The organism is Pseudoalteromonas sp. CF6-2 (assembly GCF_021729425.1).
Classification (GTDB): Bacteria; Pseudomonadota; Gammaproteobacteria; order Enterobacterales; family Alteromonadaceae; genus Pseudoalteromonas; species Pseudoalteromonas arabiensis.
In genome coordinates this window covers 2,709,736-2,767,406 of record NZ_CP091442.1, presented here as the reverse complement: position 1 = coordinate 2,767,406, position 57,671 = coordinate 2,709,736, and the positions used below count along the sequence as shown (strand labels likewise).

Here is a 57,671-nt window from a genome sequence, read left to right as displayed (position 1 = left end):
GGCTTTGCAGATCAGCGCGGTGATGAGTTGGCTAATTTAATGCTTTCAAAGCAGCGTGTAAATGCCGTGCAAAGCTACTTAATTAAACAAGGCGTGCCGCATACCCGCTTAACTGCAACCGCCTTTGGTGAGCAGCAAAGTGTTGCCGATTCAAATAACTACGAAGACAACATCTTTGACCGCCGCGTAACATTGACGACGCGCCCTGTGACACAAAGTAGTTTGCGTACAGCGCAAAGTAACCACTAATTCATCGGTCGATGGAGTGACTAATTATGTTGAGTAAACGTACCAAAAGGCTCATATACATGAGCCTTTTCATCCTGCTGTTAGGTTATGCTGTTAGCCCTGTGTTCGCTGCTAACGCTAGTGCCGAATTGCGTTTTTATGATGACTCAAATAGACAGGTGTCGTCGGGGTTACTAGTGAAAAACGATGTCACTATGACACTCACGGGGCTGATTAATCATGTTGTTGTTAAACAACGTTATCAAAACCCACATCCATTTGCGGTCAATGCCCGCTATGTGTTTCCGTTACCTGATGAAAGTGCTGTGCATGCCATGCAAATGCAAATTGGTGAGCGCATTATCACAGGCAATATTACGCTTAAGCAGCAGGCTGAACAGCAATTTGTGCAAGCTCAAAAGCAGGGTAAACGTGCCGCTTTAGTGCGCCAGCAACGTGCTAATATTTTCTCTACTGATGTGGCAAATCTTGGAGCAGGGGAAGAAATTGAAATTACCTTGCAATACCAAGAGATCATCGGTTTTCGTGATGGTGTATTTTCGTTGCGTTTTCCGACCACTATTACGCCGCGATACGAACCTTTAACGGCAGATCTTCAGCAAACAGTTAATACAGAGAAAAAGTTTGAGCCAACAACTGACACAGAGCAAGTGGCATCAGCTTGGCTAAAACCTGTTTTTCACCATGCTAAAAGCCAAGAGTCTGATGCGAGCCTAAACCTTGCAATTTCGATGGATATTGGCCTAGAGCTTAGTTACATCAACGCCAACTTAGACTGTATGCAAGTCGATAACCCGAGTTTTGGCCGTTATCAATTATCGCTTAATCGTGACATTCCGATGGATAGAGACTTTCAGCTAACATTTAAACCCCTTGATAAAGCTCACTCACAGGCTGCATTTTTTACCGAAACAGTCGCAGGGCAAGAGTATGGCTTATTAATGCTAGTGCCGCCAAGCGATCACTTTACCTCGCAAGCTCGGCTTCCCCGTGAGATGGTGTTTGTTGTTGATACCTCAGGTTCAATGCATGGTCAATCTATGGAGCAGGCAAGGCAGGCCTTGTTTTATGCCTTATCGTTACTGGATGAAAATGACAGTTTTAATGTCATAGGTTTTGATAACGAAGTCTCGCTATTAAGTGACACGCCGATGATTGCTAATGATTTTAATATTCGCCGCGCTGAGCGCTTTATTTATGGCCTTCAAGCAGATGGTGGCACCGAAATCGCAAAAGCACTGACGCAGGTACTTGATGGCAAACAGCATGATGGCTTTGTACGCCAAGTGGTGTTTTTAACCGATGGCAGTGTGGGTAACGAAACGCAGTTATTTAAGCAAATTCAATCTGACTTGGGTGACAGCAGGCTTTTTACTGTGGGTATTGGCAGTGCGCCTAATAGCTTTTTTATGACTAGAGCGGCTGATATTGGCCGTGGTACCTTTACTTTTATTAGTAGCACCAGTCAAGTACAGCCAAAAATGCAGTTGCTTTTTGATAAGCTGGCACATCCTGCTGTTACAGAGCTTGCGCTTGAAGGCGATAAAGCAGCACTTGAATACTGGCCTTCGCCGTTACCTGACTTGTATTTTTCAGAGCCGGTTTTGGTTGCCATGAAGCTTGATGGCAGTCAGTACTTAACGTTAAAAGGGCAAACAAACACAGGACCCATGACCATTAACTTAGCAACGGCCAATGCTGCAAACGGTGAAGGTATTGCTAGACTCTGGGCAAGACAAAAAATTAAGTCACTGCTGCTTTATAACGAAAAGGATGCGGTGCGCGCAGAAGTTGAAGCATTGGCACTTCAGCACCATTTGCTCAGCCCTTTTACAGCCTTTATTGCGGTTGATAACTATGCGGGTAATGAGATTGCAGAGCGTTCAATGCAAGTAGCCAACAAACTCCCTAACGGCATGACGCTACCGCAAACCGACGGACAAAGCCGCGTATTTATGCTACTTGGGTTACTGTTACTTGCTTTTTCGGGGTTATGGCAATGGCGACGCTAAAAAAAGCGTTGCCAGTTTGCAGCGCCTTACTTGGCATCGCATTACTTGCCAATGGCGGTTATATGCAGGCGAAAGCTTGGCTTGCGCAGACGCTAATTGAGTCGGCTTGGCAGCAAGCTTTGCAAAGACCTAATGAGCAAGTGAGGCCTTGGTTTTACGCCGATGGTTATGTCACCGCGCGCATAAATTGGCCAAGTCAGCAGCAAGAGTTGACGGTACTTGCTGGTGCGTCGGGGCGAAACCTTGCGTTTGCCCCTGGGCACTTTTTACCAAGTGGAGAACTTGGCAGCAAAAATGGGGTAGTGATTGCCGGTCATAACGACACCCACTTTGCATTTCTAAAACATGTCGCTGTAGGTGAGCAATTCTCTATGCAGTTGCAAAATGGCCAGATTGAACACTATCAAGTTCGCAGCATTGATGTTATTCATCAAAGCGAACAGGGCTTTTTAGCGCAATCAGGCCTTTATTTATTAACCTGTTATCCTTTTGATTCGTTAGCGTCAGGAACTGAATTTAGGCTATTGGTATCCGCTGATAAATTATCGTCGTCTACGTCAACTTTGAGCTCTTGATGACGTTGACTAACAATAACACCGGCGAATACCACCGCAATACTCACCCATTGCCACACAGTTAGTACTTCGCCTAGTAGGATGGCTGACAAAATTAACGCAAAAATAGGAATGAGGTTAGAGTAGGCGGCAGCTGTTAATACCGACACTTTACTGATGGCGTAATTGTACATGCCATAGCCACCTAACGTGACACATGAGCCTAAATATAGAATGCTCAATAGGGCACTTAAATCATGCTGATTTTCGCTCGGTAGTTCGATAAAAAATAAAAAAGGCGCAAAGAACAAGCTACCACTAAAACCTTGAATTGCAATTAAGGTAAGGGGTGAATAGCGTGTCACTAAGTGTTTTACGCTTACGGTATAAAAGGCGGCGCACACCATCGCCATCAGTTCTAAAAAGTTACCAAGTAGTGGATTAGGGGCTTGTTCAGTGCTTGGTGATAACAGCGTTAATAAAATACTGCCACCAATACACAAGGTAAAACCAACGACAATAGCTTTACTGATGTACTCTTTTAATATTAAGAACGCCAAAATGGCGACAATAATTGGTAAACAAGAGACGATTACCCCTGCTTGTGATGCTGACGTGTATTCAAGGGCATGCCCTTCAAATAAATAATAAAAACAGGGTTCAGCTAATGACATACCAATTAAATACTTCCAGTCACCTTGTTTAAACTCAAAGCGGATCACATAGCGCCATAAACATAAGCAAATCAGTAATGTGGTTAGCATTCTTAAAAAAATCACTAACACAGGGTCGTAAATATTGATTGCGTGCTTTAACGCAATGTAAGAGCTACCCCATAAAAAGGTCGCGATAATTAAGCATATACTGGCTGGCATAGGTGTCGATATTGAGTAAAAAACGAGAGCGTGATCCTAGCATGAATTTTTTTTACTTGTTCAAAAACTGTTAACTGGTATATATAAATTCTCTATTATTTATTACAGACTTTAAAACACACATGCAAAGGCCACACGTCGTTGTTGTAAAGCTAGGTACGAGCGTATTGACTGGCGGTACAGACAAATTAGATAAAGCACATATGGTTGAACTTGTTCGCCAATGTTGCGAATTAAAAAAACAGGGTTATCAGGTTGTTTTAGTATCAAGTGGCGCGGTTGCTGCTGGACGCGAGCAACTAGTTACCCCCTGTGGCCGTTCTTTGATTGAAAAACAAATGCTGGCCGCAATTGGTCAAGGGCAGCTTATTCATATTTGGCAGAGCTTGTTTGCTTTATATGGTGTGAATGTTGGGCAAATGCTACTGACTCGCGCCGATGTAGAAGACCGTGAACGTTATTTAAACGCTCGCGATACCTTAAATGCGCTACTTGCTCACAATGTGGTGCCAATTATTAACGAGAATGACGCCGTGGCCACCGCCGAAATTAAAGTCGGTGATAACGATAACTTATCTGCTTTAGTCGCGATTTTAGCAAATGCGGAAAAGCTGTTACTGTTAACTGACCAAGAAGGGCTATTTACTGGCGATCCTCGCTCTGATGCCAATGCAACACTTATCAACGAAGTTGAGCATATTAATGATGAACTCAGAGAGCTTGCTGGTGGCAGTGGTACAACACTTGGAACCGGTGGTATGGCAACCAAGCTGCAAGCTGCCGATATTGCACGTCGCGCGGGTGTTGAGGTGATTATTGCCAAAGGTGTGGGCAAAAATGTGATTTTAAATTGCATGGCCGACAAGCTTCCTGGTACACGTTTTTTAAAACTTACAGCGCCAAAAGATGGCCGCAAAAAGTGGTTACTTGCAGGGCCTAAAAGTACGGGGCAATTAGTGATTGACGATGGTGCAAGCCTTGCGCTTAAAGAGCGTGGCGCGAGCTTACTAGCAAAAGGTGTAAAGACTGTGCGAGGACAGTTTGAGCGCGGTGATGTGATTGAAGTAGTGTCTAATCAAGGGCAGTGTATTGCTAAAGGTCTTGTTAATTTTAACCACCAAGAAATTGATCAAATTAAAGGCTGCCATTCATCGCAAATAACCGAACTACTTGCATTTGCACCCAGCAGTGAAGTTATCCATCGAGATGATATGATTTTACTGTAGTTTTTTAGTAATTTTTATAAAGTTAACTAGACTAAAGTTATAGTTAGTTTAGGGGGCTTTCTAAATGCCAGCAAACGCTTGCGGACATGACTGGATAATCTCAATAACGCAACAAGAAGAAGAGCCTGAACTTGATCAGGCGCTTATCAATGCGGTGACGGAGCTCGAAGAGTTTTCACGGTTCGCTATTTATGTGAACAAGTTATTCAAACCTGGGCTACCAGCTCGTTTACTTAACAAAGACTCAGTTATTGAAGAGTTAAATGAGCATGAAGTAAGTGAGTTAATAGAGAAAGTCAGTCGCAACAAAATTCGCATTAGCCGCAATTATGGGGTTATTTCTACCTATGTGCCCATTTACCATATAGGAAATGTGATGGGTGTGCTGGTGATAGAGTCTGAAAAAGAGCTTTCAGATCGCTCAAGTATGTTAGCCATTTATATGCTAAATATCTATGCTAACCAATTGTCATTGCTACACAAGTCTAAATTAGATCCCCTTACTGAGCTATTAAATAGACAAACCTTTGATAAGAAAGTGATTGATATCGCAGCAGAAGCGACACTTGAGCCAAAAGATCATCAATACCATCCTCACTGGTATCTGGCGATGGTGGACATTGATCATTTTAAACGTGTTAATGATAATTTTGGTCATGTTATTGGTGATGAAGTTATTTTACTGGTAGCCCAATTGCTTAAAAATAATTTTCGCATTGAAGACTATGTTTTTCGTTACGGTGGTGAGGAATTTACTGTTTTGTTTCAAGCGTCTGATGAAACAGATGCGCGCAATGCACTTAATCGTTTTCGTGCTTGTGTCGCAGAGTATCCTTTTCCTCAAGTTGGAAATCTAACCGTCAGTTGCGGTTTTTTACCTATTTGTGAGTTTGAAATGGTCGCAAGCCTTGTTCAAAAAGCAGATGTTGCACTATATCATTCTAAAAATAATGGTCGTAATCAGGTAACATCGTACGCTGAGCTAGGGATTCAAGAGAGCAAACGCCCTGATGACTCAATAGAGCTTTTTTGAATCTGTTGTCGCGATTATTGCTGTGTTAAAATTGCCCACCATCAATTTTAATCAGTATGAGATTTTACATGAAGTTTGTTCGTTGGTTACTCGGTCGCATTATTTTATTCTTTGATTTTATTTTTACACCACGCAGTAAAAAACGTCCTGCGGCTGAGCAAGCTGCACTTGATTCAGTGACATCGCAATTTAAATTGTACCAATTCAAAGCATGTCCTTTTTGCGTAAAAGTACGTCGTGCTATTAAGCGTCAAGGCTTAGCCATTGAAACCCGTGATGCGAAAGGTAACCAGCAATTTCGTCAAGAGTTACACGAGCAGGGTGGAAAAATTAAAGTACCTTGTTTACGTATTGAAGAAAACGGCCAAGTAACTTGGTTGTACGAATCAAACGATATCATTGCTTATTTAGATAAAGTCGCTGCATAAAGCGGCTTTTCACTTCGATTATAGCCCGTGCTGTGCTAGCATTTGGCAAATTTTTAATTGTCTTTTGAGAGATATAACCATGACAATTCGCACCCGTGTTGCTCCGTCACCAACAGGTGACCCGCACCTAGGTACTGCATACATCGCATTATTTAACTACTGTTTTGCTAAGCAGCAAGGCGGTGAGTTTGTGTTACGTATTGAAGATACAGACCAAGTTCGTAGTACACCAGAATCAGAGCAAGCTATTATGGATAGCTTACAATGGTTAGGCTTAAACTGGGATCATGGTCCAGATGTGGGCGGTGAGTTTGGTCCATACCGTCAATCTGAGCGTAGCGATTTATATAAGAAATTTGCGCATCAGTTAGTTGAACAGGGTAAAGCATTTTACTGTTTTGCAACCAGCGAAGAGCTAGACCAAATGCGTGAAGAGCAAATGGCCGAAGGCCTACGCCCTAAATACGATGGTCGTGGTTTAAATCTTTCAGAAGACGAAATCAAAGCGAACCTTGAAGCAGGTAAGCCATACGTAATACGTATGAAGATCCCAAGCGAGGGCACGTTTAAGTTTAACGACTACCTACGTGGCGAAATTGAGATCCCATGGGAAAACGTAGACATGCAAGTGCTACTTAAAGCAGATGGCTTCCCAACATACTTCCTTGCTAACGTTGTTGATGATCACCACATGCAAATTAGCCATATCTTCCGTGGTGAAGAGTGGATCAACTCAGCGCCTAAGCTATTAAAATTATACGAAGACTTCGGTTGGGAAGCGCCAGTACTTGGCCACTTACCGTTACTACGTAACCCAGATAAGTCAAAATTATCGAAACGTAAAAACCCAACTTCAATCAATTACTATAAAGAAATGGGTTACCTACCAGAGGCGCTATTAAACTATTTAGGCCGTATGGGTTGGTCAATGCCTGATGAGCGTGAAAAGTTCACCTTAGATGAGATGATTGAACACTTTGATATGAAGCGTGTATCACTGGGTGGGCCTATTTTCGACGTGGATAAGCTTAGCTGGTTAAACGGTATGTGGATCCGTGAGAATTTATCTGATGCAGAACTAATGCAACGTTTTGTTGATTGGAAATTTAATTCTGAGCTATTCGCTAAAGTATTACCAGAAGCAAAAACACGTATTAATACGCTTTCAGACATGGTTGACCTTGCGGGTCACTTTGTGGGTGGTATTCCAAGTTACGACCCTGCGCTATTAACGGCAGGTAAAGCGGGTGAAGATGTAACTCGCCAAGCATTACAGTTCTTTATCTGGCAACTTGAAGGCTTACGCAGCTGGGAGAAGTCAGAGATTTTTGCGATTGCAAAAGCGGTTGCAACTTTCCATGAATTGAAGATTAAAGACTTCCTTGAGCCAATTTTTGTGGCTATCACAGGGAAGACTTCATCAACATCGGTTCTTGATGCGATGGAAATTTTAGGTTCTGACCTTTCACGTGCACGTTTACGTGTGGCACTCGCGCATATTGGTGTATCGAAGAAGCAAGCGAAAAATATTGAGCGTGCTTATCGGGATTATCCACAAGCATAGCTTTACTATGCAATCTACAATAAAGCCGAGCTCAGCTCGGCTTTATTGTTTTCGCCTCTAAACCATCTACTTCAGTAGGTGGTTATCACCATTTAAGCTATGCATGGAAAAATACTCATGTTAATGCCTTAGTTGATTTTTTATTAAATGATTTTGTGTGGAAATAGTTCGTCAGTTTTTATTTAGTAACGGTTGTGTACAAAAAGATACAAGATCGCCCAGAGTGTTTTCTAAGCACTCTTATGTTTTTTGTTCTTAAACGTTGAATTGTGAACAGATTCGACCTCTCTCCCCATTTTTTCTGGTAGAATAGTCAGGTTATAAGTAGTTTAAGCAGTGAACAATTATGTTAAGTCCTTATTATCAGCAGCACGCTGATTATGTTTCTATCTCTCGTGAGCAGGGAAGTCGTTTTGCTAAGTCTGTAGCGGATGATTTCAATCCACTTCACGACATCGACGCAAAAAAGTTTTGTGTACCCGGTGATCTTCTTTTTTCACTTGTATTAAACCAATACGGCATCAGTGAGAAAATGGAATTCACTTTTGCAGGCATGGTGGATGAAACATCGCAATTAACTTTTCCTGCTGGGGCTGATGAATTTGCCATTACTGATGGTGATAAAATCATGCTTAAAGTGAAGCGTGAAGGGGCTGTAAGCCAATGCGCTAAACTTACAAATAGTTTGATTAAGAACTATGTTGAGTTTTCAGGTGCCGCATTTCCGCATGTTATTATCCCATTAATGGCGAAACAAGATGTAATGATTAACCCTGCAAGACCTATGGTTATTTATGAATCAATGCTAATTAATCTAGAGCGTCTTGATATTGAAGAGCCAGAGCTTGAGTTTGTTGAACCTGATTTCACTTACACAGGCAAACGCGGAAAAATTATCTTACGATTTAATTTACTAGAAAATGGTGAGAAAGTCGGCTCAGGTGAAAAGCACATGGTTGTTTCTGGCATTCGCGAGTACTGCCAAGCAACGGTTGATGAATTAATTAGTTTTTATAATCAACGTAAAAGTACACTAAACCACGCTTAATTGTACTGTTTTAGATAAAAGGCGCATTAGCGCCTTTTTTGTTTGTGGCCATGTGCGTACAATACTCGCTTTATAGCCAATGTACTTCATATCATGTCAGTAGCGACTTTTTCAGAATTAAACCTTGCCCCCGAACTTTTAGAAGCTCTGCAAGCGGAAAATTATCAAACCCCAACTGCAATTCAAGCGCAGACAATCCCGCTTATTTTATCGGGCGCTGACGTGATGGGCAGTGCACAAACAGGAACAGGTAAAACCGCTGCGTTTGTGTTACCTCTACTGCATAATTTGTTATCTGAAAAGGTACTCCCTGACACGGTTAAAATACTTATTTTAACGCCAACTCGCGAGCTTGCTCAGCAAGTATTTGCAAGTGTAGAGCGCTATGGCGCTAACACCGCAATTAAAGCAGCACTTGCTTATGGCGGTGCCAGTATTGGGCCACAGATCAAAGCCATAAAAGGCGCACAGCTTGTGGTAGCAACACCTGGGCGCTTACTTGATCATGTGATTAAAGGCAGTATTAAGCTTTCAAGCATTAATGCCTTGGTGTTTGATGAGGCTGATCGCATGCTTGATATGGGATTCATCGACGAGATAAAACGTATCTTGCGACATGTGCCAAAAGCGCGTCAAACCTTACTTTTTTCAGCCACATTTGATGACAGCATTTTTAACCTTAGCAAACAGCTCTTAAATGACCCTAAGTTGGTTGAAGTGAATAAACGTAATTCCGCTGCGACAGAAGTAGAGCAAGTTGTTTATGCGGTTGATGAAGATCGCAAGCGTGAGTTGGTGTCACATATGATTGGTATGAAAAACTGGCAACAAGTGCTGATATTTACCCGTACCAAACAAACCGCTGATTTACTTGCTAAAGAAATGTGTAAAGATGGACTAAAAACCGAATCCATCCACGGTGATAAAAGCCAAGGCGCACGTGACAAGGCACTACAAAACTTTAAATCTGGCGCAACGCGTGTACTTGTGGCAACAGATGTTGCTGCGCGTGGTCTTGATATTGCCTCTTTAAGGTACGTGATAAACTATGAACTGCCTTATGTTGCAGAGGATTATGTGCACCGAATAGGCCGTACTGGGCGAGCGGGTGAAAAAGGTTTTGCAATGTCGCTTGTGAGTATTGACGAGCAATACCTGCTTGATGAAATTGATATTCTGCTCGATACACGCCTTACACCGCAGTGGTTACCCAGTTATGAACCTGACTTAAGCAAAGAGCCGAAACAAATCAGAAAAAACACCAATAAAGCACGTCGTTCACGAGATAAAAAACGTATTTTAGGAAAAAAAAGTCCGAGACGTCGTTAAATTTGGCGTATATTTAAACTATCCACTGGTTAATTTGAGTGTGTAGTATGTTTGAAGCCAATAAATGTGCATTTCGTCAACCGGACAACCAGTTTTCGCTACAAAAGTGGCAAAAAACAATCGATTTAATGACTGAGCTATTTTCTGCGCCAGCTGGTTTTATCGTGCAGAAAAGTGATGATGCGTATCGCATCATTGTGTCAAGCCAACAACAAGAAAACCCCTATGATGTTGGTGCAGAATCAAGTGCTGACGATAATATCTTTTGTAAGCAAGTGGTGCGTGATTTAGCACTGCTTTATGTCCCGCATGTGAGTGAGGACAGTCAGTGGCATGACAGTCCCTACATTAAAGATGGTATTGAATCATATTTGGGTGTACCAATTTGTTGGCCCAATGGAGAGCCATTTGGCACATTTTGTGTGATGGATTTTGAACAAACCCATTATCAACCAAGCCTAATAGAGCTGATAAAGCAACTTAGAGACATGGTTGAAGATGATTTAGCACTGTTAGATAGTTTCGCACAAATGCGTGAAATTGCGATGCTAGACCCATTAACGAATATCTATAACCGCCGCGCCCTCGATTTACTTTCGCAACATAAATTAAATCTAGCAGCTCGTCTAGGCTTTGAAGTATGCTGCTTATTTATTGATATTAATGACTTTAAACCGCTTAATGATAATTATGGTCATGAGGTAGGAGATCAAGCTCTAATTAGCCTTGCTGACACAATGAAAGGCACCTTACGAGAGGCTGATATTATCGGTCGATTAGGCGGTGATGAGTTTGTTGCGCTTCTTCAAGTTAATAATGGTGATTGTATCGATACGATTATGAAAAAGCTTGAAAGCACGTTTAAGGCAAACCTGCAAAGTCAGGGCTTGCCAGAGCTTAGCCTTAGTATCGGCTATGCCGCACTTGGTCATCGTGCTGAAACATTTGCTGAATTACTAAAACGTGCAGATGAAGATATGTATGAGAAAAAGCAAGCCTCTAAGCGTGTTTAGGCTATTTGCTTTTCTGCTAGGTTTAATTCCATCGTTGCTTTAAGTAAACGGTAAAGATTGATAGATGCATCAATTTCTTCTTTACGGTTAGTTAAACTCTCAATATTTAAGCCAAGCGGTACATTTAAATGCGCACAGCTTTGTAATATTAGGTCTAGATTCTCACGACAAATACGTACAGACTCGCTCAGTGGGTTAGCGGAATCAAGCATGCGCCATTTTGTTGCTTCTGGTACAGATATGCCCAACCACTGCATAAACTCAAGTGTTTTCTCACCACCACAGGGTGTGAAAGTAAGAATAATTCGTTTCGGTGAAATGCTAAGCGCTTTACAGCTACGCGCATAACTGGTGATTAAATCGATTGTGGCTTGTGCGTTATACACAGCTTGGGAGATAAAAAACTGACAACCTTGTTCCGTTTTTTCAAGCAATCGCTCATGCTCATTGCGTTTGCTGGCATGGCGCTCTGCTATAGTAACGCCACCTAAAAATATATCATTATCTTGTTTTTGAAGTGTTTTATAAGCATCTGGCAGGCTCAATTTGATATCGCCATGAGATGATGGGCTACCAACTAACACTAAGTTTTTTAAATCAAAATCATTACGAGTTTCTGCTAGCCATTCGTTAAACTCAGCTTCACCGCGTTGAGCAACGCTTTTGTACGTAATGACATCTTGTTGAGACAAGTTACGTAATAAATGAGAGTACTCTCGTGGATCGACGGTTTCTTTGAATGGAAATGGGCGTGGTTTTGCCGTACGGCTACTTTCATCTTGAATGTCATAGATAATCACACCATCGTATTCAATTTCGTGTAAGCGACCTAATAGCTTTTGCGCAATGGTTTCAAGCTGAGCTTTATCAGTGCCAGATTTAGGCGGTGTGGTACCAATAAGGTAAACACCTTGATTGGTGTCTTCAATTTTCTCTTGTAATGATAAAGCCATAATCCTCATTCCAGCTGTAGTTGCGTCTATGAGGACAATATAGCAGCCATTTAGACGTCTAGATAGATTTTTTTCGTGAAAGTTTTTCAATGACTATGAATTTTGCTCAACTTAAGAGGCCGTTGTTCGTAAAAATTGACACACCTGTTTACATTAATTCTGCCTTCAACCCTCATATTTTCTGGTACTTTGGTGCATAATCAACGATTAATAACTATGAGAAAAATAACTAACAAGGGAACATAATGAAATTTAGATTATTAGCAACAGCTGTTGCTGTCACGCTAGCGCTCGGTGGATGCGCAAGTAATTCACAGTCAACTATGGTTAAAGAAGCCGGCATTGAGCAGTCAGTAAACCAAGATGATAATCGTGTATTTAGTCAAGGTTACCTATTAGAAGAGCTTGAAAACGGCCTTCGCGTGATGGTAGTAAAAACAGATTACCCAGATGTCGTATCACTGCAAATTCCGGTATCGGTTGGTTCACGTAATGAGGTTGAAGCAGGTAAAACCGGTTTTGCACACTTCTTTGAGCATATGATGTTTAAAGGCTCTGAAAAATTCCCGCAAGATGTGTATTCAGATATTCTAAAAAACTCAGGTGTTGATAATCGCGCATACACAACCAACGATTACACTAACTACCACTTAAACTTCTCAAAAGAACATTTAGATAAAGTACTCGAAATCGAAGCGGATATTTTTCAAAATCTGACTTACAGCGAAGAACAGTTCCGCACTGAAGCGCTTACCGTAAAAGGGGAATATCTAAAGAATAATGCCAGCCCAATTCGTAAGTTACTTTCTGCTGTTCGTAACGAAGCATTCGAAAAACATACGTATAAACACACCACCATGGGCTTTTTTGAAGACATTGAAGCTATGCCTGATCAAATGGCGTATGGTAAAGAGTTCTTCGCTAAGTTTTATAAACCTGAATATGTATCTTTAGTTATTGTTGGTGATGTTGATCCACAAGAAACCATGGCAATGGTGAAAAAGCACTGGGGCAACTGGAAAAAAGGTGATTACCAAGCTGATATTCCTGTTGAGCCAAAACAACAAGCAGCAAAATATGTACATGAGAAAAATGATGGTTTACCAGGTCACTGGTTGCTTGTGTCTTACAAAGGCACCGCATGGGATCCAACTCAAAAAGACCGTGCAGCCCTTGATTTGATCTCACAGCTTTATTTCTCTAACAACTCAGCACTTTATCAAGAGCTGGTTGTTGATAAACAAATTGCCAGCCAAATGTTTACCTATAACCCAGATACTAAAGATCCTGGGTTATTACATGTTTTTGTAAAAGTCGAAAACGAAGCGGACCTTGCAAAAGCGCGTGATGCGATTAACCGTACTTATGCACAAGCGCGCACAGAGCTTGTTGATGCACAAAAGTTAGCTGATTTAAAATCTAACTTAAAATACAGCTTTATCAATGGTCTTGATTCATCACAGTCAATTGCTTCAACACTTGCAAGCTACATGCACTTTGAGCGCGACCCTGAGGTGATTAACCAACTTTACGCGACTGCTGATAGCATCACTCCTGAGGATATCAAAGCGGTAGCAAACAAATATTTTGTTGATTCAAGCCGTACTACTGTGACAATGTCGGCGCTTGATAAAGTGGCAGGTTTTGATCAAGAGGTTGACTTAAACGCGGCGGTTGCCAGTATTGAGCAAGCCCCAACAGAGCGTCATTTTAAAGTACTTGATAAAACCAATAGCTCGCCACTGGTTGATGTTAACTGGTTATTTAATACCGGCGCAGCAGCTGATCCACAAGGCAAAAAAGGCTTAGCGGCACTCACTGCTGCAATGCTAGCGCAAGGTGGCTCAGAAACGATGAGCTACAAAGATATTCAAAAAGCGTTATACCCACTGGCAGGAAGCTTTGGCTATCAAATCGATAAAGAGATGATTTCTTTACGTGGTCGTGTGCATAAAGACAATGCTGCCAAGTGGTATGCACTTGTTAGCGATCAATTGTTAAATCCTGGCTTTAGAGAAGATGATTTCAAGCGTCTGAAAAAAGAGCTTATCGATAGCATTAAAGCAGACCTTAAAGCGTCAAATGACGAAGAGTTAGGTAAAGAAGTGCTGTATCATCAGCTTTATAAAGGCCACCCGTATGAAAGCTATAACTATGGTGATTTATCAGATCTCGAAGCATTGACGCTTGACGATGTAAAAGCGTTTTATGCTAACCAGTTTACCCAATCTAAGTTAACTGTAGGTTTAATTGGTGCTATTCCGAGTGATGTTAAATCAACTATGATGAAAGATTTAACATCGCTTGCACAAGGTAAAGAAAGTCGTTTAACGATCCCAGATGCGCCAGCCCTTCAAGGGCATCATGCAACGATTGTTGAAAAATCAGCGCAATCTACCGCTGTGTCATTTGGTTTCCCAATCGATACAATTCGTAGCAGCGATGACTGGACCGCACTTTGGTTAGTGCGCTCTTACTTTGGTGAACACCGTAGCTCAAATAGCTTCTTGTATCAGCGTATTCGTCAAACCCGTGGTATGAACTATGGTGACTATGCCTACATTGAGTACTTCCCGCGCGGTATGTTCCAAACTAAACCTGATGCTAACTTAGGCCGTTCAGAGCAAATTTTCCAAGTGTGGTTACGTCCGCTTCGTTCTAATAACGATGCGCACTTTGCAACGCGTACGGCATTATTTGAGCTTGATAAGCTGATTAAAAATGGCATCAGCAAAGAAGATTTTGAAGCGACGCGTAACTTCTTAATTAACTTTGTGCCACAAATGGTTGCAAGCCAAGATCGCCAATTAGGTTATGCGCTTGATAGTGAGTTCTATAATACAGAGAGCTTTGTTGACTATGTGCGCGGCAAGCTTGAAAAGCTAACCCTTGATGATGTGAATCGTGTTATTCGCGATAACTTGCAAACAGAGAATATCCACTATGTGTTTATTACTAGTGACGGCAAAGACATGCAAAAACGCTTAGCCTCAGAGCAAACATCGCCTATGGTGTACAACGCTGAAAAACCAGCAGAGCTTGTTGCTGAAGATAAAGTGATTGCAGACTATAAACTTGCGATACCGGCGAAAAATATTAAAGTACTTGATGTCGAAAAAGTATTTCAATAATAACTAATCAATGCCCCTAATCAGGGGCATTTTTTATGTTTAATAGCAAATAACGATGACGCTCTGGTTATTAGATATAACCAGAACAAATAAACAACGGGTTAGTACATCTTGCTACAAATCCGTTAAACTTAAGTAATAGCAGTTAGGTACAACCAGAAAGGCAAAATTATGCGTCATGAAATTTGGCAAAAGCTTCGCGAAGAAGCAAACGAAGTCGTTACTCGTGAACCTCTTTTAGCAAGTCACGTCTATTCGTGTGTGTTAAATCATGAGTGCTTAGGTTCGGCGCTAAGTTTTATTGTTGCTAATAAGTTGGCGGATGCAGTGGTTTCAGCATTCACAATTCGCGAATTGTTTGACCAGGCCTTTGTTAAGTGTGATTTGATGTTGACCCATGTCGCTCATGATATAAAAGCAGTAAAAGATCGTGACCCTGCCGCAGATAGCTACTTAACGGTGATACTTAACTTAAAGGGCTTTCATGCAATACAAGCACACCGACTTGCAAACTGCCTTTGGTTACAGAATCGAAAAGAACTTGCTCGCTTTATTCAAAGTAGAACTTCTGAGGTATTTGGTGTTGATATTCACCCTGCTTGTAAAGTGGGTCATGGTATTATGTTTGACCATGCAACTGGGATTGTAATTGGTGAAACAGCGGTTATTGAAGATAATGTATCGATTCTTCAATCGGTTACTTTAGGTGGTACGGGTAACGAACAAGGTGATCGCCATCCTAAAATTCGCGCGGGTGTGTTGATTGGTGCCGGTGCGAAAGTGTTGGGTAACATCGAAGTAGGAGAGGGCGCACGCATAGGTGCAAACTCTGTGGTATTAAGCCCTGTTCCAGCACATACAACCGTTGTTGGGGTACCTGCTAAAGTGGTGGGTAAACCGAGCTGTCCTTGTCCAGCGGAAAGTATGAATCAAAACTTTCTGGATGACAGCACCACAAGCGCAAGCAATGCATCTCATACCAGTGCAATGCTGTAGTTCTTTATAATAAAGAGCAAAAGAACCTTGTCTAAATTAGCCTTTGGTTTGTCGATTGTAGCGTCATTTATTTGTGGCGCTATCATCATGTTTATGCTTCAAACTAATAACACCGTTGTGCCAACTTCAGAGCGGGCGCAAATAAGTGTTATAGAGCCGGCTATTTCTGAGCAGGCAGCGCCAGTTGCACCTATTAGTGTGAGCGGAGTTTCTAATGTTGGGCATCAAACTTCACCTGAAGAATTAACTCAAGAAGCGCTTAAGCAGCAAATTGCCGAGCTTGAATTACAAGTCGAGAGCCAGCAGGCTGTGATTGCACGTTATCGCACTAACGCACTTACATCCGATGAAATAGACTCCCACCTTGATCAGCTTTACACGCTTTTAGCACAGCAAGAACGCAATGAAACATGGGCCTATCAAGTTGAAACAGCTATGAGTGACTTTTTAATTATGGCTGACTTACCTATACAGCCAAATGTCAGCGTTTCTAAGTGTAAAAGTTCAGTTTGTCAGTTTAAGTTACAACGCCCAGATGACGTTACAGTACTTCCTGAGCATTATTGGCGAAACATAACAGATGATTTAATGCTGCAAAGCTGGTGGAAACAGTTCAAATACACTTCCACCACTTCGAGTGACGATGAGCTAGTCATCGTTGTAAGTACAGATTAATCAAACCACTTTTGATTGCAACTGGCCATCTGCCAATTCGGTGGTGAGCAATTCTCCGCTATTAACCTGTGACACTGATTTCACCACCTGACCTTGTTTGTTTTTAGTAATGCTATAACCACGCGCTAATACACTTAGTGGACTGACTGAATCTAAGCGGCTCGCCTGCAGTGATAGATGATTACGGGATGTTGTAAATTGGTGCTGTATAGCTTGTGTTAAACGACCTTGCAGCTGGGTAAGCAAGTGCTCATAGCGAGTAAGTTGCTTTTCTGGTGAGCTTTGCATTAAACGAGGAGTAAGGTTGCCAAGTACTCGCTCATGGCGCTGAATTGTACTTTGCATAGCACGATGTAAAGCAAGGCCCAATTCATCCAGCTTTTGTGCCTGCTGATTGAGTTGATTTCGTGGGTGACACAGTTGTAAGCGATGCTCAAATTGCGTCGCTGTAGTACGTTTAACTGCCAACGCGTGTTTAAAGGCATGATTTAAATGCCTAACAAGCTGATTTACTCTGCTATGTAACTCTTCACTATTTGGACTGACCAACTCGGCTGCTGCAGAAGGTGTGGCTGCGCGTATATCTGCAACGTAGTCACTGATAGTGGTGTCTACTTCATGACCCACAGCACTGACAATAGGCAGGTTGCTGGCATAAATGGCGCGTGCGAGTAATTCATGGTTAAAACACCATAAATCTTCTAATGAACCACCACCACGACCCAATATCAGTACATCCACTTCGTTACGTTGATTGGCGATGTTTATTTTTTCTATTAATTGGCTGTGAGCATCAGCGCCTTGCACCATGGCCGGATAAATCACCACTTCAAGTTGGGGAGCACGGCGTTTCAAGACGGTTAAAATATCGCGAATGGCCGCACCTGTGGCCGAGGTAATCACGCCAACGCGATTGATATGTGTTGGCAATGGTTTTTTATAAGCTGAGCTAAACAGGCCTTCGGCGGCAAGGCGCATTTTAAGCGCATCGAACTCTTGTTTTAATAAGCCTTCACCAGCTGGTGCCATATGTTCAACAATGAGTTGATAATCACCACGCGGTTCATACAAAGATACACGGGCACGCACAGTGACTTGTGCGCCATTCGTTGGGCGAAATGTTTGGCCACGATTATTACCGCGCCACATAGCTGCTTTTACTTGTGCGCGATCGTCTTTTAATGTGAAATACCAATGCCCTGAAGCAGGCGCAATAAAGTTTGAAATTTCACCACTTAACACTAAAGAAGAAAAGCCGCGTTCTAGCACACTTCGGATCTCTTTATTAAGGCGTGATACGGTATAAATGTCTTGTGAATTACCCATTGCAGCTAAATTTAATCTCTTTGCCATAAACTAAGGCTACTTTATCATAAATAATTGCACAATTTTATTTACTCGGGTTTAGAACGCTGATAAAATTTGGCCGCAATTCCTTATACTCAGATCCACATGTGAGAAGTTGCCAATATGCTTAGAATTGCTAAAGAAGCTCTTACCTTTGACGACGTACTACTAGTACCAGGTCATTCTACTGTTTTGCCACACACGGCAAATATTTCAACTCGCTTAACGCGTGGTATCAATCTTAACTTGCCGCTAGTTTCAGCATCTATGGATACTGTAACAGAAGCTCGTTTAGCGATTGCGCTAGCGCAAGAGGGCGGTTTAGGTTTCATCCACAAAAACATGACAATTGAAGAGCAAGCTAAAAACGTACGTAAAGTTAAAACGTACGAAGCAGGCATTGTTTCTTTCCCTGTTACTGTGACTGCGGATCTAACAATTGCTGATGCCATGGCATTAGCAGAAGATAAAGGTTTTTCAGGTTTCCCTGTGACGGATGGTGATAATAACCTAGTGGGTATTGTTACAAGCCGTGATATGCGCTTTGAAACCAAACTTGAGCAACCTGTTTCTACCGTTATGACGAAAAAAGAATCGTTAGTGACTGTTAAAGAAGGTGCAGACCGTGATGAAATCTTAGGTCTAATGCACGAGCACCGTATCGAAAAAATTCTCGTAGTTGATGATGCTTTTAAACTTAAAGGCATGATCACTGTAAAAGATTATCAAAAAGCACAAGACAAACCAAACGCATGTAAAGACGAGCAAGGTCGTCTACGTGTAGGTGCCGCTGTTGGTGTTGGCGCAGGTACCGATGAGCGTATCGCAGCCCTTGTTGAAGCAGGTGTTGATGTATTACTTATCGATACATCACATGGCCACTCACAAGGTGTTATCGACCGTGTTGCTCAAACACGTCAAGCATACCCAGATCTACAAATCGTAGCAGGTAATGTTGCAACAGCTGAAGGTGCGATTGCCCTTGCTGATGCGGGTGTTGACGCTGTTAAAGTGGGTATTGGTCCTGGTTCTATCTGTACTACTCGTATCGTAACAGGTTGTGGTGTTCCACAAATCACTGCTATTTCTGATGCAGTTGAAGGCTTAAAAGGCCGTGATATCCCTGTTATTGCTGACGGTGGTATTCGTTTCTCAGGTGACATCGTAAAAGCACTTGTTGCAGGTGCATCATGTGTGATGGTGGGTTCAATGTTAGCAGGTACTGAAGAAGCACCGGGTGAAGTTGAGCTATATCAAGGTCGTTACTACAAGTCTTACCGTGGTATGGGTAGCCTTGGCGCTATGGACCAAAAAGAAGGTTCATCAGACCGCTACTTCCAAAAATCGAACGAAGCAGACAAGCTTGTTCCTGAAGGTATCGAAGGCCGTGTTGCTTATAAAGGCCCTATTGCGACAATCATCCATCAACAAGTGGGCGGTCTTCGCAGTGCAATGGGCTTAACTGGCTGTGCAACAATTGAAGAGTTAAATACTAAACCTCAATTTGTTCGTGTTACTTCAGCTGGTATGGGTGAATCACACGTTCACGATGTGCAAATCACTAAAGAAGCGCCAAACTACCGCTTAGGTTAATTACCTTAAGGTATTGAAATTACAATGGGCTAGCATTTGCTAGCCCTAATTTATTTATCATCTCCCTTTGGGAGAGCAGTTCCTGACTAACGAGATACTCCATGAGCAAAGACATTCACGATTCACGAATTCTCATTTTAGATTTTGGTTCGCAATACACACAGTTAATCGCACGTCGTATACGTGAGATTGGTGTTTACTGTGAGCTATGGGCATGGGATGTAACTGAAGAGCAAATCCGCGAATTTAATCCACAAGGTATTATTTTGTCGGGTGGTCCTGAGTCTACAACACTTGAAAACAGCCCACGTGCTCCTGAGTATGTATTTAACGCAGGCGTGCCAGTACTTGGTATTTGTTACGGCATGCAAACAATGGCAACGCAACTAGGTGGTAGCGTACACAGCTCTGATAAGAAAGAGTTTGGTTATGCGCAGGTTGAAAAAGTAGGTGATTGTGCGTTATTCGACGCTATCGAAGACCACATTACTGATGGCGGTGCAGGCGTACTAGACGTTTGGATGAGCCACGGCGATAAAGTAATGGAAGTACCAGAGACTTTCAAAACAACGGCTAAAACGTCTACATGCCCACATGCTGCAATGTCTTGGGAAGAAAAGCGCTTCTACGGCGTGCAGTTCCACCCAGAAGTAACTCACACGCATCAAGGTCAACGTTTACTTGAGCGTTTTGCGATTGATATCTGTGGCTGTGAAAAGCTATGGACTCCGGCTAAAATCATCGACGATGCGATTGAGCGTATCAAACAAACTGTAGGTGATGACGAAGTCATCTTAGGTTTATCAGGTGGTGTTGATTCATCTGTTGTTGCAATGCTTATTCACCGTGCAATTGGCGACAAGCTAACATGTGTATTCGTTGATAACGGGCTACTTCGTCTAAACGAAGGTCAGCAAGTTATGGACATGTTTGGCAACAAGTTCGGCCTAAACATTGTTAAAGTAGATGCTGAAGATCAATTTTTAGCAGACTTAGCAGGTAAGTCAGATCCAGAAGATAAGCGTAAAGCGATTGGTCATACCTTCATTAAAGTATTTGACGAGCAAGCTAAAAAGCTGAAAAGCGCAAAATGGTTAGGTCAAGGTACTATCTACCCAGATGTTATCGAATCTGCTGCATCAGCAACAGGTAAAGCACACGTAATCAAGTCTCACCACAACGTAGGTGGTTTACCAGACGACATGGAAATGGGTCTTGTTGAGCCGTTACGTGAGCTATTCAAAGATGAAGTACGTAAAATTGGTCTTGAGCTTGGTCTACCTTACGACATGCTTTACCGTCACCCATTCCCAGGTCCTGGTTTAGGTGTTCGTGTACTTGGTGAAATCAAGAAAGAGTACTGTGACTTACTACGTCGCGCAGATGCTATCTTCATTGAAGAGCTACACAAAGCAGAGCTTTACCACAAAGTAAGTCAAGCCTTCACTGTATTCTTACCAGTTAAATCGGTAGGTGTAATGGGTGATGCGCGTAAATACGACTGGGTTGTATCGCTACGCTGTGTAGAGACAATCGACTTTATGACGGCACGTTGGTCACACTTACCTTACGAGTTCCTAGGTGTGGTTTCTAACCGTATCATCAACGAAATCGATGGTATTTCACGTGTTGTTTACGATATTTCAGGTAAGCCACCGGCAACAATCGAGTGGGAGTAGACTTGGTTGTAAAAACCTAATCTAGTTTCTGTTAGATAAAAAAGGCCAGTCAGTATTTCTGACTGGCCTTTTTAATGAATTTTTACTTTCCTAAAAAACCTTGCGGAGATATTAGTTTTCGTTGTAGTGCTGGCTTCTATTTTTAGGGCTGTGGCTGCGTAACACTGGGCACTGCCTGAAGATGAAAGTCATTGCTGACAAAATGGAGGTATTCCAAAATAGGTTGAAGATGGTAGGGCGAGTTTATGATGGATCGGTCGATCAAATCGACAAAATAAGACGCTGGCCCTTTGGTCGCCGTACGTAGTCAGTGATGGTGTACCGATCTAACTAGCCGCTCTACAGTTCATCAACCAAGAAAACGCCCTGCAAATTTTACTCGTCTTGAAGAAGGTAATCACCTATATTTTCTCGACCTTCTGCTAACTCACCGAGCGATTTTTAAGAAGCGTTGTATAACAACTTAGAATGGGGTAAGTGATATGGTTAACATGGAAATGATGAAAATTGTTATTTTGAGCGTAAAATATGATTCAAAGCGCGATGGATATTCATAAAATAGGTAAGCTTAAAGCTGTTAGATACGGAAGTACCTTTGAATAGTGTATTGACTAACAATAATTTGAGTGTCACATAAATACAGATTAAATCAGAAGCTGAACTGGAGTTGATATCTCTTGGGAAATTTGACCGTTAGATAGAGTGCAAAAGTGGTAGCTAACAGAAAAGTTTTAAAGTGATAAAGTAATATAATACTGTCTTTTGTGCTGTAGCATTCTTGATTATTTATAATGTGCTCTACTGATTGGAAATACTTTAATATCAATGAGCTATAAAAAAATCGGATCAAAAGCAAAATGGTAACTAAGCAGAGTAAGTTCAGTTTCACGACCGTTAATTGCTGAAGAAAAAGTGGGCTCAGACGTTAAGCCAAAGCTGAACTAAAACGTCGACGAGTAGTAAGAACTTAGTTGTATAGGCAGCAATTAAAAACAAGGAATTATCAGATAGGGTTTGAACGACTATATATCAGATAGATTAAAATACGCTTATGTGTCTTTGACTTTTTAGGCTGATGTCTATTAATAGCTCCTAGTCTTTGCGAGCTTCGAGCCCTTTCACCTATTAAGCTGTTCTGCTAAGGGTAAAAACTCTAATACATAAAGCGAGTAAGGTAGCGGGTATTTTATGGTGCTGAGTTAAGACAAGATTAAAAATAAATCGAAATGGTTTTAAGCATCACTTTTCTTCAAGGTTACACATATTTAGAACTATTTTCGAAAATAATTACTTTAAATTTAATTATATCTAGTCAGTTTTATTTAACACTTTATAAAGGCTAAAATAATTTTTAATTAGCCTGTAAAGTTCTCTTAGTACTTTACTTATACTCGTTTGGCTAACTAATCATTCCTAAATGTAAAACACAGAGTTTTTAGAATAGTAGGTAACTCGACTCGCTCGTCCTGATCGTCAACGCAACTGACTTAACCAAATCGAGCCTAGGCTATGATTATAACATTACCGATCAGCTCCGAGAGACTTCGAATATAAAAATACATATAAAACCATAGATAAAGATGATCATAGTCGTTTACATACGATTCTTTTTTGACATCTGGATGTACCGTCACTGATATATCAGGTGTGGTAGCGGTGGAACGTTCTTCAATTAATCGGTGTGCCTGTTGGTACACTGAATGTGTGGCTTATAAGTTTGTTGGGCTCAGTCGCTGGCGATTAAATATCCCCAGTGTGGGTAGCTTATGTTACAGGATTTGCTCAAAGGAAAATGCTGGATTCAGAGCTAAAAGCAAGCCTATCGCCTCGACACTGAAGAGGGCGGGTGTGAAGAAACGCAAAGAGCTAAGACAATAGTGTTAAATCAACGTTGGTCTATGGAATTTGTGTCATACCAGCTTAGTAATGGTAGGCACTTTTGGAGGGGATGTGGTGGATAATTACTCGCTGGAATAGTCGGTCAGTTGGTTTCTGTAACCACCAGTGGCAGGCACATCACAAGACTCCAAGGCTAGTTTATCTAAGAGTGTGGCAACCCTAATAAGCTGAACTGCGAGAACAGGACTGAATTTAACAGTAAGATCGTGTTCTTTTGATTCATGAAAAAGGGACAAATTGCAGAGTTTTAATTTTGAGTCTAGTATCAATTTAGGTTATCGAAGTTTTAAGTGTGGTTATGCTTTTTAGGCTTAAATAATCTTAAAACTTTCTATCTTTTTTATGATACGGATACTGTTACTTATGAAATTGCCTAGTCAAGGTTTTGGTTTACTTTTAATGCTATTCTTTCTAGTGGCCTGTGACCGAACCTCAGTGTCATCAGGTACAAGTAAAGAATTTACAATTGAGTTGGTCCGAGCGCCTTTATCCGTAGAAGTGGGTCAATCTGCAGTGATTGAGGTTCAGTTACAACAAAATGGACAAAATATTGATGGCGCGAGTTACCTTTGGATGGAAGAGAGTGTATTACCACTTGGCTTAGTTAGTAATAGTAACCAAGGGTTCTTTGTAGCACCGTCAAATATTGAGCAAGCTAGTATTCGTGTAACAGCTAGGTTCTCAGGTATGTCGCTAAGCAAGGATATCACCATAGACATTACCTCACCGGTTGACGTTATTGGAGATGTTGAGTCATTAGAGGTTACAGGCCCAACGGAAGTTTCTTCTGAACACAAGGTCATTTTAAATGCGGCTTATACGGTTAATGGGTTGGTTGATAGTGACAAAGAGATAAGTTGGGAACTATTAAGTGAACAAACAGTATCTTGGCAACAAATAGATAATCGAGTTGAGGTTACAGCACCTAATGTTTTTCAGGACACAGAGTTATTTTTCTCAGCACAAACTGAAGACACCAGCGGCTTGTTGTTTGATACGATTGTGGTTCTCACGGTTAAGCCAAGGGGCATCAGCTTTGTTAACCAGGTTAATACTGGAACGGGCAAAGTTGATGCAAACTCTCAATCGTCACATACAGTTAAGCAAAGCACTTCAGGGCAAACAGTCCACTTAACAGCAAAAGCCGAAAAGTCTGGTGGCGGTGGAAGCTTCACCTATGAATGGCAGCAAGTGAGCGGTACCACAGTAGACTTAATAGACAGTGCCAGCCAAACCACATCTTTCGTTGCGCCCAAGCAGCCGGGAAAACTTGAATTTAAAGTAACAGCCACTGAAATTAGTAGCGGAAAAAGCACATCACAGACACAGCAAGTAGAAATAAAGCCTGGACCTTTACAGCCTCAGCAAGGTGCTAAGCATCAAGTATACAATGGTCATGGTTCTGTTAGTTTGACTGCCGAGGTTAATGGTGGCAAAGGGCCTTTTACCTATAAATGGACGCAAACAAAAGGTCCAGACGCTATGATAAGTAGTGTTAATGGAAAAACTACCGAGGTTACGCCGCCAGAGGTTACAACCGACACCGATTTTCAATGGGTAGTACAAGTAACTGATGCCGATGGCCATCAAGTGAGTATTACACACGATATTCAAGTGAAGGCAACTGCGCCTTTGTCGGTACAGATTATTAAACCAAAGGGCTGCACCACCAACTGTTTAGTTGAAGAAGGGGATTTTGTATATCCTGCAGCAACTATCACCGGTACGCTTGATCGTGTATCAGTATTGTGGGAGAGTAGCGATGTTGCCTTTACAGATGCGACAACAGAGCACCCTGTGTTTGTTGTGCCTAATGTCAATTCAGAAACAGGTATTAGAGTCAATGTTACTGTGACAGATGGCACCAATACTGTTTCCGATTCGCTACTTTATACCGCTAAACCTGTATTTAAGCTGGCACCTCATCAAAACCAAATAGGTAGTCACTTGGCAACAGGCCCTGGAGTCAGTACAGCAGCTCCCGTTCAGGTAGAATCCGGCAAAACTTTTAAACCAAGCATCGATATCCATGTCCCCCCTTTAGATAACGGGGCATCTCTTTCTTACCTATGGACGGTGATTGAGCCAAATCCAAAACCTAATGACTTGATAATTGCTGGTGACAATACAGCTCAGCCCATCATTAATGCGCCATCAGTAAGCAGTAATACCAACATTAAGCTTCAGGCAACCATTACCTATACCTCACCTGAAGGTAAAGTGATTACTAAAACTACTGATACTCAGTTTCAGGCAGTACCTGTTAATGCGCCAAGCAGACCCACACTTGCGCTCAGTATGGCTGGGCATGAAAGCGTATACAGTGGTCATGTGGTGCACCCTAAAACGACAGTGATGAACGCCAGTGGTCCCTTAAACTATCAGTGGGCGCAATTAAGTGGCCCAACCATTACGATTGCAGATGATAAAACGGATTCGCCAAGTTTCACTGCTCCTAGTGTGAGCGGCCATCAAGATATTGTAATAGAAGTCGAAGTGAGCGATGGGTCAGCCGTAGCAAAAGCACAAATGACTGTGACAGTTGATCCAGTAGTCGCACCACCGAAGTTGCCGTTAATGGTAACCGCCTCTAATGATGCGACCGTAACTGCAAATGAGACAGTGAAGCCGAGAGTCAGTCTTGGCAACACCTTTGGTTCACTCAGTTATTTATGGGTAGAAACCACTAGTATAGGCATTAGCCTTACAGATCCAAACACCGCTACTCCAAGCTTTATCGCACCGAATGGCCCTGCTACTGTGACCCTTGAAGTGACAGTAAATGATACGGCTAACGGCTCTGCTACCGATAGTGTCACTTACCATGTGAACAATGCTTTGCAAGTAACAGCTGGTGCAGCAACACGCACATTGGCTGAAGGTAATACCCTCAATTTATTGGCATCGGCTAAAGATGCCGATGGTGCGGTAAGCTATGCATGGACTCTTGCTGATGCCGGCACAACATCACTGACGACAACAAACATTATCAACGGATCCTCAGCGAATGCAAGCTTAGACCTTCCCAATGTGGATGCTGATACTACGATCAAACTGCAAGTTACGGCAACGGATTCGGTCAATGCGGCTACCGCCACGGTTGCAGTGACCATTCAAGATCGCCACATGAGTGTCGACTTGGGCGCCGACTTTGATTTATCACCCACGCAAACGGGGTACTTAAATGCGAATGTTGCAGGAGGGAAACCGCCCTACACCTATAGTTGGACAGATGATACGAATGCCGCACTAAGCAGTATCAGTGATGCGAACCCATCATTTATCGCGCCGTCTCTGACCCATGAAGTAGAGCTTAACTACAACCTGACGGTAATCGACAGTTTGGGTAATACGGCTAAAGATAGCGTTGTCGTGACCGTACCCGCTTTACCTTTACTGGTCAGCGCTGGTAATGATTTTTCTATTGCTGAAAGTTTAAGTGATGTACAGTTGCACGGCAGTGTGCAACATGCCAATGAACCAGTTTATACTTGGACGCAGATTTCAGGCTCAGATGTCACCCCTTTAAAAAATGCAAATACTTTGAATGCATCATTTACCTCTCCAGCTAAAGCTGCGGGCACCAGCGAAGACCTGGTATTTGAACTCTCGGTTACTAGTAATGGTCGAGTCAAAAAAGACCAAGTAACAGTTACAGTGCAAGGCCAGCCCGATATATCGGCACATGTTACTCCTGTTCTTTATGTCAATGAAGGACAAATCGTTAGTTTAGTCGGTACGGTGATCGATGCAGACTCAAGCAGCCCTGCAACGGTGCAAAGTTTAACGTGGAGCCAACTTCCTACGGCGGCCAGTACCATTACGCTCAGCAATAGCAGCGTCAAGGGCGATGTTCGCAGTTTAACCAGTACCTTTATCGCTCCAGCCTATGGAAACGAGAACCAATATATCTTCACTTTTGCCGCACAAGGAACAGGTAATAAAGTATCACAAACGGCGATGGTGGAAGTATTGGCTGCGCCTAGTATTAGTGCTGGTGCTGATCTGCGCGTGCGCGCAGGGCAAACAGTTATTCTAAATGCAACGGGCAGCAGTCTCGCCAGTTATCAATGGACGCAAACGGCAGGAATACCAATAGTTGCGCTAAGTGGTGCCAATCAATATAACGCCTCATTTACGGCACCTGATGTGACGAGCGATACAACGCTCACTTTTACTGTGGTCGGGATGCCAATAGTAGGTGGTGCTTCGCAGCAAGACATGATAAATGTCGTGGTTTATGAACCGACTATTGTTGTAATGCCAAAAAGTGCAACAGACATAACCTTAACTGAAGGTGATCCAAAGTTAGATGTTACTGTAGATTTTATAAGCAGCGTAGGTTCTGCACCGATAACGCCAACGACTATTTCGTGGACCGTTACGCCGAGTACCGCGCCAGCCGATGCCTTCGCTCCTCTAAATGCAGCTACCATCAGCATCAACCCGCAAACAGGCACTGCTGGTACCTATAAACTCGACATAGTAGCTGGTGATACGCCAGGTCATTATCAGGCTGGCAACCAAAGTTATACAGTGCTGATCAAACCAGCAGCTCCGGCAACTTTACCGTTAGTCGACAGTCGCAAACTGACAGCCGCACTTAAAAGCATAAACGCGGATCTGACTTCGCTAAATGGTATCGATAAGTTAGTAAGTTTGCATGCACCGGTAATTACCGGTGGCACACCACCCTACACCTATAGCTGGACACCGCCAGCCAAAGGCGTGGTGCTAAGTGGTGAAACAACCGACAACCCAACGGCAACCATTAGCAAACCTGCGAGTGAATGCACCTATATCGGAGGGGATATTACGCTGACGGTCACTGATACTAAAGGTCAAACGGTCAGCGCCACCTTGCCTATCAAAAACAGCCGTGGAGGAGATGCGGTTAACCCAACACCGACATCACCAGTATCATGCGATGTGTGCCGTGGACCGAAATTTATCTGCGAGCGCTCGCACAAGACTGCTGTTTGTGGCTCTGATGCTGCTGGTAATCCTGAATCATTGGCTTCCGCTGAGTTTTACAAATATCAATATTGCATCAATGATGTCGAAAACCTCATTGATGGATCACGTTATGTGACACGTCGATGTGCCACCGCTGAAACAGTGAATAAAGAGTTGGAGAGTCGGGCAAAAAACCCTGCATGGTTAGGTAAACTCATTTCCGTTGGCACTGACCCCGCTGTTGGCTGTCAGCAGTATAACGTGCACGATTTACAAGATGCGCACTTTAGTTGCTCCTTCATTTGTAAAGGTAAAGTCGGTGGTGGCTTCGATTCAGGTGGCGCTCGCGGGTGTAATATTGAAACCGTACCGGCAGTCAACCACAATTCCATACAATTACTAGAGAGCGATTACCCAGTGCCAACAGTGCCGGCCACTATTCCAGGCACAGGCTCACCAGGTGCTTGCCCTAACGGCATTCAACCTGCTATGTAAATAGCCTATTACATAAAGTTCCCCACACATCAGAGAGTGTGGGGTTTTATCTCGAGCTTTGTAGCGGTCAACTAATTCCCGACAGTAAGTTAAGCCGATTCACGGCCTAAACAGAATTATCGTCTCCAATATATCGATGGGACGGTATCGATTGTAATAGTGGATATATGAACCCTTTGAGGCTTCTTGCTGGTAACCAATGTTTTGATGCGCTATCTAAAATGTACAGCGACAAGTTGGCGACACAAGGTGGATAGAACCACTTCTGCTCCGTGGAGGCTTAGTATTAAAGAGAAACAAGAACTTCGTCGTGATATGACAGAATTTTCTACTTGGGCCAAAGCCCGCTTTTTTGAAGCGGGTTTTTGTTATTTAGACGGTTATCATTTGGTATGAGTTAAGTCTAGTCCTTGCATATAGAGTTGACTGAGCTCTTCTGCGGATATACTTGGTGCATCTGTGGCCGAATTAGATGATTGTTGAAAGATATGCTGAGCTATTAGTCTACCCATGTTTTGGGCGCTGGAGGTTTTATGAATACGAGTTTCATAAAACTTCTTCAAAATAACATTGAGGCTAAATTCGGTCTTAAATAATTGAGCTAGATGCCAAGCATCTTCAAGCGCTTGGCTAGCACCTTGCCCCGATGTGGGTAAGGAAGCATGTGCAGCATCTCCGATAATAATGAGATTCTCCTTGTGCCAATAGGGAAGTGGGTCGATATCATGTACAAATATGCGTTTTAAACTGCGTGGATTATAACTATTAAGTACCTGTTGAACTTTTTTAGGCCAATCTTGAAAACGCTCATGCATTTCTTCAAACCACTGCTCCATTGGTTTCGTTTTATCAAGGTTACTAGGCCATGCAGCAGCCCAGTAACAATGTTGGTTTGCTACAGGTACTATACCAAAGCGTTCATTATTAACTCTAAAGTCATGAATTGTCTGCTCAAAAGGGGTCAGATCAATTTCACTGGTACCAATTATATTAATGAAGCCTTGGTATTTAGTTGGCATAGGCACTTTATACAGATACTCTCGAGCTTTCGATTGCATTCGTCCATCGCAGCCTACTACAAGATCAAACTTATCTTTTAATTGCGCAATGTCCTGAGTATTGACGGCTTGGTTGAAGTGAATAGTGGCACCCAGTTTCTCTAGTCGCTCGGCGAGTATCTTTATTAAGTCACGACGTAATATGCTAATAGTTGGAAAGCCGCACAGAGAGTTTAGTGTTTGAATATTAAACTCACCCAATTGAGTGGCTTGTTTGTCGTACTGTCGCATAGCAACTGGCTGACCCCCACACTGGGTGAAATCATCTATTAGACCTAGCTGCTCAAGCACAAAAGTCGCATTAGGCCATAACGTAACGCCAGCACCGATTGTAGAAAAGCTGGTGTTTCTTTCGAATAAGGTAACCTTGATACCTTGTTTTCTTGCAAATATCGCTAACGCAAGGCCTGCAACACCTGCACCTATAATGGCTATATTTTTAATTGAACTCATTTAAATCTTCCCAGTTTAAGAAAAAAATGATTATTACTGGTCCAATAAATAGGATAAATATGGTAGTTTTGGTTTGTAAATCCCATTTGATGAGATAGTTTTGCTAAACAATATTGAATTACAGTGGCTTCTTAGCTTCCAGAAGGTATTTGAACAATTAAGTTTTAAGCGGGCCGCAGAGCTGTGCCAAATTCCCAAATCAAATGTGAGCCGTCATGTTGCACTTTTAGAACACGCGTTGAATGTACGGCTATTGGAACGTACAACACGAAAAATGGTCGCGACAGAAGCGGGAGAACTTCTTTATCAAAACTTAACTCCGCTGCTTGTTGCGATGGGGGATGTTTTACAAGAAACCTATCAAAATAGTGATTTAGTTTCGGGGCATTTAAAAGTCATTACACCTGATTTACCGTTTTTGGCAGAGGCTATGGCTGAGTTTTGTTATAAACACCCTAACATTCAGTTAAGTTGTGATACTCAGCTTAATCCCGAAGAGGGGCTATTAGAAGGGTTTGATATAGTGATACGTTTTGGACGAGGCCCTGTGGAGGATTCTGGATGGGTTGCAAAAGAGCTAGTGCGTTGGCCAAGTTGTGTCGTAGCTTCTCCTTTTTTACTAGATAAACATCCTAAACCAAATTCAACGACTGAACTTGGTAAGCTTCCCTGTATTACAAGTTTATCAGTCTTACAAGGAATGCCATGGAAATTCAAACGAGCAGGCACAGTTAATGTTGCATCCCGTTATAAAGTAAATAGTGGGCATATGGCAAAGTCTGCTGCACTCAAAGGGTTAGGTTTTGCGATACTTCCTTTTGAAGCGTGCAGACAAGAGCTAGAAGAAGGGCTGTTAACAAAAATAGATTCCTTAGCTGATGAGCCTGAAGATTTGGTTTTGTATGCTTTTTATTCTGGGCGTAGATATCCGTTCAAAAAAGTAAAAGCATTTATTGAGTACCTTCAACTTGTTATTCAGCAACATTATCTTTCAAGCGAATGAAGTGCTTTAAATGATTATAACTGTGTTTGGCTCTTTTACTTTTTGCAGATAGCTTGGGTATGTTTAAAAAGAGCTTTGTTAGCTTGCTAATTCGCCGTTTTGTTTATTTTGAAAGCAATTGAACTGCAAATCGTGTTTTTTTACTTTACCTTTATAAAAAGCTCTATATAATTCACCGTCATTGCAGGGGCGTAGTTCCAATTGGTAGAACAGCGGTCTCCAAAACCGACGGTTGGGAGTTCGAATCTCTCCGCCCCTGCCATTTCTTCCTACTTTACTTTAATCGCAAATCTTCTTATATTACTTGCTCTTAATCATGATTGAGTTGTTATGAACCCAAGTTACGCTGCGATATTTTCTGTACAACCTTTAGAGTTAAATCAACACTTTCAAATGGTGTCTGACGCTCCGCTTGAACACATATCTACGCCTCAACAAACACCCATAACGCTTCCGTTACAGCTTCATCAAGATCTTGAAAAAGCGTTGTCTCCTATAGTAATAACGCAGATTGTCAAGGCTACCAGTATAAGTTGGCAAGAGGGCTGTTTAAGCTTGCCAAGCGATAAGCTCACTAGTGAGCAGAAAAAGCAACTTTGGTCTTTAATTGGTGAACAACTTGATAAACTTTAGAGCTGTTGATGCAAATGATATTGCACAGCTAATGGTCATTGAAAATGCCTGTCATAGTCATCCGTGGACAGAAAAAACCATGTTATCGTGTTTAGCGGGTCGTTATTTTAATCTTGCTGCTTTTCAAGGCGACGACATGCTGGGTTTCTATATCGGTGAGAAGGCAGGCCCTGATTACACCTTGATGGATATTTGTGTTGCACCTAAATACCAAGGGCAGGGAATAGCAAGGCAATTACTAGCGGCGTTTATTGAGTATGGCGAACAGCATGAAGCTGAGAACCTATTTTTGGAAGTACGCGAATCTAACAATCGTGCGATTGCTTTATATGAACGTGCGGGCTTCTCACATATGTCAGTGCGAAAAAATTACTACCCAACTGCAACAGGCAATGAAAACGCAATTTTAATGGGGTTAACGCTGCGTTTTTAAGCCCATTAGGCGGCGTTTTCAAGTGCACTAATAAGTGATTCATAGCTTGCATCAACCTGCTCAGTATCATTACTACGTAGCGCGCTTTCAAGTTGCCCTGCGGTTTTATGAATAGCTTCAAAGCCAAAACATCCCGCACTGCCTTTTAAGCTGTGTGCTAATGAGCGCAGTGCTTCCCATTCCTTAGCACGATAAAGCTGAATAACTTGACCCAAATAATCTGGTAACTTTGAGCGGTAATTTTCATTAATTTGTTGAAACTTATCACTTTTTAGTAAGTTTTCCCACTTATTCTGGCTGTCTTTTTCTATATTTAAATAACTAACTAAAACTTGTTCTAGGGCACTTTTGTCAATGGGTTTTGCTAAAGCTTCGTTGCAGCCAGCTTTGATATACCTGTCTACATCAGTCTTCATGACATTGGCTGTTAACGCAATGATAGGGCCATCATAGGCTGCGTGTCGAAGCATTTGGGTCGCTTCTAAGCCACCCATTACAGGCATTTGCATATCCATTATAATTAGTTGGTAGTCATTAACTAATGCCATTTCTACAGCTTCTGCGCCATTTTTGGCTATATCAGGCTCAAGCCCCCATGTCTGCAATAATAGCTTGATCAGTAACTGATTATCGGGATTATCTTCAGCAACCAAAATACTGGCATCAAAGTTATTTTCAGCAAATGATAAGAGTAAGTCTTTATCCGGTGAAAGCTGTTTATGGTCATAGATAAAGGCGTCATCCTGTAATTGTTTAGCATTTAGGTGGCAAGCTACTTGAATTGTGAAACAACTTCCATTGCCAGGCTCACTAATTAGGTGGACATCACCCCCTAATAATTGCGCTAAATTCTTTGAAATACATAACCCAAGTCCCGTGCCACCAAAGCGGCGAGTTGTCGTCGCATCAGCTTGTTCGAATGGCTTAAATACCCTTTCGACTTCACGCTCAGACATGCCAATACCGGTATCTTTAATTGCAAATTCTAAGAATTGTTTGCTGCTGTTGTAACAAATGCTAATAGAGATAGAGCCGTGCTCAGTAAACTTCACCGCGTTACTAGCAATATTGATCAAAATTTGTTTTAAACGAGTGGTGTCGCTGTTGATGATTTTGGGGATGGGTAAACTGTAATCGATATCAAATTGCAGTTGTTTTTCATTCGCCAAAGGGCGAATAATTGAGTCTATGTCATGTACAAGCTGCACAACGTGACAGGGGCTACACTCTACGGCCAGTTTTTCGGCTTCAATTTTAGACAAGTCGAGAATGTTATTAATCAGTTCAAGTAGGTGTTTTGAATTACGTAAAATGGTGCTTAAGTGCTGCTCATCATTGACTGCATTTTTATTATGTAAGAGTTGCTCTGTAAAACCCATAATTGCGGTGAGTGGTGTACGAATTTCATGACTCATATTAGCTAAAAAGCGGCTTTTTAATTGGTTTGCTTGTTCAGCTTGCGCAATGGCCACCTCAAGCTTGCTGTTCATAGCTTCAAGGGCTTTTGTACGGCTTTCTACCTTTTCTTCTAAGTGATGTTTATATTCTTCAAGCTCATCTTGATAATGACGAATTTGATTCACCATGTGGTTAAAGTCGTTGAAAAGCACGCCGACTTCATCGTTTGTATGGGCTGGCAGATACACGGATAAATCGCCATCCCCAACACGGTGGCTCGCTTCACCAAGTAACTCAACAGGGGTGAGGAGTAGGTTGCGAACAACAATATAAATAAGAATGGGTAAAGCGATCACTGAAATAATGACAATTAAAGCGGTGATCAGGCTAATCGCTTTGCCAGACTGGTAGAGAAGGTTTTTAGGTGTGGTTGATACAAAGTAATCACCATCGGTCATTTGTACTGCGTAAATAATACGCTCTTCTTTATCAATGCTAGAAAGTTCAATACTGGCAAGTTTGCCATAGTCAGCAAGACTCTTAATTTGCTCTAGCTCATATTCACTTAAATAACTACCCCGTAAATCATAGTCAGAGCTAAAGAGAATTTGCCCTTTAGTGGTTAAAAACAAATTTAAGGTGTTATTAAAAGGCGCTTCTAGAATGCTAGTGTTTAAAATCGAGGGCTCAACATGTACAACAATAAAGCCTAGTTGCTGCGGGCGCTTCAAATAATAGTCTATGTTGTAAATTGGATGCACAAAATACAGGCTGGTGGAGCCATCCTCTTTCGGGATCATAAACTGTTGTTGCCGTAAGTTTGACTGCTGTACTTGTTTAAAAAATGGATACTCTTTAGGTGCGGGTGTTAATTGACTCGAATAGAAGGCATCACTGGTTCCATCTGGCGCTAAGTAGTTAATACTTACAATATCAGGATAGGCCTCCGAATAGCTGGCAAATACATTCATTAACTCACCCAAATGTTCAATATATTGGGTTTTTGAGTCTGTATCGCGAGCTAAAAAATCAGCAAGCACAGGGGATGTTGATAAAAGTCGGGTGATCGAGTGGAAGGAGTCAATATAGTTAAATATTTTTTGTTGTTGTTGCTCAACAAAGCGGCTGACAATAAGTTCAGCTTGTTTTTTTGTGGAGTTAGTTACATTGGTCAGCGTAAACCCGCCTAAAAATAACAAAGGTAAGATCACAAGTGGCGTGATATACCATAATAATCGAATGCTGAGTTTACTGGTTTTCATGACCTAACTTTATTTCCCTCCGTGTAATTTACCAATAGTATGCGTTACAACTTGATTACACAAGCTTAGAAAAAGATGAACAACTAAAACAACAAAAAGGTTGAATAATTACTTACAATCGCTGCTTTTTTGGCTAAGACAAACAGGGTATAATGGCCACAATTCTATTTTATTTTTACAGTGTGCGCTGCTTACTTTTTATGGAGTGAGTATCAGTGGCACTTTGTTCTGACTAAAAGCGGCTTACATGTCTAATTTAACTACCGAAATTAATAAACGACGCACCTTTGCGATCATCTCGCATCCAGATGCGGGTAAAACCACCATTACAGAAAAAGTTCTGTTATTCGGACAAGCGATTCAAAAAGCCGGTACCGTAAAAGGCCGTGGCTCAAACCAGCACGCAAAATCAGACTGGATGGAAATGGAAAAAGAACGTGGTATCTCGGTAACCACGTCTGTTATGCAATTTCCTTACAATGAGCGTCTAGTTAATTTACTTGATACCCCAGGACACGAAGACTTCTCTGAAGATACTTACCGTACATTGACTGCGGTTGATTCATGTTTAATGGTAATCGACGCGGCGAAAGGTGTTGAGGATCGTACTCGTAAATTAATGGAAGTAACACGCTTACGTACTACACCTATTGTAACCTTTATGAATAAGTGTGACCGTGATATTCGTGACCCAATGGAGCTATTAGACGAAGTCGAAACTGAGCTAAACATCGCCTGTGCGCCTGTTACTTGGCCAATTGGTTGTGGTAAAGAATTCAAGGGGGTGTATCACATTCACCGTGAAGAAACGATTTTATACAGCACAGGCCAAGGCCATACAATTCAAGAAGTGCGCGTTATTAAAGGGTTAGACAACCCTGAACTTGATAATGCAATTGGTAGTGATCTTGCTGAGCAACTACGTGAAGAGCTCGAGCTTGTTATTGGCGCATCTCACGAGTTTGATTTAGAGCTGTTCTTAGCAGGTGAACTATCACCTGTGTATTTTGGTACCGCACTTGGTAACTTTGGTGTTGACCATGTTCTTGATGGCTTAACTGAGTGGGCGCCTGCGCCATTACCGCGCGAAACAGAAGACCGCCAAGTTGTAGCAACCGAGGAAAATTTCTCTGGTTTCGTATTTAAAATCCAAGCGAACATGGACCCTAAACACCGTGACCGTATCGCCTTTATGCGTATTGTATCGGGCAAATATAGCCAAGGTATGAAAATGAACCATGTGCGTATTGGTAAACAAGTGAGTATTTCTGATGCGGTAACCTTTATGGCCGGTGATCGTGAGCGAGCGCAAGATGCTTACGCGGGCGACATTATTGGTTTACATAACCATGGTACGATTCAAATTGGTGATACTTTCACGCAAGGCGAAAAAATGAAGTTTGGTGGTATTCCTAACTTCGCACCAGAATTATTCCGTCGTATTCGCTTAAAAGATCCATTAAAACAAAAGCAATTGTTGAAAGGCTTAGTTCAGCTCTCTGAAGAAGGCGCTGTGCAAGTATTCAGACCGCTTATTAATAACGACCTTATCGTTGGTGCGGTCGGTGTACTACAGTTTGATGTAGTTGTTGCACGCTTAAAAGCAGAATACAACGTTGATGCGATTTACGAAGGCGTGAGTGTTAACACTGCACGTTGGGTAAGCTCAGACGATACCAAAAAGCTTGAAGAGTTTAAGCGTAAGTGCGAAAGCAACTTAGCGCTTGATGGTGGCGATAACCTTACTTATATCGCGCCAAGTCGTGTAAACCTAAACTTGTCGATGGAGCGCTATCCAGACATCAAGTTCAACCATACACGCGAAAACTAATACGCTAAGTCTGCTTCAAATTTAAGTGCCCGCACAGCGGGCCATAAAGGTAAAAATTACAATGAATATTCGTACTCTTTTAATCGAAAAGGCAATTGCTGCTATGGTTGCAGCAGGGTTACCTGAAGACACTAACCCTGCGGTCACGCAGAGCACACGCCCACAGTTTGGTGATTACCAAATCAATGGCGCAATGGGCGCGGCTAAAAAATTAAAATCAAACCCGCGTGAACTAGCACAAAAAATAATCGATAATCTAGACCTTGCTGATATCGCAGAAAAAACTGAAATCGCAGGCCCAGGTTTTATCAACATTCATTTAAAGCCTGAGTTTTTATCAGCTAGCTTAAAAGCAGCAAATGAAGACGAAAAGCTGGCTGTTGCGCCACATGCAACGGCGCAAAAAGTGGTGGTAGATTACTCATCTCCTAACCTTGCGAAAGAAATGCACGTAGGTCACTTACGTTCAACCATCATTGGTGATGCAGTTGTTCGTGCCCTTGAGTTCCGTGGCGATGACGTTGTTCGTCAAAACCACATGGGTGACTGGGGTACGCAGTTTGGTATGCTAATCGCGCACTTAGAAGATCAAATCAAGCAAGGTGTTGATTTAGAATCTGTGGCGTTAGCTGATTTAGAAACCTTCTACCGTGATGCGAAAAAGCGCTTTGATGATGAAGAAGGCTTTGCTGATAAAGCCCGTGATTACGTTGTTAAATTACAGGGTGGCGATGCACACTGTGAAAAACTATGGAAGTTATTTATTGCCACGTCTGTAAAGCACTCTGAAGAAGTTTACAAGCGTCTGAACGTGACACTTACGCAAGATGACATCATGGCAGAAAGTGCCTACAACAGCGAACTTGCCAACATTATCGCGCTATTAAAAGACAAAGATATTGCCGTTGAGTCTGAAGGCGCACAAGTGGTGTTCTTAGATGAACTGGCTAACAAAGACGGTGAGCCTTCAGTGTTTATCGTACAGAAATCAGGTGGTGGTTTCTTATACGCAACAACTGACTTAGCTGCTTGTGATTACCGTTCGAATAAACTGGGTGCTGATCGTATCTTAATCTTTGTAGATGCTCGTCAAAGCTTACACTTCAATCAAGTTGAGCTAACAGCACGTAAAGCGGGTTTATTACGTGATGAAACAAGCTATGAATTTTGCCCATTCGGTACCATGATGGGTGAAGACGGCAAGCCATTCAAAACGCGTACGGGCGGTACAGTTAAACTTGCTGATTTACTTGAAGAGTCAATTACCCGTGCAGCAGCTAAACTTGCTGAGCGTGAGTCAGACTTAAGCGACGAAGAGCGTAGCGAAATTGCTCGCAAAGTAGGTATTGGCGCAGTGAAATATGCGGATCTGTCTAAGCACCGCACAAGCGACTATATTTTCAACTGGGATACTATGCTGAGCTTCGAAGGTGCGACAGCGCCTTACTTACAATATGCATACACACGTGTTCGCAGTATTTTCCGTAAATCAGGTATTGATGCTGCGTCATTAACAGCAGACGTTGCAATCAACGAACCACAAGAAAAAGCGCTGGCACTTAAACTTCTACAATTAGAAGAAGTACTTGATCTAATGATCAGCGAAGCAACACCGCACGTATTATGTGGATACCTATATGAACTAGCAAGCCTATATATGACGTTCTACGAAGCCTGCCCAGTTCTAAAAGAAGGCGTAGAGCCAAGTGTTCGTGACAGCCGTTTAGTACTGTGTAATTTGGTTGCGAAGACATTGAAAACAGGGTTGGATCTTTTAGGTATCGAAGTCATGGAGCAAATGTAATCTGCTTCGTGTAGTTCGCTTTAGCTGCGTTAATGAGTTTATTTAGCCTAAGTCACATACAAAACACGTATGCTCCTTGGCATAAATAAACTCATTGCCTTGCTAGCACTCCTTCACTTGCAGAAAGTGTAAGAACTCATAGGGATAAGTCGGTTTTTCGCCTTGTCTTAGGCTAAACTACTTAGGTGAACTCTGCTTTGTGTAGTTCGCTTTGAGCGCAGCGAAACCCAACAAAATTGACAGCTCAATAACCTTGATTAATCTTTAGCCGATAGCGTAGAGGGAATTTTATGAAACTTGAAGATATTCGCCGTGAATATTTACAGGATGGTTTATCTGAAGAGATGCTTGATGCATCTCCAATCAAGCAGTTTGAAAAATGGCTTGAGCAAGCTGTTGCAACTAACTTACCTGATCCTACTGCGATGGTGGTAGCAACGGTTGATGAACATGGTCAGCCATCGCAGCGTATCGTGCTGTTAAAGCATCTTGATGAAAATGGCTTTGTGTTTTTTACCAATACCGGCTCGCGCAAAGCGCAGGAGCTCAAAGGTAATAACAAAATTTCTCTTCACTTTCCGTGGCACCATATGGAGCGACAAGTCATTGTCTATGGTGAGGCTAAACCCTTACCAACAACGGCTGTGGCTAAGTACTTTTTATCGCGTCCTAAAGAAAGCCAGTTAGCTGCATGGGCATCAGAGCAAAGTCGCCCAGTGTCATCACGCAAGGTGTTGATGGAAACATTCGCGAAAATGAAGCAAAAGTTTTCTGAGGGTGAAATTCCACTCCCCGATTTTTGGGGAGGCTATTGTGTTGAACCGACTAAAATCGAATTTTGGCAAGGTGGTGCGCACCGCTTACACGATCGCTTTATGTATCAACGCCAAGCCGACGGTAGTTGGCAGTTTGGTCGTTTAAATCCTTAAATGCGTTTTATCGATTCCCACTGCCACCTTGATTTTAGCGAATTTGATGAGACTCGCACAGAGCTCATCAAAGCATGCAAGCAAATAGGGGTCGAGCACTTTATTGTGCCGGGTGTGAGCTTGGCACAATCTACAAAACTATTCTCTTTTGCTAAATCAGAGCCAAGTATCTCAGTTGCTCTAGGCTTACATCCTTATTTTTTATCTGATCACCAATCTCATCACCTTGCTGAATTAGAGCAGCTAGCAAAAGCCCATTTAGGGCAATTTATTGCCGTCGGTGAATGTGGCCTAGATCGTAGTATTGATGACCTTGATAAACAAACGCAGCTTTTTGAAGGGCAAATAGAGCTTGCAAACCAACTTGCTTTACCACTGATTGTGCATCACAGACAAAGTCACGATTTAATTGCTCGCTCACTTAAGCGCTGTAAACCCAAATACGGTGGTGTTATTCATGCCTTTTCAGGCTCTGAACAACAAGCCCAGAGTTATATAAAACAAGGTTTTAAGTTGGGGGTCGGTGGCGTGATAAGTTACCCACGTGCAGCTAAAACTCGTAAAGTTATAAGCGCAATTGAGCCTCAGCATTTAGTGCTTGAAACCGATTCACCATCAATGCCGTTGGCAGGGTTTCAAGGGCTGGTAAATACACCACTTAAAGTGCGTGATGTATTTACTCATTTGTGTGAACTTAAAGATGTAACGGGCGATGCGCAAAAAGAGCTTGCTCAGGCACTTTATGAATCTTGCTCCGCACTTTTTCGCATATAACGATTGACTTGCCAGCGTTTTAACCCTCGGCCAAGTTGCCAAGTAAAAATACAAGTAATTACAAGCATAAGAAGCACTTGGCGGCCTAAATCATGAAAGCTGCTGTGGCTTGTCGCTATAGAAGCTTGTGTTAAATAAGTAATAGCAACAAAGCCAATAGGGCGCTCGTCATCACTTATCACAGGTTCTACGAAAGGAGTTTTTAAGCGGCTAATACCTGGTGTTGAATCTGGCAGTAAGCCAAAGGTGTGATGGCTTTGCCAGTTATCACTTGCGGCTATTTGTATCCCTTGTTGATCATAGATGGTTGCTGCTAAAACAAACTCATCTTCAGCAATGTTATTGCACAGCATATTCAGCGCAGGCTTATTCTTCTCCTGTAAAGGGGTCTGTGCATTGAGTGCCATAAATTTAGTGAGGCTGATAGCGGTGTTATTTGAACTGTCATAAAGTAGTTGATGAGATTGAAAACTACTATTAACCGCAACCCAACTTAAAAGCACAAAACATGCGGCCGCTAAGCTTAATCGCACCAGTCGTTGGCGATAGCTGGCGGAAAAAGGAGGCTTAAGATGGTTATTTTTCATAGTCACCGAATGCGCTGCTGACAGCTTTTATGATTGATGATACAACTAAGTCTGTATAATAACCTTATTAGTTAATTGATTACGAGTAGCAAATACGCGTTTAATCACAGACATAAGTCTAATTGGAGCCACTATGTCACAGCTTAGCTTAGCTGCAACCAGTTCAGCAAATTTAGCCGAAGAAATAATACTAAATTGCTGGTATGAAATTAAAAATAATCATCTTATTCAGACCAATTTACTACCTAAAGCAAATCATGGCGTAGCAAGTGTTGCATTTGGTTGTGAATTCTCAGCAGCTAAATTGCTTAACCTTGTAGAGTTTTTGTCGCAACATGGTTTTAGTAATCTCTCTATTTGTTGCTATCAGCCTACAGAAACATTGTTACCAGCATGGTGCCTCTACAGTGATTCAGCAAAGCCATTGAGTCCTTTGTTATTGCAAGCGTTTTCTGCTGAGCAAGGTTATCAGTTAGTGCAGCTTACAAACCCTGCTAATGTGAATGAAGCAGGGCTCTTATTAATGGATATGGACTCTACAGCGATTACGATAGAGTGTATTGATGAAATAGCACGTTTAGCTGATGTGTACGATGAGGTTGCAGCTGTCACTGCGCAAGCGATGGCAGGTCAACTTGACTTTACACAAAGCTTAAATCAACGAGTAGCAAAGCTTGCAGGTATCGATGTAGCGTTAATCAATGAGCTAAAGCTAAATCTACCTCTGATGCCTGGTATTACCGAATTGTGCCAGTATCTAAAAGCGCATAATTGGCACCTTGCCATTGCTTCTGGTGGTTTTGTGCCATTTGCAGAACACGTTCAATCACTTATTGGTCTTGATGAAGTGCACGCCAATACGCTCGAATTTAAAGATAACCGCCTGACAGGTAAAGTAACTGGAACGATTGTTGATGCCGAGCAAAAAGCACGCGTGCTCGAGCAAATTCAACAAAGACTCGGGCTTGATAACCGTCAAACCGTTGCCATGGGTGATGGCGCGAATGATTTAAAAATGATGGCTAAAGCAGGGCTTGGCGTTGCTGTTCATGGTAAACCTAAAGTAGTCGAACAGGCAGATACAGCAATTAATGAAGGTTCTCTATTACAAGTTGCATACCTACTAGCAATCCCATTAGATTACACGCTTTAACCATATTTTTTTACGCTTATTCATTTCTGTTTTGAGTACTTCATCAATATCAAAATGAGTAAGCGCTTCATCTGTTATGTCAATTACATCCCCAACCCCTGCAACAGCCCAGAGTGCTTCTTCAAGGTCTTTTGCTTTATGTAGTGCATACTGGCTTACATATTTAAGCTCATTTGATAAATAGTCTATGTCTGGACGGCCAGTGCGAGACACATACAAACGAAAGATAAACACTAAATCATTTTTGAGTGCTTTTTTTATAAATAAGGTCTGTGGCTGATAGTCATCTTCACTAATACAGCGGCTGGTTATTGCTTCGTTGATTGTTGCTTTACGTGGATCAAAACGTACAAATAAAGTAAATGGTAAAGGTGGATCTTGGCGACTACGATCTTTAATCAGTGGTGTGATCACCTCTGTGATCTGATCGGTAGATAAAAAGCCATCGATCTGCGTTTGCTCATTTAGCAGGGCAAAGTTTTGTAAAAGTATATGTAATGGCGTCGGGTATAAGCCAAGCCCGATCGCGCCTGCTTTAAAATGAGCGGCTTCCTTATGGAAGTACAACGGAAGCTGGCAAACACTTTTAGTCACCATGTTTCTTAGTGCTGTAGAAAGCCCTGGTATTTTGGGGGACTCTTCACAGGCGTGCAACTTATCTTTATTGTTTTCAATAAGTGCCGTGAAAAATTGAATGCCCATATGGGGTAAGTCAGTAAGACGGTGTACTTTTAAGTTAACAGTTGTTAGTGATTTGCTTATCGCCATCACTTCATAAGCAAGGCTTGATAAGTCATGTTTTTTAGTTATTTTTTGTAAATCGGGAAGGCTTAACTTAATTATATCGCCTTTTTTAAACTCAACAGGGTTATCACACTCAATTTGTAGACCCATGACCGATAGATCACGAGTATGGCCTGAAATTAATTTGTCATTATGAGTAACAGAGACCGCTGTTTTATATAAATAACGTTTATGAGCGCGTAAATTGACGTATTCAAGCGCGACAGGTGTAAGTGGCGGCGGCGTTTTATGTTTAGTATGACCAAACTGCTTTAATTGATTCACTAACCGCTTGTCGAATGTACGTTGCTGGTAAGTGTGTTGCTCATACTTCGAACCAACAGCAGTTAGAATTAATAAGTACTTAACATCTTTAATAAGCCCCTGAACTCTAGGGCTTGGTGGCTTATTTAGCTTTTCGATATCCTTACCTGCACTACTCGGTAAAGATAGCGGAATATATGAATCTTCAGGGTGGCTTGGCATTAATTGTAACTTAAAGCATTGCCAGCTCTCTTTTTGGCTACCAAAACCAAAAAATAAATTTCGAATTTCAGGTTGGCTATCAAGTTCCGTTCGTGTGGCTGAGTAATAATAAATCTTTCCAGCGACCACATGCGTAAAGGTATACAGGTACTCCTCTTTTACTGCATCGACAGTACTTAAAAGATGACCTATTCGCTGTTGGTTTATAATGCTATATAAGCATGACAGCTTACGTTCATCACAAAAATAACGATGTATAAATGCATTATTTTCGGTTGTTAACGCTAAAGTGGGGTATAACTTATTACCTTGTAAGCTTAAAAAAGTGTAAAGCGAGGTAACACGCGGGATATAATATTGTTCATAGCCTTTCGAAACAACTGCATCCAAGGTGTTATCGAGGTTAATCTTGTAGCGGCGCTTATTGCCGTGAATAAAGCTTTTTAGAAAGCTATCGAATTGTTCATTATTCTCAATAAAGGTGCGTTTTAAGCGAACATGATTGTACTCACGCGACACTTGCTCTACAGCAACAACTTCGTATTGAATGCCGTTTTTTAAACCTAACTCAAAGTCTTGTTCAAGCCCAACTAAGCGTAAACCAATTAATTGTCCCTTGGTGACTTTATATTTAGGTGAGAGCTTGATTTTTGCGCCGCTTAGGGAGATGTCTGAAGTCGAAGCCGATATTTTGCCGCTCTTATCTAGCTCAACAGTAATTTTTATTGAGTAGTTCATGCGCTCTTCACGACGACTTTCATAAGAGGCAAATTTAATTACTTTGGCAGGTAAGTCGCCGTTATCTTCGATTGAAGAGGTATTTTCGTTTGCTTTTTTTTGCATTACTCTGTGGTTATTTTCGGTATTCATAACCGCTTCGTATACAGCAAGCGTGTAACCACCGTGGCGTTTGATTGCGTCTTCGAACACCTCAATGGCCATGTCGTCCATAAAATGTTGCTTGCCTTCGTGTTCGTAAGGCCTAACTTGACCGGTAACTTGACCTCGTAAATCTATAAAGCGAGCCACAGGCTGAGATAAACGTGACATTTCCATTTTGATCAAAAACTGCTCTGGCTTTGTTAAGCTAGCTGTCTTTGATTTAAATAGTTTGTCGAACTGGGGAGTGCCTAAATGTGCCTTGAGCTCTTCAACAAGGTCTTCATATTTAAGCAGTATGTCTTCAGCCATTTATAAAACCATCACCGTCAATCGAAAAAAGTAGGTATACTAGCAGGCAACCACAGTGTTAAAACGCCTTGCGAACCACTTTTTATTTCATTAGTTATTGTTATAGGTATTCGCCAAATAAATGGCAAGCACTGTAAAACTTTATTTGTAAGCAAAAACTATGCCCTAAAATATAGCGTTATTACGCAGTTAAGCGAATAAAGCCTTAAGGGAATTGATTTGAGGTACGTCCGTTGTGTGTCGTCTCTAGAGATGCCGACATCTTAAATCGTTAGTTCAGTTGTCTATTGTACATTTAAATACATCACAAATCAGCGACCAAAATAGGTAAAGCTCAATGGCAAAATCAGCAAAAATCGAATTTGTCTGCACAGAGTGCGGTATGAACTATCAGCGTTGGCAGGGGCAGTGTAAATGCGGTGCTTGGAATACACTGGCAGAATTTAAACCTTCAGCAGGGCAATCTAAACAAGCTGCAAGTCGCGCAGCGGTGGCAGGTTATGCGGGAGGCGCTGGTGGCGGTTCTAAAAAAATTAATGAGGTCGAAACGGCTGAAGCTGAAAAACGTCTGACTGAAATTGGCGAACTTGATCGCGTGCTTAGTGGCGGTGTCACCACAGGTTCGGTGAATATTATTTCTGGTGATCCAGGAGCAGGTAAAACGACCTTGTTGTCCGATTTAATTGCGCGTATGTCAAAATTAATGCCCTCTTTGTACTGTACCGCTGAAGAATCATTATCGCAGTTTAAAAACCGAGTTAATCGCTTGCGTTTGGATTATAACCAAGATGAGCTTTACTTACTGTCTGAAACCAGTGTTGAAGCGATTATCGAAGAGCTTGATAAAAATAAAATTAAATTTGCTGTTATTGACTCAATTCAGGCTGTGGTAACTGAAACGGCAAACGGCAGCCCCGGTTCACCATCGCAAGTTAAAAGCGCAGCACAAGCGTTAACACAATACTGTAAGCAACATGACGTGACTATGTTTATCATTGCTCATGTTAATAAAAACAATGAAATAGCGGGCCCACAAACGTTAGTGCATATTGTTGATGCACTGCTTCATATAGATACTAACGACGGACAAATACGTACCTTACGTGCTAACAAAAACCGTTTTGGTGATATTGATACGGTGGGGATTTTCAGAATGTGTGAGCGCGGTATGCTCAGTGTTGATAACCCAAGTGAGATATTTTTATCGGGTTCAAGTACTGAATCGCCAGGTTCAGCAATCACTTGTATTCGTAAGGGGAACCGTAACCTCCTCCTAGAAATTCAATGTTTAACAACAGAAACCGAAGCAGAGTTTCCACAACGTGTTTGCGTTGGATTGAATATGAATCGAATTAAAATGCTTACCGGTATATTACGCAAACATACAAAAACGAAAATTTTCCATGATACTTTTTTCAATATTGTTGGCGGCTTAAAGATAGATGAGTCAGAGACTTGTATTGACCTTGCTTTAGTCGCGGCACTGTTAAGCAGTCTCAATGAATTTGTTGTGCCTAGGACAACTTGCATCATGGGGGAACTGAGCTTAAACGGTGATGTCAGACCTATAGATAGTGGTGTGCCGCGAGTAAAAGAGGCTGCACAGCATGGTTTTACAGAAATATTTATTCCATATCGAAACTACCATAAATCAATGGAAGGTTTAGGAGCAAAAATTACGCCTGTGAAAACGGTGCATGAGCTCTTGTCATTAATTAATTAGTGACAATTTGATAAGCTAGGGTTGTGTTGAACCTTTAAGCTCAACATTCTCAAGAAATTAGCACCAACTTAAAGGAAATAAAATGAAGAAGTTAGTAATTGCAGTTGCTGTCGCAGCTGTTGCCGGTGGCGCATATTATGCGAACTACACAGCAACACAGGAAGTGAAAAAAGTGGTTGATCAGCAAATTGCTGCACTATCAGCCCAAAGTGGTGTTGAGGTGATGTATGATGATATTTCAGCGAGTGTATTTAATAACAGTGTGCAGCTATCTGGCATCAAAGTGCAAAGTGTTGAAGGTGATGAGCAAGTTGCCAGTATTGATACCATTGAAGTAACAGGCTATGAGGAAGATGCCATTCCTCCACACACTGGGTTTGTAATGACTAACTTTCGCTTTAGCGATTCTTTCTTGGCACAGCTGCCACAAAGCGCCAACAGTAAGCTAGCCTCAAAAAGTTATAATGTAGACTCATCGCTTGATTACAATAAAGACTCAGGTGATAGTGACTTTGCGCTGAAAGTAACCGCAGCGGATGTAGCTGATGTGACGTTTAATTTAGGGTTAGCCAAGTCTACCCCTTTGATGGAAGCATCACTTGCTATTAGCCAACAACAAAAAGCTTCTGGCGGTGCACAACCAACTCTTGAGCAACAGCTTCAGCAGCAGTCAAAGATGATGGCTGCCATGTCTGAGTTGGAGCCTCGCAGTGTAGAGTTTGCGATTGAAGATCAAGGAGAATTAAAAGCGGTAGTAGAAAGCTTTTTAGAAGCGCAAGGTATGACCCACGAGCAATTTCAGCAAATGGTCACAATGCAGCTGCAACAAGCTCCTGTTAGCGCAGATTTAGCGACAGCGATTACTAATTTTGCCAATGGTTTATCTTCATTATCTTTGTCTGCAAGTTTACCTGAGGGCAAAACGATGCTAGAAATTAACCAACAAATTATGAGCCTAGCAGGTCAACCAGAAGAACTTGCTAAATTTATCAATTTAGACGCTAAAGGAGAATAAGTAACTAACGTTAAGTTACTTATTCTTTTAGAAAATAACCTTAAAACTTAGCGGTATCAGACTGGCTGACTTTAAGGTTATTTTTCACACGGCTAACTCCTTGGCTGTGCTCTAAAAACTTTTGTGCCAATGCGCGTTTAAAGCCCGTTTCCGTGGAACCGTATAATTCAATCGTATCACCGTTAACAATAACTTGTAGGTTCTCGATAGAAAAATTAGGATTACTCATCAGCTTGTGAAGTGCTAATTGCTGAAGTCGAGGTTGAGCCGATGTGCTAGTAGTTAATACACTGGTATTAGCGCTAACTTGTGTTGCGCATGCAAGTAAAAAAATACAACAAAATGATGTAAGTACTACTGTTAGTTTAAAACGGTTCATACGATTCCCTCGTGAATGATGAGCATATGCTGAACCAGTTACAATTTTTATTCCAATATTTAATGTGTTGATTTTAAAGGATAATATATTTTAACTAGTTATTTCAGGAAAAAAAGCTATGAATTAATTACACACTAGTTAGTAAAAACGGCAGCAAAAAGTACACACAAAAATGCCGTGACAAGCACGGCATTTTTTAGTTATTACAGTATCTACGAAGATTATTTTTTCTTTTTCGCTTTTACCTTTGCTTTCTTTTTAGCCTTCATCTTTACTGGATCCTTTTTCTTTTTCGACGGGATCTTTGCTTCTTTGTGTTGTGGCTCTAACCCTTTAATAACACGACGCTTTAACTTTTGTTCAATATAACGTTCAACCTTACCCAAAATAGCAACGTCATGTGCTTCTACAAATGAAATTGCTGTGCCTTTTTTACCTGCCCGACCTGTACGGCCAATTCGGTGCACATACACATCTGCTGTACGGGGCATATCAAAGTTAATTACATGGCTAATATCAGCTACATCAATACCACGCGCCGCTACGTCAGTTGCAACTAAAATTTTATTGCGACCAGAATGGAAATTTTCCATTGCTTTCATGCGTTTATCTTGTGGCATTTCACCACGTAGCCAAGCTACACGAAGTCCTTCGTTGTTTAGAGCGCCAATCAGAGTTTCAAGGCGCTCACGTGTTTTTACAAAGACAATGGCTTTTTGCAGCTCGTCACTGTTAAGCGTATCAATGAGCATCTTTAATTTGTGATTATAATCATCAGCTAAGTGCACCCACTGGTGAATTTTGCCTTTTTCTTTACGTGACGACTCTGCTTCGAGTAGTGCAGGGTCATTCAAAATACGCTCGGCAAACAACTCAACGCTGTCGCCTTCTAACGTGGCAGAGAATAAGAAGCATTGACGACGATTACGTGCTTCATCACAGATACGTAGCATTTCTTTACGAAAGCCCATATCAAGCATGCGATCCGCTTCATCGAGAATAAGCATTTCGACGTTTTCAGCATGGAAGTTCTCAGTTTCAAGGTATTCCATTAAGCGACCTGGTGTCGCAATAAGAATGTCGTTATTGCTTTCAAAAATCTCTTTATGTGTCCCATAGTTAATACCGCCCGTGACAACACCTATTTTTAAGTGTGTTTGTGCAGCTAGTAGTTCACATTGCTCATGAATTTGATAAGCAAGTTCACGAGTGGGCGTCATGATCAGCACCCGTGCAAAACCTGGATCGCGACGTGGGAAGTCAAGCAAGTATTGAATTGCAGGGATCAAAAACGCGGCTGTTTTACCCGTACCTGTAGGGGCAGATGCCAAAATATCACGACCTTGTAGTGCTTCAGGGATCGCTTGTTGTTGAATACTTGTTGGCGTATCAAAACCCATTTTATTGATGGCATTTAACAGCTTGTTATCGATATCAAATTCAGAAAATTGCATAGAGTGACATAAATAGAGGACAATTAGAGTTGATTATACTAGCTATCAGCACTGTGGTGAATGAAAAGGTGAAAAAATGTCAGGCTTTGTGTTTAAACAATTTACAGTTGAGCAAACTCGTTCTGCGATGAAGGTTTCGACAGATGGTATTTTATTAGGTGCTTGGGCTGAATTGGCAAATGCAAAATACCTTCTCGATATAGGAACAGGAACGGGATTGCTTGCTTTGATGGCAAAACAGCGTGCGCCAAAGGCGAAAGTGGTGGCAATCGAAGTAGATGCTGAGGCGTGCATTGATGCTAAGTTTAACTTTGCAAATAGTCCTTGGCCTGAAATTTGTTTACATCATGGTGCCATACAGTCTTTTCAATCAACACAGCCCTTTGATGTAATTATTACTAATCCTCCGTATTTTAATGCGAGTCTAAAAGGGGACAATGAAGCACGTAATACGGCGCGTCATACAGATGGTCTTGGTTTTTCCGAGTTAATTGAGTGTTGTACTAGGTTAAGTCACGCCAACACCTTACTAAATGTAATTTTACCCTGCAAAGAGGCATCTTCTTTTATTGAACAAGCTAACTGTAAAGGGTGGAACTTGGCGCGTATGTGTAATGTACGCACCACATTAAAAAAGCCACCCAGCCGAAGTTTAATGTTATTTTCTTTACAGTCTGAGGTGTGTCAGACACGTTCTTTGACTATTCATGCTGCAGATGGCGGCTATAGTGATGAGTATGTTTCTTTGTGTAAGGATTTCTATTTAAAAATGTAACTATCTAAAAATAGAGTGTTTACTCAAGCCTTGCTATAGTGGTGGCGTTTTAAAATTATAAGAGCTGTTTATGTTACGTTTATCTATAACTTTAAGTGCATTACTTTTCTCTCAATATACTTTTGCTGCGTTGAATCCTGTGGGACTTTGGAAAACAATAAATGAAGAGACAAATGAAGCAAAATCACTGGTACGCATTAGCGAACAAAATGGCGTATTAACAGGCAAAGTAGAAAAAATTCTAAATCCAGCAAAGCAGGATGCTATCTGTGAAGAGTGTGATGGTGATAAGAAAAATCAACCAATTCTTGGCATGACAATAATCGAGGGTGCAACTGATGCGGGAGATGGAAGCTGGCAAGATGGTGAGATTCTTGACCCGAATAGCGGTAAGACCTATACCTTAAAACTGACGCCACAAGAACAAGGTCAAGTACTTGAAGTTCGCGGTTATATTGCTTTTTTCTACCGTAACCAGTATTGGCAGCGTGTAGAGTAAACACTAGAAAAGCCAAACAATGCTTGGCTTTATAGGCGTTATTTTTACAAGCTTTCGCTATATTCAGTCATGACTTGTTCAACCCACGAGGCAATGCGTTCATCGCTCAGTTCATATTGACTGTCTTCATCAAGTGCTAAGCCAACAAACTGTTTACCATCTTCAGTGAGTGCTTTTGAAGCCTCGAACTCGTAACTGTCATCATTTGGCCACTTACCTAATAAAGTGATCGTTTGGTCGCAAATTTCATCGTGTAACATACCGAGCGCATCTTGGAACCACTGGCCGTAACCTTGTTGATCGCCCATGCCAAACAGAGCCACGGTTTTACCATTTAGGTTAACATCTTTAATGTCGTCCCAAATTGATTCCCAATCTTCCTGTAATTCACCGAAGTCCCACGTTGAAATGCCGAAAATAACAAAATCGAATTGCTCAGCATTTTTTAATGGCTCATCTTTGATATTGTGAAGACTCACTATGTCTTGGCCGATAATATCGCGAATTTTTTCAGCTGCTATTTCTGTGTAGCAGGTTGTAGAACCATAAAATAAACCAATCTGCATCGTATTTATCACTGTGTATTTGCCTGATATGATAGGCGTAAGTTTACCGTAAGGTATAATCAATTGATACCTTGATAAGGATGAGAGTACGCGTGGCTGATAATAATTCCCAAGCCCAAAAAGGTGTAATAACAGCAAATAACGCCGAACATTTAGAGTTATTTTTAGATACGCTGTATCTTGAGCAGGGAGTCAGCGAAAATACACTCGTTGCTTATCGCAGTGACCTTGAAAAGTTTTGTCAATTTTTAAAAGATAAAGATCTTCTAGCTGTGAGTAATGAAGATATTGAAGCGTATTTAGCATATCGCGTTGATTTAGGCCTTAAATCACGCAGTACCGCGCGTAGTATTAGCGCACTTAAACGTTTTTATCAGTATTTTGTACGTGAAAAAGCGATAGCTGATTCGCCGATGGTCAATATTGCTCAGCCAAAAGCAGGGCAGTCATTACCTAAAACGCTGTCAGAAGCCGAGGTTGAAGCACTCCTTGGGGCTCCTGATATCGAAGATCCAATGGGGCTTCGCGATAAGGCCATGCTTGAGCTTTTATATGCAACAGGACTTCGTGTTACTGAGCTGGTGGGGCTTCGAATGGAGCAGATTAACTTGCGTCAAGCTGTGGTGTTTGTAAAAGGTAAAGGTAATAAAGAACGTTTAGTGCCCCTTGGTGAAGAAGCCATGTATTGGCTAGAACAGTTTCTGAAAGTGGGCCGTTCGCATATGATTAAGCATGCCACTGATTTTGTGTTTCCATCTAAACGTGGAATCGGCATGACACGACAAACCTTTTGGCATCGTATTAAACACTATGCTATTTTGGCATCAGTTGAATCACCATTATCACCACATACGCTGCGTCATGCGTTTGCAACGCATTTGCTTAATCATGGAGCTGATTTGAGGGTGGTACAAATGATGTTAGGTCATAGTGACTTATCAACAACTCAAATTTATACCCATGTAGCCAATGAGAGATTGAAGTCGGTACACGAGCAACATCACCCACGTGCGTAGTGCAAGATTTTTAAAGATGTACCGGTCTATACTAGAAATGATCAGGATATAGGATAGTTATGAAAAAGTTAGTTTTAGCCACGGCATTGCTTGGCACAAGTCTTAATGTGATTGCCAATGGTGTATCGACCACCGACGCTGCAGATGCGCCTATCATCGCTAAATTTGCCGAATTAGGTGTAACCGTAAAGCAAATAAATCCAAGCCCTGTCGCTGGTCTTAAAGAACTGATTACAGATAAAGGGGTACTTTACGCAAGCCCTGATGGTCAATTTCTAATGCAAGGCACATTAATTGATTTAGAAAATCGCGTAAACCTTACAGAGCATGCGTTGAGCGATGTACGTAAAGCGGGTATTGCTGAATATGAAGATTCAATGATCGTTTATAAAGCAAAGAATGAGAAACATTCTATCACCGTATTTACTGATATCACCTGTGGGTACTGTCGCAAATTACACCGTGAATTAGATGACTTTTTAGATGCAGGTATCACAGTTAAATACCTTGCTTTCCCACGTGGTGGCTTACGTGGTAAAGGTTACCAAGATTTAATGAATGTATGGTGTGCAAAAGACCCCGCTGAAGCGCTTACAGAAGCCAAAGCGGGTGCAGATGTTGCCACTGTTGAAGGGTGTAGTGCGCCAATCGCTGAGCATTACCAACTTGGTCAAAGCTTTGGTATGTCGGGTACGCCGGCTATTATTTTAGAAGATGGTACGATGATCCCAGGTTATCAATCAGCAGCGCAAATCAGCCAAGCACTTGATGCATTGCCAAAAACATCTTCATAATCTTTTTATAAAAAGGCCTATTTAGGTAGGCCTTTAATCCGCTTTAAGCTAAGAAAGTAATACGTCCAACATGGAAAAAATAATCCAAGTTCGCCCTCGTGTTGATGACTCATATCTTCCACATCACTTACATCCTGTTATCAAGCAAATTTATGCCTCTCGTCAGGTTCAAGATGCCAAAGAATTAGATAATAGTGCAGCAACATTACATGACTTTAAGCTGTTTAAAGACATAGACAAAGCTGTGTTGTTATTACAAGACGCGCTGGCATCACAAAGCCGTGTGCTAATAGTGGGTGACTTTGATGCCGACGGTGCAACGAGCACCGCAACCTTGATGCAAGGTTTGGCTATGTTTGGTTTACAGAACCTTGACTATTTAGTGCCGGACAGATTTAGCCTTGGTTATGGTTTGAGCCCTGCACTTGCTGAGCAAATCGTGACAATGCAGCCTGAGCTGGTGATTACCGTCGATAATGGCATCTCCTGTATTGATGGCATTGCTATTGTAAAGCAAGCAGGTATTAAAGTGCTGGTCACTGATCATCACTTGCAAGGTGAAGCATTACCAAACGCCGATGCGATAGTAAACCCAAATCGCCATGACTGTTCATTCCCATCAAAATCCATTGCTGGGGTTGGCGTGGCGTTCTATTTATTGATTGCACTGCGCAGCCATTTACGTGAACAAGGGTATTTTCAGCATAATCCAATGCCTAATTTGGCCGAATTACTTGATATTGTTGCTCTTGGCACCGTTGCTGATGTGGTCGCGCTTGATGCCAATAACCGCACCTTAGTGCATCAAGGGTTAGCACGTATTCGAAGTGGTAAAACACGCCCAGGGATCAGTGCGTTAATCGAAGTGGCAAATCGCAATGCAGCTCGTTTAAGTGCCAGTGACTTTGGCTTTTCATTGGCGCCACGCTTAAATGCAGCAGGGCGTTTAGATGATATGAGTTTAGGCATAGCCTGTTTATTATCAACCGATATAAATCAAGCACGCCGTATTGCCGGCGAGCTTGATAGCCTTAACCATGAGCGCCGTGAAATAGAGCAGGGCATGCAAACTGAAGCACAAGCCGTACTTGATCGGTTAGCATTTAAAACTGAGTCAGTGCCGGATGCCATTTGTTTATACCAAGCCGATTGGCACCAAGGTGTGATAGGCATATTGGCAGGGCGCTTAAAAGAGAAGTATCATCGTCCTACGGTTATTTTTGCAGCTGGCGATAATGGTGAAATAAAAGGTTCCTGCCGCTCAATTGAAGGGCTGCATATGCGCGATTTACTCGAGCGAGTAAATACCCTGTATCCACATCTTATTAGCAAATTTGGCGGTCATGCTATGGCGGCGGGGCTGAGTATCAATGAGCAATGCTTTAATGAATTTAAAGCGGTGTTTGAGAAAATGGTGACCGACACACTGACTGATGAGCATAAACAAAGTATTTTGCTGACCGACGGTGAACTGCCCAATGACTGCTTTTCGATGGAGTTTGCCAATCAGCTAAAAAATGCAGGACCTTGGGGGCAGCAATTTCCCGAGCCTGTGTTTGAACATGTTTTCGAAGTAATACAGCAGCGTATTGTCGGTGAAAAGCACCTAAAACTGGTTTTAAAGCATCAATCAGGGCGCTTAGTTGACGGTATTGCATTTGGTGTTGACGTACGTGCATGGCCAGACACTGAAGTGAGGTACGTCAAAGCTGCTTATCAGCTCGATATAAATGAATTCCGTGGCAAATTTTCGTTACAACTGATTATTCGAGAGCTACAAAAAGTGACATAAAAATATCGTCTTTATCGGCATAAAAGGCTAATAAAACGCTCGGTTTTTTGTTAAAATCGGGCGTTTTTAATATTTGTAGATAATTTACCGTAATTATTGTCGTAAGCTGTGCGCGGTAAATCAGCCATTTTGGAGTAATGTACATGTTTGAAGTGAATCCTGTGATTAACCAGATCAAGGAAATTCGCGAACGTACTGAACTGCTTCGGGGGTACCTTTGACTACCCTCTTAAGAAAGAGCGGTTAGAAGAAGTTAACGCAGAACTTGAAGATTCAGCAGTATGGAACGAGCCAGAGCGTGCGCAAGCGTTAGGCCGTGAGAAGTCATCACTTGAAGCTATCGTTGAGACCATTGATAATCTCGTTACGGGCACAGACGATGTTGAAGGTTTAGTTGAACTTGCAGTGGAAGCTGAAGACGAAGAAACTTTCCAAGAAGCTGAAGCTGAACTTGAAGATTTAAATGCACAACTTGAAAAGCTTGAGTTTCGTCGTATGTTCTCTGGCGAGCAAGATCAAAACGATGCGTACCTTGATTTACAATCAGGCTCAGGCGGTACTGAAGCACAAGACTGGTGTAACATGTTACTGCGTATGTATTTACGTTGGGGTGAAGCAAAAGGCTTTAAAGTTGAACTTGTTGAAGCAACTGATGGTGATGTGGCTGGTATCAAGGGCGCAACTGTGCGTTTCGTTGGCGAATATGCATACGGTTGGTTACGTACAGAAACAGGCGTTCACCGTTTAGTGCGTAAGAGCCCGTTCGACTCAAGTGGTCGTCGTCATACCTCGTTTGCATCGGCATTCGTTTACCCAGAAATCGACGATAATATCGAAATTGATATTAATCCGGCTGACCTACGTATTGACGTTTACCGTGCATCTGGTGCCGGTGGTCAGCACGTAAATACCACTGAATCAGCGGTACGTATTACTCACGTGCCAACCAATACGGTTGTTCAGTGCCAAAATGAGCGTTCACAGCACAAGAATAAAGACCAAGCAATGAAACAGCTAAAAGCGAAATTGTTTGAACTTGAGCTACAAAAGCAAAATGCAGAGAAACAAAGCCAAGAAGATGCAAAGTCAGACATTGGCTGGGGTAGTCAAATTCGTTCATACGTGCTTGATGACTCGCGCATAAAAGACTTACGTACAGGCGTTGAAAACCGTAATACTCAAGCGGTTCTTGACGGCGACTTAGATAAATTTATTGAAGCCAGCCTTAAATCTGGCCTATAACCACCAAGCTAAAAAAGAGCTAAAAAATGACTGATCAAATCCAAGACGAAAATAAGTTAATCGCTGAGCGTCGTGGCAAATTAGACGCAATCCGCGAAAATTGCCCTGCCAACGGTCATCCAAACCAATTCCGTCGTGAACATTACACGGCTGATTTGCAAGCTGAGTTTGGTGATAAATCGAAAGAAGAATTAGTTGCTGAGCAGCACGTTGTATCAGTAGCTGGTCGTATTCTTGCAAAACGTGGTCCTTTCCTTGCGTTACAAGACATGAAAGGCCAAATTCAAGCGTACGCCTCAAAAGACGTACAAAAAGAATTAAAAGCAAAATACGGTCAACTTGATATCGGTGACATCATCGGTGTTAAAGGCGCACTAAATAAATCAGGTAAAGGTGACCTATACGTAGAAATGACAGAGTACGAGCTACTTACTAAGTCATTACGTCCGTTACCAGAAAAGTTCCATGGTTTATCTGACCAAGAAACTAAATACCGTCAACGTTATGTTGACTTAATCACTAACGATGCGACGCGTGAAACATTCCGTATTCGCTCAAAAGTTGTCGAAGGTATCCGTCGTTTCTTAGCTGATCGTGACTTCATGGAAGTTGAAACACCGATGCTACAAGTGATCCCAGGTGGTGCGTCTGCACGTCCATTCGTAACACACCACAACGCACTTGATATCGACATGTACTTACGTATTGCACCAGAGCTTTACTTAAAACGTTTAGTTGTTGGTGGTTTTGAGCGTGTATTTGAAATCAACCGTAACTTCCGTAACGAAGGTTTATCAACGCGCCATAACCCAGAATTCACCATGATCGAATTCTACCAAGCATACGCTGATTACATTGACCTAATGAACATCACTGAAGACATGCTACGCACTGTTGCGACAGACGTACTTGGTTCACCAATTGTTGTTAATACAACGAAAGACGAAAACGGTGAAGTGGTAGATTCAATAGAATATGATTTTGGGAAGCCTTTTGCACGCCTAACAATGAGCGAAGCTATTCTTAAGTACAATCCAGACTTTGATGCGGCTGTATTTAATGACCCTGAAAATCATTTTGAAGAACTTAAAGCGTACGCCAAGCAAGTACACGTTAAAGTGCCAGAAAACTGCGTTTGGGGTCCAGGTAAGTTCTTATGTGAAATCTTCGAAGAGACAGCTGAGCACAAGTTAATTCAACCAACTTTCATCACAGCTTACCCGTGGGAAGTGTCACCACTTGCACGTCGTAACGATGAAAACCCATTCGTGACTGATCGTTTCGAATTCTTCGTAGGCGGTCGTGAATTAGCCAATGGTTTCTCTGAGCTTAACGATGCACAAGACCAAGCTGAGCGTTTCTCGCGCCAAGTTGAAGAAAAAGACGCCGGTGATGATGAAGCAATGCACTACGATGAAGACTACATCCGTGCATTAGAATACGGCTTACCGCCAACAGCGGGTGAGGGGATTGGTATTGACCGTCTAGTGATGTTATTTACAGACTCACCAACCATTAAAGACGTGATTTTATTCCCACACATGCGTCCTCAAGCTGACTAATCAGCTAATGTCTTTAAAACG

Annotated in this window: 44 protein-coding genes and 1 tRNA gene (1 of these 45 running past the window's edge); 35 read left to right on the top strand and 10 right to left on the bottom strand. The window is 41.9% G+C overall.

The genetic code is table 11. From position 1 onward, the window contains the following. The 3 genes in view from pdsO to L3Q70_RS12805 are tightly spaced (at most 26 nt apart) and all read left to right on the top strand, a layout consistent with a single transcriptional unit that may run on beyond the window. Positions 1 to 249 carry the 3' portion of a sortase-associated OmpA-like protein PdsO gene (gene pdsO, locus L3Q70_RS12815; protein WP_062569541.1) on the top strand. The gene continues 489 nt to the left of window position 1, outside the view, so 249 of the gene's 738 nt are visible here — the last part of the coding sequence; its start codon lies off the left edge, out of view; its stop codon occupies positions 247 to 249. 26 nt (positions 250 to 275) lie between these two features. Continuing rightward, positions 276 to 2,261: a marine proteobacterial sortase target protein gene (locus tag L3Q70_RS12810; protein ID WP_237114381.1), complete on the top strand. Its 1,986-nt coding sequence runs from the start codon at positions 276 to 278 to the stop codon at positions 2,259 to 2,261. Next, positions 2,249 to 2,836 (top strand): class GN sortase, encoded by a 588-nt coding sequence (locus L3Q70_RS12805; protein WP_237114380.1) that lies wholly within the window; start codon positions 2,249 to 2,251, stop codon positions 2,834 to 2,836. Before L3Q70_RS12810 ends, L3Q70_RS12805 begins: the two co-directional genes overlap by 13 nt. Here the strand turns inward: L3Q70_RS12805 and L3Q70_RS12800 are convergent. Then, the gene (locus L3Q70_RS12800) at positions 2,743 to 3,690 is read right to left on the bottom strand and encodes a DMT family transporter (protein ID WP_237114379.1); all 948 of its coding nucleotides are present in this window, start codon (positions 3,688 to 3,690) and stop codon (positions 2,743 to 2,745) included. The genes L3Q70_RS12805 and L3Q70_RS12800 overlap by 94 nt on opposite strands. 122 nt (positions 3,691 to 3,812) lie before the next feature. On the opposite strand from L3Q70_RS12800, the gene proB reads away from it, so the two are divergent. The 7 genes from proB to L3Q70_RS12765 all read left to right on the top strand — a co-directional run bounded on the left by proB (position 3,813) and on the right by L3Q70_RS12765 (position 11,331). Further along, a complete protein-coding gene (gene proB / locus L3Q70_RS12795) occupies positions 3,813 to 4,916 on the top strand; it encodes a glutamate 5-kinase (protein ID WP_062569545.1) in 1,104 nt (367 codons plus the stop codon). 64 nt (positions 4,917 to 4,980) lie between these two features. Continuing rightward, the gene (locus L3Q70_RS12790; protein WP_062569546.1) at positions 4,981 to 5,949 is read left to right on the top strand and encodes a GGDEF domain-containing protein; all 969 of its coding nucleotides are present in this window, start codon (positions 4,981 to 4,983) and stop codon (positions 5,947 to 5,949) included. 68 nt (positions 5,950 to 6,017) lie between these two features. Continuing rightward, positions 6,018 to 6,377 carry a glutathione S-transferase N-terminal domain-containing protein gene (locus L3Q70_RS12785; protein WP_062569547.1) on the top strand — a complete coding sequence of 120 codons (360 nt, stop codon included), beginning with the start codon at positions 6,018 to 6,020 and terminating at the stop codon, positions 6,375 to 6,377. Positions 6,378 to 6,456: 79 nt separating this feature from the next. Then, entirely contained in the window at positions 6,457 to 7,941 is a 1,485-nt protein-coding gene (gltX, locus tag L3Q70_RS12780) for a glutamate--tRNA ligase (RefSeq protein ID WP_062569548.1), read from the top strand. 346 nt (positions 7,942 to 8,287) lie between these two features. Continuing rightward, positions 8,288 to 8,989: a DUF3581 domain-containing protein gene (locus tag L3Q70_RS12775; RefSeq protein ID WP_062569549.1), complete on the top strand. Its 702-nt coding sequence runs from the start codon at positions 8,288 to 8,290 to the stop codon at positions 8,987 to 8,989. Between the two features lie 93 nt (positions 8,990 to 9,082). Then, the gene (locus L3Q70_RS12770) at positions 9,083 to 10,318 is read left to right on the top strand and encodes a DEAD/DEAH box helicase (protein ID WP_237114378.1); all 1,236 of its coding nucleotides are present in this window, start codon (positions 9,083 to 9,085) and stop codon (positions 10,316 to 10,318) included. 47 nt (positions 10,319 to 10,365) lie between these two features. After that, a complete protein-coding gene (locus L3Q70_RS12765) occupies positions 10,366 to 11,331 on the top strand; it encodes a sensor domain-containing diguanylate cyclase (protein WP_237114377.1) in 966 nt (321 codons plus the stop codon). On the opposite strand, the gene L3Q70_RS12760 is transcribed toward L3Q70_RS12765, so the two are convergent. Then, the gene (locus tag L3Q70_RS12760) at positions 11,328 to 12,284 is read right to left on the bottom strand and encodes a hypothetical protein (protein WP_062569552.1); all 957 of its coding nucleotides are present in this window, start codon (positions 12,282 to 12,284) and stop codon (positions 11,328 to 11,330) included. The two genes, L3Q70_RS12765 and L3Q70_RS12760, sit on opposite strands and share 4 nt — an antisense overlap. Positions 12,285 to 12,529: 245 nt before the next feature. On the opposite strand from L3Q70_RS12760, the gene L3Q70_RS12755 reads away from it, so the two are divergent. The 3 genes from L3Q70_RS12755 (at position 12,530) to L3Q70_RS12745 (ending at position 17,086) form a co-directional block, all read left to right on the top strand. After that, on the top strand, positions 12,530 to 15,415 hold the full coding sequence (locus L3Q70_RS12755) for a M16 family metallopeptidase (protein WP_237114376.1): 2,886 nt from the start codon (positions 12,530 to 12,532) through the stop codon (positions 15,413 to 15,415). 171 nt (positions 15,416 to 15,586) lie between these two features. Continuing rightward, a complete protein-coding gene (cysE, locus tag L3Q70_RS12750; RefSeq protein ID WP_062569554.1) occupies positions 15,587 to 16,411 on the top strand; it encodes a serine O-acetyltransferase in 825 nt (274 codons plus the stop codon). Between the two features lie 27 nt (positions 16,412 to 16,438). Beyond that, the gene (locus tag L3Q70_RS12745) at positions 16,439 to 17,086 is read left to right on the top strand and encodes a hypothetical protein (RefSeq protein WP_237114375.1); all 648 of its coding nucleotides are present in this window, start codon (positions 16,439 to 16,441) and stop codon (positions 17,084 to 17,086) included. On the opposite strand, the gene xseA is transcribed toward L3Q70_RS12745, so the two are convergent. Next, positions 17,087 to 18,439, bottom strand: coding sequence for an exodeoxyribonuclease VII large subunit (gene xseA / locus L3Q70_RS12740; RefSeq protein WP_237114374.1), 1,353 nt, complete (start codon positions 18,437 to 18,439; stop codon positions 17,087 to 17,089). A 117-nt stretch (positions 18,440 to 18,556) separates the two neighbouring features. On the opposite strand from xseA, the gene guaB reads away from it, so the two are divergent. The 4 genes from guaB to L3Q70_RS12720 all read left to right on the top strand — a co-directional run bounded on the left by guaB (position 18,557) and on the right by L3Q70_RS12720 (position 29,451). Beyond that, complete coding sequence (guaB, locus tag L3Q70_RS12735; RefSeq protein ID WP_193987718.1) at positions 18,557 to 20,026, top strand: IMP dehydrogenase; 1,470 nt, start codon at positions 18,557 to 18,559, stop codon at positions 20,024 to 20,026. A 101-nt stretch (positions 20,027 to 20,127) separates the two neighbouring features. Further along, positions 20,128 to 21,705 (top strand): glutamine-hydrolyzing GMP synthase, encoded by a 1,578-nt coding sequence (guaA, locus tag L3Q70_RS12730; RefSeq protein WP_062569557.1) that lies wholly within the window; start codon positions 20,128 to 20,130, stop codon positions 21,703 to 21,705. A gap of 2,262 nt (positions 21,706 to 23,967) precedes the next feature. Beyond that, positions 23,968 to 29,055 (top strand): hypothetical protein, encoded by a 5,088-nt coding sequence (locus L3Q70_RS12725; RefSeq protein ID WP_237114373.1) that lies wholly within the window; start codon positions 23,968 to 23,970, stop codon positions 29,053 to 29,055. Positions 29,056 to 29,304: 249 nt separating this feature from the next. Beyond that, complete coding sequence (locus tag L3Q70_RS12720) at positions 29,305 to 29,451, top strand: hypothetical protein (RefSeq protein WP_157066207.1); 147 nt, start codon at positions 29,305 to 29,307, stop codon at positions 29,449 to 29,451. On the opposite strand, the gene L3Q70_RS12715 is transcribed toward L3Q70_RS12720, so the two are convergent. Continuing rightward, positions 29,439 to 30,566: an FAD-dependent oxidoreductase gene (locus tag L3Q70_RS12715; RefSeq protein WP_062569559.1), complete on the bottom strand. Its 1,128-nt coding sequence runs from the start codon at positions 30,564 to 30,566 to the stop codon at positions 29,439 to 29,441. The two genes, L3Q70_RS12720 and L3Q70_RS12715, sit on opposite strands and share 13 nt — an antisense overlap. Before the next feature lie 100 nt (positions 30,567 to 30,666). Between L3Q70_RS12715 and L3Q70_RS12710 the strand changes: the two genes are divergently transcribed. The 4 genes from L3Q70_RS12710 (at position 30,667) to rimI (ending at position 32,635) form a co-directional block, all read left to right on the top strand. Then, entirely contained in the window at positions 30,667 to 31,569 is a 903-nt protein-coding gene (locus L3Q70_RS12710; RefSeq protein ID WP_062569560.1) for a LysR family transcriptional regulator, read from the top strand. Between the two features lie 185 nt (positions 31,570 to 31,754). After that, a tRNA-Trp gene (locus L3Q70_RS12705) sits at positions 31,755 to 31,831 on the top strand. 68 nt (positions 31,832 to 31,899) lie between these two features. Continuing rightward, entirely contained in the window at positions 31,900 to 32,202 is a 303-nt protein-coding gene (locus tag L3Q70_RS12700) for a hypothetical protein (protein WP_237114372.1), read from the top strand. After that, positions 32,189 to 32,635 (top strand): ribosomal protein S18-alanine N-acetyltransferase, encoded by a 447-nt coding sequence (gene rimI, locus L3Q70_RS12695; RefSeq protein ID WP_062569562.1) that lies wholly within the window; start codon positions 32,189 to 32,191, stop codon positions 32,633 to 32,635. Before L3Q70_RS12700 ends, rimI begins: the two co-directional genes overlap by 14 nt. 5 nt (positions 32,636 to 32,640) lie before the next feature. Here rimI and L3Q70_RS12690 read toward each other — a convergent pair whose 3' ends face one another. Next, positions 32,641 to 35,295 (bottom strand): hybrid sensor histidine kinase/response regulator, encoded by a 2,655-nt coding sequence (locus L3Q70_RS12690; protein WP_237114371.1) that lies wholly within the window; start codon positions 35,293 to 35,295, stop codon positions 32,641 to 32,643. Positions 35,296 to 35,542: 247 nt separating this feature from the next. On the opposite strand from L3Q70_RS12690, the gene prfC reads away from it, so the two are divergent. The 4 genes from prfC to L3Q70_RS12670 all read left to right on the top strand — a co-directional run bounded on the left by prfC (position 35,543) and on the right by L3Q70_RS12670 (position 40,633). Then, positions 35,543 to 37,126 (top strand): peptide chain release factor 3, encoded by a 1,584-nt coding sequence (gene prfC, locus L3Q70_RS12685; protein WP_237114370.1) that lies wholly within the window; start codon positions 35,543 to 35,545, stop codon positions 37,124 to 37,126. Positions 37,127 to 37,187: 61 nt separating this feature from the next. After that, positions 37,188 to 38,930, top strand: a complete 1,743-nt coding sequence (argS, locus tag L3Q70_RS12680; RefSeq protein ID WP_237114369.1) for an arginine--tRNA ligase — start codon at positions 37,188 to 37,190, stop codon at positions 38,928 to 38,930. A gap of 290 nt (positions 38,931 to 39,220) precedes the next feature. Then, complete coding sequence (pdxH, locus tag L3Q70_RS12675; protein ID WP_062569566.1) at positions 39,221 to 39,859, top strand: pyridoxamine 5'-phosphate oxidase; 639 nt, start codon at positions 39,221 to 39,223, stop codon at positions 39,857 to 39,859. Then, a complete protein-coding gene (locus tag L3Q70_RS12670) occupies positions 39,860 to 40,633 on the top strand; it encodes a TatD family hydrolase (RefSeq protein WP_237114368.1) in 774 nt (257 codons plus the stop codon). Here L3Q70_RS12670 and L3Q70_RS12665 read toward each other — a convergent pair. Then, positions 40,600 to 41,220 (bottom strand): AhpA/YtjB family protein, encoded by a 621-nt coding sequence (locus L3Q70_RS12665; RefSeq protein ID WP_237114367.1) that lies wholly within the window; start codon positions 41,218 to 41,220, stop codon positions 40,600 to 40,602. The two genes, L3Q70_RS12670 and L3Q70_RS12665, sit on opposite strands and share 34 nt — an antisense overlap. Positions 41,221 to 41,353: 133 nt before the next feature. Between L3Q70_RS12665 and serB the strand changes: the two genes are divergently transcribed. Next, complete coding sequence (gene serB, locus L3Q70_RS12660) at positions 41,354 to 42,373, top strand: phosphoserine phosphatase SerB (protein ID WP_237114366.1); 1,020 nt, start codon at positions 41,354 to 41,356, stop codon at positions 42,371 to 42,373. Here the strand turns inward: serB and L3Q70_RS12655 are convergent. Continuing rightward, entirely contained in the window at positions 42,356 to 44,833 is a 2,478-nt protein-coding gene (locus tag L3Q70_RS12655) for a PilZ domain-containing protein (RefSeq protein ID WP_062569570.1), read from the bottom strand. The genes serB and L3Q70_RS12655 overlap by 18 nt on opposite strands. Positions 44,834 to 45,170: 337 nt before the next feature. On the opposite strand from L3Q70_RS12655, the gene radA reads away from it, so the two are divergent. Both radA and L3Q70_RS12645 read left to right on the top strand, forming a co-directional pair. Beyond that, positions 45,171 to 46,556 carry a DNA repair protein RadA gene (gene radA, locus L3Q70_RS12650; protein WP_062569571.1) on the top strand — a complete coding sequence of 462 codons (1,386 nt, stop codon included), beginning with the start codon at positions 45,171 to 45,173 and terminating at the stop codon, positions 46,554 to 46,556. 82 nt (positions 46,557 to 46,638) lie between these two features. After that, on the top strand, positions 46,639 to 47,571 hold the full coding sequence (locus L3Q70_RS12645; RefSeq protein WP_237114365.1) for a hypothetical protein: 933 nt from the start codon (positions 46,639 to 46,641) through the stop codon (positions 47,569 to 47,571). Between the two features lie 40 nt (positions 47,572 to 47,611). Here L3Q70_RS12645 and L3Q70_RS12640 read toward each other — a convergent pair whose 3' ends face one another. Beyond that, a complete protein-coding gene (locus L3Q70_RS12640) occupies positions 47,612 to 47,950 on the bottom strand; it encodes a hypothetical protein (protein WP_062569573.1) in 339 nt (112 codons plus the stop codon). Positions 47,951 to 48,171: 221 nt separating this feature from the next. Beyond that, on the bottom strand, positions 48,172 to 49,404 hold the full coding sequence (gene srmB / locus L3Q70_RS12635; RefSeq protein WP_062569574.1) for an ATP-dependent RNA helicase SrmB: 1,233 nt from the start codon (positions 49,402 to 49,404) through the stop codon (positions 48,172 to 48,174). A gap of 76 nt (positions 49,405 to 49,480) precedes the next feature. On the opposite strand from srmB, the gene L3Q70_RS12630 reads away from it, so the two are divergent. Continuing rightward, on the top strand, positions 49,481 to 50,179 hold the full coding sequence (locus L3Q70_RS12630; RefSeq protein ID WP_237114364.1) for a methyltransferase: 699 nt from the start codon (positions 49,481 to 49,483) through the stop codon (positions 50,177 to 50,179). A 70-nt stretch (positions 50,180 to 50,249) separates the two neighbouring features. After that, positions 50,250 to 50,678 carry a DUF2147 domain-containing protein gene (locus tag L3Q70_RS12625; protein WP_062569576.1) on the top strand — a complete coding sequence of 143 codons (429 nt, stop codon included), beginning with the start codon at positions 50,250 to 50,252 and terminating at the stop codon, positions 50,676 to 50,678. Between the two features lie 44 nt (positions 50,679 to 50,722). On the opposite strand, the gene fldB is transcribed toward L3Q70_RS12625, so the two are convergent. Next, positions 50,723 to 51,244, bottom strand: a complete 522-nt coding sequence (gene fldB, locus L3Q70_RS12620) for a flavodoxin FldB (RefSeq protein WP_062570025.1) — start codon at positions 51,242 to 51,244, stop codon at positions 50,723 to 50,725. Between the two features lie 92 nt (positions 51,245 to 51,336). Here fldB and xerD point away from each other — a divergent pair, with 92 nt between their 5' ends. The 5 genes from xerD (at position 51,337) to lysS (ending at position 57,650) form a co-directional block, all read left to right on the top strand. Further along, positions 51,337 to 52,260: a site-specific tyrosine recombinase XerD gene (gene xerD / locus L3Q70_RS12615; protein ID WP_237114363.1), complete on the top strand. Its 924-nt coding sequence runs from the start codon at positions 51,337 to 51,339 to the stop codon at positions 52,258 to 52,260. Positions 52,261 to 52,319: 59 nt separating this feature from the next. Continuing rightward, a complete protein-coding gene (dsbC, locus tag L3Q70_RS12610; RefSeq protein WP_062569578.1) occupies positions 52,320 to 53,054 on the top strand; it encodes a bifunctional protein-disulfide isomerase/oxidoreductase DsbC in 735 nt (244 codons plus the stop codon). 70 nt (positions 53,055 to 53,124) lie between these two features. Further along, the gene (recJ, locus tag L3Q70_RS12605; RefSeq protein WP_237114362.1) at positions 53,125 to 54,846 is read left to right on the top strand and encodes a single-stranded-DNA-specific exonuclease RecJ; all 1,722 of its coding nucleotides are present in this window, start codon (positions 53,125 to 53,127) and stop codon (positions 54,844 to 54,846) included. Positions 54,847 to 54,989: 143 nt separating this feature from the next. Further along, positions 54,990 to 56,088 (top strand): peptide chain release factor 2 gene (gene prfB, locus L3Q70_RS12600; protein ID WP_130149625.1). Its coding sequence is split into 2 segments (ribosomal slippage): positions 54,990 to 55,064 and positions 55,066 to 56,088, totalling 1,098 coding nucleotides; the frame shifts between segments, so codons are not numbered across the junction. 26 nt (positions 56,089 to 56,114) lie between these two features. Next, complete coding sequence (gene lysS / locus L3Q70_RS12595; protein ID WP_062569581.1) at positions 56,115 to 57,650, top strand: lysine--tRNA ligase; 1,536 nt, start codon at positions 56,115 to 56,117, stop codon at positions 57,648 to 57,650. Positions 57,651 to 57,671 lie beyond the last annotated feature (21 nt).

Bases quoted from the DNA above. Each gene is read 5' to 3' on its own strand.
- L3Q70_RS12810 (WP_237114381.1), top strand. From the start codon at position 276: ATGTTGAGTAAACGTACCAAAAGGCTCATATACATGAGCCTTTTCATC.
- L3Q70_RS12805 (WP_237114380.1), top strand. From the start codon at position 2,249: ATGGCGACGCTAAAAAAAGCGTTGCCAGTTTGCAGCGCCTTACTTGGC.
- L3Q70_RS12800 (WP_237114379.1), bottom strand. From the start codon at position 3,690: ATGCCAGCCAGTATATGCTTAATTATCGCGACCTTTTTATGGGGTAGC.
- proB (WP_062569545.1), top strand. From the start codon at position 3,813: ATGCAAAGGCCACACGTCGTTGTTGTAAAGCTAGGTACGAGCGTATTG.
- L3Q70_RS12790 (WP_062569546.1), top strand. From the start codon at position 4,981: ATGCCAGCAAACGCTTGCGGACATGACTGGATAATCTCAATAACGCAA.
- L3Q70_RS12785 (WP_062569547.1), top strand. From the start codon at position 6,018: ATGAAGTTTGTTCGTTGGTTACTCGGTCGCATTATTTTATTCTTTGAT.
- gltX (WP_062569548.1), top strand. From the start codon at position 6,457: ATGACAATTCGCACCCGTGTTGCTCCGTCACCAACAGGTGACCCGCAC.
- L3Q70_RS12775 (WP_062569549.1), top strand. From the start codon at position 8,288: ATGTTAAGTCCTTATTATCAGCAGCACGCTGATTATGTTTCTATCTCT.
- L3Q70_RS12770 (WP_237114378.1), top strand. From the start codon at position 9,083: ATGTCAGTAGCGACTTTTTCAGAATTAAACCTTGCCCCCGAACTTTTA.
- L3Q70_RS12765 (WP_237114377.1), top strand. From the start codon at position 10,366: ATGTTTGAAGCCAATAAATGTGCATTTCGTCAACCGGACAACCAGTTT.
- L3Q70_RS12760 (WP_062569552.1), bottom strand. From the start codon at position 12,284: ATGGCTTTATCATTACAAGAGAAAATTGAAGACACCAATCAAGGTGTT.
- L3Q70_RS12755 (WP_237114376.1), top strand. From the start codon at position 12,530: ATGAAATTTAGATTATTAGCAACAGCTGTTGCTGTCACGCTAGCGCTC.
- cysE (WP_062569554.1), top strand. From the start codon at position 15,587: ATGCGTCATGAAATTTGGCAAAAGCTTCGCGAAGAAGCAAACGAAGTC.
- xseA (WP_237114374.1), bottom strand. From the start codon at position 18,439: ATGGCAAAGAGATTAAATTTAGCTGCAATGGGTAATTCACAAGACATT.
- guaB (WP_193987718.1), top strand. From the start codon at position 18,557: ATGCTTAGAATTGCTAAAGAAGCTCTTACCTTTGACGACGTACTACTA.
- guaA (WP_062569557.1), top strand. From the start codon at position 20,128: ATGAGCAAAGACATTCACGATTCACGAATTCTCATTTTAGATTTTGGT.
- L3Q70_RS12725 (WP_237114373.1), top strand. From the start codon at position 23,968: ATGAAATTGCCTAGTCAAGGTTTTGGTTTACTTTTAATGCTATTCTTT.
- L3Q70_RS12715 (WP_062569559.1), bottom strand. From the start codon at position 30,566: ATGAGTTCAATTAAAAATATAGCCATTATAGGTGCAGGTGTTGCAGGC.
- L3Q70_RS12700 (WP_237114372.1), top strand. From the start codon at position 31,900: ATGAACCCAAGTTACGCTGCGATATTTTCTGTACAACCTTTAGAGTTA.
- L3Q70_RS12690 (WP_237114371.1), bottom strand. From the start codon at position 35,295: ATGAAAACCAGTAAACTCAGCATTCGATTATTATGGTATATCACGCCA.
- prfC (WP_237114370.1), top strand. From the start codon at position 35,543: ATGTCTAATTTAACTACCGAAATTAATAAACGACGCACCTTTGCGATC.
- argS (WP_237114369.1), top strand. From the start codon at position 37,188: ATGAATATTCGTACTCTTTTAATCGAAAAGGCAATTGCTGCTATGGTT.
- pdxH (WP_062569566.1), top strand. From the start codon at position 39,221: ATGAAACTTGAAGATATTCGCCGTGAATATTTACAGGATGGTTTATCT.
- L3Q70_RS12670 (WP_237114368.1), top strand. From the start codon at position 39,860: ATGCGTTTTATCGATTCCCACTGCCACCTTGATTTTAGCGAATTTGAT.
- L3Q70_RS12665 (WP_237114367.1), bottom strand. From the start codon at position 41,220: ATGAAAAATAACCATCTTAAGCCTCCTTTTTCCGCCAGCTATCGCCAA.
- serB (WP_237114366.1), top strand. From the start codon at position 41,354: ATGTCACAGCTTAGCTTAGCTGCAACCAGTTCAGCAAATTTAGCCGAA.
- L3Q70_RS12655 (WP_062569570.1), bottom strand. From the start codon at position 44,833: ATGGCTGAAGACATACTGCTTAAATATGAAGACCTTGTTGAAGAGCTC.
- radA (WP_062569571.1), top strand. From the start codon at position 45,171: ATGGCAAAATCAGCAAAAATCGAATTTGTCTGCACAGAGTGCGGTATG.
- L3Q70_RS12645 (WP_237114365.1), top strand. From the start codon at position 46,639: ATGAAGAAGTTAGTAATTGCAGTTGCTGTCGCAGCTGTTGCCGGTGGC.
- L3Q70_RS12640 (WP_062569573.1), bottom strand. From the start codon at position 47,950: ATGAACCGTTTTAAACTAACAGTAGTACTTACATCATTTTGTTGTATT.
- srmB (WP_062569574.1), bottom strand. From the start codon at position 49,404: ATGCAATTTTCTGAATTTGATATCGATAACAAGCTGTTAAATGCCATC.
- L3Q70_RS12630 (WP_237114364.1), top strand. From the start codon at position 49,481: ATGTCAGGCTTTGTGTTTAAACAATTTACAGTTGAGCAAACTCGTTCT.
- L3Q70_RS12625 (WP_062569576.1), top strand. From the start codon at position 50,250: ATGTTACGTTTATCTATAACTTTAAGTGCATTACTTTTCTCTCAATAT.
- fldB (WP_062570025.1), bottom strand. From the start codon at position 51,244: ATGCAGATTGGTTTATTTTATGGTTCTACAACCTGCTACACAGAAATA.
- dsbC (WP_062569578.1), top strand. From the start codon at position 52,320: ATGAAAAAGTTAGTTTTAGCCACGGCATTGCTTGGCACAAGTCTTAAT.
- recJ (WP_237114362.1), top strand. From the start codon at position 53,125: ATGGAAAAAATAATCCAAGTTCGCCCTCGTGTTGATGACTCATATCTT.
- lysS (WP_062569581.1), top strand. From the start codon at position 56,115: ATGACTGATCAAATCCAAGACGAAAATAAGTTAATCGCTGAGCGTCGT.